Here is a 56,759-nt window from a genome sequence, read left to right on the forward strand (position 1 = left end):
TTTAAGCATGATCCTTCCTTTGCTTTTTCTTCAACTTGCGTTCGTGAATCACATAAAAAACCGAGGGAACAAAAAAGAGAGTAGCCATCGTTGCAAAAGACAACCCCCCAATTACGGCCCGTCCTAGTGGAGCATTCTGCTCCCCTCCATCTCCCAAGCCCAAAGCCATGGGAAACATACCAATAATCATCGCCAATGCAGTCATCATTACAGGCCGTAAACGCGTCTGTCCTGCCTCAAGTGCTGCCTTCATGGGATCATTTTCAGTGGCAAGATGATCGCGGGCAAAACTAATAATAAGGATACTATTTGCTGTTGCCACCCCCATACACATAATGGCTCCTGTTAGTGCAGGCACACTCAAAGCGGTATGAGTGATGAATAACATCCAAGCAATTCCTGCAATCGCAGCAGGCAAGGCAGTAATAATAATAAAAGGATCAACCCATGATTGAAAGTTAATAACAATCAACAAATAAACCAACAAAATCGAAAAAGCTAAACCCCAATACAAACCATTAAATGCATGCTCCTTAGTATCAATCTGGCCACGAATCGCTACCGAAGATCCTCTCGGCAGTTCGTCTTGCGTATCATGAATAATTTTCTGAATGTCTTTAGTTATTGATCCTAAATCTCTATCTTGGATTGAAGCAAAAATATCAATCACTGGCTGAACATTATAATGCGACTCAACAACAGAGGTCCAAGTACGTTTCAATTTGGCAAAAGAACCTAAAATTTGCAGCCGACTGGGCAGAGTTAAACTGCCAATCGGGATATTAAGCAAATCATTTAATGAAGTCATGACATATTGGGGGGCTTGCGTAACAATCGGATAAGAAACTCCGTTTTTAGGATCCAACCAAAATGTGGGTGTCGTTTGAAAACTACCTGATAAGGTCACTAATAAATCGGAAGCGATATTGAGTTGAGTAAATCCAAGTTCATTGGCCAAACTCCGATCAACCTTCACAAAAAACTCAGGATAATTATTAGATTGTCTTATTCGCACATCAGTGAGACCGGGAACTCGCTTTAACTGATTCATCAAGTTATTGGCATGCCGAGCATTGGCCTCTTTTTTTAAGCCAATGACCTGGATATTAATTGGTGATGGCAAACCAAAATTGATAATTTGGTTTACAATATCCGCCGGTAAAAAAGCGAACGTCACTGCTGGAAAATGGTCTCTTAAAACCGATCTTAATTGATGAACGTACTCTGAACTAGGTCGATGTCCATCCTTCAGGGAGATTAAAATATCCGCATCTTCTGGGCCATTCGTTGCTGAATTACTGTACGATAAATTAATACCACTCACAGGTAAACCAATATTATCAACAATACTGCCAAGATCCTTGGGCGGTATTACCTTTCGAATTACGGTATCAATGTTATCGACAATTCGTGCTGTCTCCTCTACCCTAGTTCCCGTTGGAGCACTAATATGTAATTTAATTTGTCCCGCGTCGACATCAGGAAAGAAATTCGAACCCAACCATGGCCACAGCAATACAATTGAAAGGGCAACAAAACCTAAAAAATAAAAAATAAAAACTTTAGCATTGTTCAATACCCAAGATAATGATTTGAAATATTGGGCGCGCAATCGTGCAAATTGTTCTTCAAAAGATTGGTGTAAGCGCGCAAAACGTCCTTTATCTTGCTCTTCACCTATCAATTCGTGTTTATGCAACCAGTATTTTGCCAAAGTAGCAACCAGTGTACGGGATAAAATATAAGACATGAGCATGGCAAAAATTACTGCTTCAGCTAAAGGAACAAATAGATATTGGGCAACGCCTCCCAAATAAAACATAGGAACAAACACGATACAAATACATAAGGTTGATACCAACGCAGGTATCGCAATCTGTTTCGCGCCATCAAGAATTGCTTGTTCCACTTCTTTACCCTGCTCCAAATTCCAGTTAATGTTTTCAATAGCAACCGTAGCATCGTCAACTAAAATACCCACCGCCAGTGCCAAACCACCTAAGGTCATAATATTGATTGTCTCTCCCAAAGCAGAAAGGATAGTAATCGATGCAATGATAGATAAAGGAATGGACAAAGTAATTATAAGCGTACTCCGTAAACTCCCAAGAAAAAGTAAAATCATAAGTCCAGTTAGTGCAGCTGCAATCACCCCCTCCGTAATAACCCCACGAATCGCCGCGGTAACAAAGATTGATTGATCCGCAAATTTGGACAAGTTAAGCCCTTCCGGAAGCATGTTCTTAACTTTTGGTAATAAATCTTTAACCCGATTCACAATATCTAAAGTAGAAGCATTACCGGTTTTTTGGATTGACATCATAACCGCCCTTTTCCCATCCACTCGTACGATATTAGTTTGTGGGGCAAATCCATCACGCACATGAGCTACATCACGGATGTATAAAACTCGTCCAGGAGTGGATTTAACGGGCACATCATTTAATTCAACTGCTGAACGGGGGCTACCATTCAACTTAACAATATATTCATACTCTCCTATTTTTTGGGTACCTGCGGGGATAATGAGGTTTTGGGAAAGAATTGCATTATTAATTTCTTGTGCAGAAATACCATAGGTTTGCATTGCTTGCAGATCTAAATCGACCTGGATTTGACGTATTTTGCCTCCATAGGGATACGGCAGTGCAGCTCCTTGTACGGTTGCTAGTTGAGTACGAAGAAAGTTATTGGCCAAATCATTTAATTTTTGTTCTGGGATAGTTGCACTCGATAATACCAGTTGTAAAACAGGAACTGTTGAAGCTTTATAGCTTAATACTAATGGAGGTAAAGTTCCTGGTGGTAAACTACGGAGCATCGTTTGTGCAATTGCTGTGACTTGGCTTAAAGCCAAGTCAACATTTACATTGGGTTGAAAGAATAATTTGATCACACTAACACCAATCAACGACGAAGATTCAATGTGTTCAATATCATTCACTGTGGTAGTAACTGCTCGCTCAAAGACACTCGCAATACGATTCCCCATTTCATCAGGAGGCAAGCCTGCGTAATTCCATACAACGCTCACAACCGGAATATTAATGTCAGGAAAAATATCTGTAGGCGTACGCATTATCGCTAGAGGCCCAATAATAAGAAGCATTAGAGCCATTACAATAAACGTGTAAGGTCGCGAAAGTGCAATCCATACAATCCACATAAACATCCATATTAACGATTCGAAAAGTGAACCATTATATCAATGAAATCCATTAAATTTTAAGAATAAACTCAAGTTTTATTACGGGATTAGGTATCAGGTGATTTAATTCATATATTGACAAATTAGATATCTAAAGTTTGGGTAGGGGATTGTTTAAATTGAACTTATTAAATGAGTTATTACTTGTTTAACTAAAATCAAATTCCTGACCACAACGGATAAACCCTAAAAAACCATGAGCTTGTGCATCAGGTAGAGGGCCATCATTGTAATGATATAACCAACTTTTGGCTTTAATTTCAGGATCTAAAGTAACAAGCTGCTTAAAATGAGCATGTACTCCGCTTGGGGTTTCCAAGGTTTCACAATCATGAAAAATTAGAGTTGCCTCACGATAATAGGGGTCGAAACGTTCTGGGGTAAATCGTGCATCTGTAGTAATAAAATATTCTTTTCCTTTATAACTAATACTCAAACCATAGCTTGGCATTAATTCTTTATTGGAATAAATATGGAGTGTTTGTACTGGGTTGAGTGCCAAGCCTTCCCAATTAAAAGGGTGACCAGTACGAACCGCTTGGACTGCAAAATAATCGCTCAAAGTTGCTTCTTTATCATCAAGGGTTTTCAACCCACCACTTAGACTGCTATTCCATAATAGATCTACTAATTGTTCATGAATAATTAAATGAGGCATTCCCTTGGGGGAGGAAGCAAATTTTCGTTGAAAGGCGAACCATTCAATTCCACCTATGTGATCGGCATGTAAATGGCTTATATACAGTGCATCAATATCTTGAGATTGGTATCCTGCTTTTGTTAAAGAAAAACGAATATCTGTACCACAATCTATCAGGAGTTTTTTCCCACTATCTGTTAGAAGTAGCATATTTGATTGAAAATTTCCGAAATCCGTTCCTATACCGCTACCGGCTCCTAAAAATAACAATTTCATTAATAATCCTTGAACAATTTAAGGATCAAGTCTGACTCGTCCTAAGAATTCCCTAATAAAACAGACCTCTCTTCTATAAAGAATAGCATTTAAAATAAGTTATTAGAAATGCCTCCTTTATTATATAAATAAGCTATTCTTGAATGTAAGTGAATAGAAAAAAAGAGTTAAAGGTGCTCAGAAAGCTTCATCTTAAAAACACACGTCTTTTACACTATTTTTTCTTCTTCTTAGCGCTCACTGTAATGAGCCTTATCATGTGTTTATTTCTGTTAAAACACATTGCAGTTCAAGAGGTTATTGATGGCAATGAGCGTTATCAATTGTATGTATTAGCGAATAAGCTTCGACAAAGCTCTGATGATTTAACTGAGATGGCCCGCCTTTATGTAGTAACCGGCGAGAAGAAATATCGTAATTACTATAATGAAATTTTAGCGATACGTAATGGAACTTCCCCTCTCCCTTTAAATTATGACGAATTGTATTGGGATTTAGTTATTAATAACAAACAGCCCCAATCGTATGGTCCAGCAAAATCGTTATCCTCAATGATGTTGGAGCATCATTTTACGCTCAAAGAATTTTCCTTATTGGCCAAAGCAGAAAACCAAAGTAATAAACTCTCCGAAACTGAAATCAAAGCTATGAATTTATTTGAGGGTAAATATCCTGATAAATCAGGAAATTACACCATTATTGGCAAACCAAATCCTCAATTAGCGCAGCAAATGGTTTTTGGGGACGATTATATGAGCGCCAAATTACAAGTGGTAAAACCCTTACAAGAATTTTTTAAACTCGTAGATACTCGCACATTTTTAACGAATGAAAAAATTGATCTCAAAATGTCTAAAATTATTGCCCTGGCTCTTGCGCTCTCTTTTTTGTCAACAATACTTATGCTCTTTTTTATTATTCATGCATTAAAGACTTTATCAAGAGTAAATGAGGAAAATGATTTATTACTCTTGAATATTTTGCCAGAAGCAATCGCTGCACGCTTGAAAAAAGGAGAGGAAGATATTGCAGATGAATTTTCCCAAGCAAGCGTGATGTTTGCAGATATTATTAATTTCTCACAATTAACGGAGGAATTAGGAGCAAAACAAACGGTAAATATTCTCAATCGCTTGTTTGCAGAGCTTGATAAACTCACAGAGCAATATTATGTAGAAAAAGTTAAAACCATTGGTGATAATTATATGGCTGTATCAGGAGTCCCTGAACAAACCACTCGACATGCCATTAATATTGCAAATTATGCTTTGGCCATTCTGGAACGAATGATGAGGTTTAATCAAGAACACCACATGAAACTTCAATTTCGGATTGGAATGACCTATGGTACTGTAATCGCAGGAATCATCGGCCATAAAAAATTTGTTTATGATATATGGGGTAATGTAGTCAACTTAGCCAGTCGTCTAGAAGAAACATCCCTTCCTAATAAAATCCACATCTCAGAAAAAATGGCTTTTATGCTTCAAGATGAATTCCTTATTGAACCCCGAGGAACTCTGGAAATGAAAGGGATTGGCAAAATAAAGACTTATTTCCTTTTGGGAAAAAAAGAAAATTAAAGCTACCTATTGCGTTCATTGATCTTTATGGCAACGGGGACAAATTCCATAAATATTCAAAGCGTGATCGGTCATGTGAAAATTGGCGCGTTCGGCGATAGTTTTCTGTCTTTGTTCAATGACCTCGTCAACAAACTCCTCAACACAACCACATTTGATGCAAACCAGGTGATCATGATGCGCTCCCTGGCTTAATTCAAATACAGAGTGCCCTCCCTCAAAATTATGCCGATTCACCAATCCTGCAGTCTCGAATTGCGTTAGTACTCGATAAACCGTAGCAAGCCCCACATCTTCGCCTGTCTCTAATAATGCTTTATAAACACCTTCCGCGCTTAAATGATGGTTAGGAGACTGTTCCAATATTTGTAATACTTTTAAACGAGGCAAAGTAATCTTCAATCCAGCATTTTTTAGCTGTTTACTCTCTTCCATCAATGCTCCTTTGCAGTAACGAACTTGTCTACTTCTAACCTGAAAAAATTTCCGCAGATGGGTCCTTTTCGCTTGTACAGTAAGGGTTACAACTGCTTTTCTAGGTTAAAGGTGTCTTTCAGTAAATGACGTGTTATTATGGCGAAATTTTTCACGATAGGCAAAAAAAATGAGAATAATAATTTTTCTATTAGGAATTGTGTGTACCTTAACCCTTACTCAATGCTCATCATTTGATCTGTCCCGACGAGTAGTACAACAAGGAAATTTATTACCCAAATCGAAAATCGACCGACTCAAAATCGGAATGAGTAAAAATGATGTTGCTATATTAATGGGAACCAGTTTGTTAAGTCCTACGTTTAATGAAAACCGATGGGATTATGCATACACTTGGCGTAGAGGCCGAGGATATACGACTATGTCCACAGTCAGCTTATACTTCCAAAATGGAGTTCTCGCACGTATCGAACGGGGTAAACTAAAACCGGGGGTAGCGTCACTTAATCAACCGGACATTAATCAAGAATAAGCAAGATTCCTAATTTCTAATTTGTAACCTGGGTGTAGCGTAGCGAAACCCAGGATTCCTAGCAACAATTTCCAAAATTCAAGGCGGGCGCTAGACTACATAGGATGAAGATTAGCGAGCGCGGATGGCCTTTTGACGGCGTTTCTCTTTTGGATCGAGAACCAAAGGTCGGTATATCTCGATCCTATCTCCCTCTTGCAACACCTGTTCTAAAGAAACCTGTTTTGCATAAATTCCAACAGACATGCCTTGCGTCTCCGGATAGTCTTCATATATTCCTGACACATTAAGCGCATCAAGAACTGTTGCTCCTGGTTCGAGCTCTAAAACCCGATGCTGTACCGTCTTGTCAATAGCCACATAAACCAACTCAACTTTGACCATAAATTTCCTTGGCTCGCTCACAAAATGAGTCGACCATCTTATCGGTGACTTGCTCAAATACCGGGCCAAGAAGCATCGAAAACATACGCCCTGCAAATTCAAATTCCAGGTCAAAAGAGATTTTGCATCCTTCTTCGACTTCATCAAAGCGCCAAAAACCCTCTAAATGACTGAATGGACCATCAACAAGACGAATTTCTATCATTTTGTTAACTTGTAGCATATTACGTGTGGTAAATGATTTACTCATACCAGCAGCACCAATCACTAAAGTGGCCTGCACTTCATCTTCATCGCGATGATGTACTAAACTTTCTGCGCAGTAAGGTAAAAATTCCGCATATCGCTCTACTTCATTCACCAACGAAAACATTTGCTCACAGGTATAATTAACCGTACGTGACTTTTTCACTATGGGCATTATGCTTCTCCCCGAATTTTATTTCTAAACCAAAGACTTAAGTCTTTAATCTCCTCGAAACAAATTGAATGTTCCATAGGATATTTATAATAAGATAGGTGTTCATATCCTTTACCCAATAACCAATCTTTACTCGATTCAGTCCATTGAGGCAAAACCAACGGATCAAATTGTCCTGCTCCCATAAAAAAAGGGGTACTCTTATCCAACTTAGGTCTGGTATGCGCCGCTAAAGGTAAGTAAGCAGATAAAGCTACAACCCCCGCCAAGCGAGCTGTGGTATGAAGAGCGGTATGCAATGCCATTGCTCCTCCTTGTGAAAACCCTGCTAAAAAGATCTGATTGTACTCTAAACCTTCATTTAATTGCTCATCCATGACCTTACGAATCAGCAACTCGGATTGTTCAATTCCTTCTTTATCTTCTCTATCAATTAGTTTCATGCCCATAATATCATACCAAGCAGGCATGACCATGCCAGCATTTAAAGTCACTGGACGCTGGGGGGCATTAATAAATACATGACGTACCGCGAGATCTGCGATAGTTAATTGATCGACTAAACCCATCATATCGGAAGCATCAGCGCCTAAACCATGCATCCAAATAACACATGCTTGTGTTTGAGCCTGTGACTCCTTTATAAAATCACTCAAAACAAATCTCCTCACAGACAAAAAAAGAGAAATTATCGCTAATGCAACAACACAGTGCAAGTTATACGTGTCCGATATTTGATAAAAGCCATATTATTGCAAAATAACATCAGTTTGGGTCATTTATTAACAAATTTGAGGGGTATGGATATTCCATTATTACCCAACATGAATTATAGTTCGCTACTATGAATTAATAAGCGGCAAGCGTATGTTTAAGAAAGTAGAATCCAAGTCATTCACCCTTACGATGTTAGGAACAGATACATCTTACACTCCTACTTTAAAAAATAAGAAAAAAACTACCCCCTTAAAAGTAGGAACTAGAATACAGGATTACTACCCCAAAGGAGAAACATTAAGTATTGTCTCTACATTAATTAAAACAGAAGAACAGCCAGCGATTGATAGCAAACAACTCGCTCCTTATCAGTCTTTAGAGGTTTCGGTCGTTAATGGTCCAAAAACAGACGGTGGGAATGTTGGCGAAAAAATCGGAATTGGGCTAGGTATTGCATTAAATGCGGTTATCCGTGGGCAAACCGAACTTAATGAAATTGCGCACAGTAGAGGTGGCGTTGAATCCATTCTGATTGCTCATGAAATTAATGCAATCAAAGATGCTATTAACTCTTGCGCGAACTTTGATCAATTAATAAGTCTACTCGAGTCACAACAAACAGAAAGGCAACAAAATAAAAAAGGAAAACCTTTAAACAATACTCCTGACATTATTAAACCCCTTTTATCCCAGCTACCTAAAACTAAAGAAGCTCAGGAACAATGGTTTAATGCACTAAAAACCAATATTTCTAACGTGTCGATGAATCTCTTTATCATTGACCCAGTTCCCGGAGATTGCTGGCCTGTAACCTGGTATGACGAACGATTTTTTACACTTCCAGCTGTTGTAAAACATGCGGAGTTTGTCTATTACGAAAATGAGCGTTCTGATTGGGGCTTTACACCTATCTATCCAGAAGGTTCGACCCCTGATCAAATAATAGTTCGCAACACCATTCCTGGGCATCATGGTACAGGATCTGCTGGAACGAATGCATCACAACAAAACATTGTTGTTTCACCTGAAAAAACCAAAGCGACTCATGTTCAAAAATTAATGCTTTTTAAATTACTGAAGTTTCTAAAGGAACATGGGGTTGAATTTAAAAATGCACAAGAAATTTTTCATGAGCCTACAGGACTAGGTAGAAAATATGTGTCCTTGCTTGCCGATCTCGGAGATGGCATTGATGTGGAAAAACTTGATTTTCCAACGATATTCCGCAAGCTTTACGACAAAATTTACGACAATAGAGCAGCATATGAAGCATTTGATACGACTCACTACACTCTGATGGGAGTAGCGCCGCAACGAAAATTGCTTCGTACGGGCCATAAATATGGTCTTTTAACCGAGGTATTCCCTAAAAATACCGGATATGTTAATGAAGAACATAGCTTTTTAATGAAGGAATATTTCTTCAAGATATTTAATGTACATTCTGATGAAACCAAAGATTTATCCGTATTGATAAATTCAGCCCAAAAAGTACTCTCTAAAAACATTAAAAAAATATCCAATATTTCATCTTCCTTGGTGGAACATTCGATTTCACCAGCCGCAATACTCGACAATGAAAATGCACGCAAGGATGTTTTAAACTCATTTGGAGCATTAATACAAAGGGTCAGCCTACAATATTTGACGGAAGACTGGAGTGAAGAAAGTAAACAAAAAGAGAAGCAAGATCTTTTTATTGCAATCATTGCTATTTTTAAGGAGTTTGACGGATTATTACAAATAGATAATCCCGGCATTCAGGAATTTGTCAAATCTCTCTATAGCTTAAGTTTAAAGGGAATTACCCAAACCGCAGGACAACAACATGCAAACTTGCAAGATGATTTTAATCGTTTGCAAACCTCAACCGATACGAACTTGAAAAGCTTTTTTAATGGGTTATTAACTCAAATCAATAAGGATGAACGGTATTCAAATGGAGAAATTAACCCAGAAATTATACAAATTTTCGAAAGTCCTCAGTTTGCGCAATTAGCCAATTATCCAGTAAGCATAAAAATCCAATACATTTGTGAACAACTGGGGGAAAAACTATCCAAAGATGAGAGTTTGGAAAGTTTAGTTGAACAACTTACGAAACGATTTGAGGAACATTATGGCAGCTCTTTGGCTGAATTTGAAAAACTGCATCATCAAATTAAAGTCTTCATCGATGATATAGAAGCCTTAGGTCGAGTACGAGAGCTCGCAACTGAGGAAGCGGTGTTCAATAAGCATGAACTGTTACTCCGAAAAAAAGCCGAAATGCTAATTGATGTTGCAGCGCAAAAATTTTATCGAGACCGTCCTAATGCTTTGCCTGAACCTGCAGCTAAAGGTACTTTTAAAGAATTAGTGGAACGCCATGCGATTAACAAATATGGTGTGGTAGATAGAGTGAAGCAAGAAAAGGCAGTTTTAGCACAGGAAAAAAACGAATTAACGTCACAAATTGAAATGATGCAGCAAAATTTAGTGGAAAGGAACCAACAGCTAGAAAAAACTAAAACTGTATTGAAAGCGGAACGCAACAAAAAAATCGAATACAGTAAAGCACTGAACGATGAAAACGAGGTTGAGCATTTGCTGCTTATTAAGAAAAAACTCATCCCATTAACTGCGGAATATCTGGCTTGGCTTAGATCTCAATTATCTGATAGACCTAAAGAGTCGGAACAAGATGATGAAATTAAAAAATCCGATGATAAAATAAACGTCAAAATTACAGAAGTAACTAAACTGCTTAAGATTTTAAATAATACACGAGATTTCCCTCGTCCTAAAGAACGCGCGCGACAATTTTACAACTATCTTGATAAAGTGGAACAGACACTGATAAATCACCGTGATGACCGACTAATTCGATATATTAGAAATGCCGTAATTGCCGCAGGGGTTCTTTTGGCAGGTCTAGGATTAATTGGACTTGCAGCTTATACCCGTGTAGGTTATTCCTCAGTTAAATCCCTTCTTTTTTGGCAATCCTCTGGAGAAAATGTGGTTTCCAAATTGAATGAATATAGAAAAGAACTGGATATACCCATTGATAATGAAGAACCAGGAAAAGCACAAGAGCTCAACGTATAGTTAGAAAACCCGATTCTTTTAAAGGTATTGGGTTGCATTAATATCATTGTTTATCACTTGAATTTTTACTTAAATAAATAGATAGTGATACTCAAATCGTTAACCTGCTTATTTCAAATGAAACGAACTTACTTTTTACTTATGATCTGCCTTGTTATTTTCTTATCCGCTTGTGGGCAAAAAGGTCCTCTTTATTTGCCACACCCCACTAGCAGGACTGCAGATAAATCAACTCAATAGAATAATATGAACATTAAATTTACCAAAATGCATGGCTTAGGTAATGATTTCATTGTAATTGATGGGATTCATCAGACAATCAATCTAAGCCCACAGCAAATCGCTATTATGGCGCACCGGAATACCGGGATTGGTTTTGACCAATGCCTGTTAATCGAATCCAGTCAGCAAAAAGGTATTGACTTCAATTATCGAATTTTTAATGCCGATGGGCAGGAAGTGGGTCAATGCGGGAATGGAGCACGTTGTCTTGCCTTATTTGCAAAATACTACGGATTAACCGACAAGAATCACTTAACCGTTGCAACCAAAACGACCCAGATGGATTTGCATATTAATCCAGACTCCAGTGTGCGCGTTAATATGGGGATTCCTCAATTAGCTCCTTCAGCTATTCCACTTAAAGCAGCTCAGCAATCTATTGAATATTCTTTAGAACTTCCAACCCAAAAAATGGTCAAATTCCACGCCTTAAGTGTAGGGAATCCCCATGCAGTGTTATTAGTTACCGATACCGAAACAGCACCAGTGGATACCTTAGGAAAACAAATCAGTTTGCATCAGTGCTTTCCTGCTCAAGCCAATGTGGGATTCATGCAAATTATGAGTTCCCATCATATTAAATTACGTGTTTATGAACGCGGCTGTGGAGAAACCAAAGCCTGTGGAAGTGGTGCGGTTGCCGCGGCGGCGATTGGCCGGCTATACCATCAACTGGATAAACAAATAAAAGTTACCTTGCCCGGGGGTGATTTGTTTATCGACTGGCCGGAATTCAATCAAGCAATTACCCTAACTGGCCCCGCTGTCTTTGTTTATGAGGGTATCTTGTTTTAATAAATAGATAATTGAATCATCTTCGTATTAGTTTACTTATACAAAATTAACACAAGTATTGAATTTTATTTACAAAGAGTTATCCTGAAAGAACGACCTCACACTCGCACCGTTCCATCTGACTTCTATGCAACTCACTACAGTGAGCCTACACGAGAAGAAGCAGAGCGCGCAGAACACCGGAGTGTACACGAGCACATGAGGATTCGAGCACCACATCGGCGAAGTGATTTGCTGTCACAATAGAGTTCGAAAGAAATCTATTTTGAGACTGGTGCTTGACTAAAAGGAGAGTGCCATGACAGGAAGCAAAATACAAAGTTTTGATTTATTCAAAGCGGCTATGGGAAACTCTGAGTACTTAAAAGAGATCAGTCAGGATATAAGGAGTCATACTCAATTTCTAACCACTCTTGAAGAGAGCCAATTAACGGCCTTAGACATCCTTGAGTCCATAAAAATAGTGCAAAGTCTGGAAGTAAAGTCTCTTTTAATTATTCACCTGTTAAGCCAAAAAGAATTCCTATCTTGTTTAAGGGGCGATTCCTTATTAAATCGATTAACGCATCAAGATCATCATGTTCCTTCACGTCTTAATATGTTCATTCATCAACTTGATTTGACAATCCTCTCCGCTCAATTAATTGAGAAATTGGAACCCGAGGCTGCGATAAGTCTTCTTTGTTCAGTCCCTCATTTTCATCAATTAAGTAAAACACAAATTGAGGCTTTAATTGAACGATATCCTCTCTATGAGAGACACCGTGTTTTAACCTACTGGCTCAACCATTTCTCATCCATGCCTAATGCGCAGTATGTGTTGGCTCATTTAATGCACATTGCAGGCCCCAATGTAATCGATGAATTGTGCAAAATGGAGTCCAATCAGAAAGAAGCCATCATAATAAATATTATTGAACATTTGGGCCTATTTAATAAAATACCTCTTAAATTTTTAGAGCATGCAAATAAAGAATCTCATTTGATTTTGGCGATGCGTCTTTATCTCAATGGTCACTATAATAAGGCATATGCTAGTTATATCAATCAACTAACAAAAATATTATTAGATAAAAACCATTCATTTTCGCTCGAAGCAATTGAATTACTTTTTTATCTAAATGATAAACTCGCATTTAAGGAGTTAGCAAAAAGTACGGCTTTTTTAACGAATCGTTATTTAAGAAATAATGCGTTAAAAGGAAATGTTGCATTATTTTATCAAAATAAGCGAATAAATACTCAAAGGTTGTTGCAAACTGTTTATTTAAATCCAATTTCGGAAACTTCCAAAGAGCGAAAACAGTCATCAGACTCTGATGAAAACCCTTTTATCCAAGGATTAATTAAGCATGATAAATCGATTAACTGTTTTGAGTATTTCTTAATACATTATAAAGGGGACCCCGAACCCTTTTCGAAACTAATCAATGACTACATGGATTTCTACGCCGGTTCAGAACACTTAAAATCAAGAAACCAAGCCATACACCATATTGGTTTCATGCTAAGTCGTCCTGAATTAGATCCCATAATAAAGGAAATATTATTTACTGCTTTTTTAAATCATCCTTTATTCTTCGATGAACAAGTCAGCTATCAATTGTTTTTGTTTGATGCAAAGAGAGTTCTCCGATATTTTGGTTTACGTGGTGGGGAGGAAAATTATCAACACGTAATTAATTTGTGTACCTTAGCGTTAAAAAATCTTAATTCCGAAAAAAATCCGCAAATCATTCAGATAGCTCAACAAGCGCTTTCTGAAGCACGGCAAGAGTTAATTTGGATTAAACATCAGGGTTTTTTCGCTACTTTAATCAAATGGCTTAAACGATGCTGGACTTATGGATGGACTGGTTTTTTTAAACCAAACTCTCCTGATTATGTGGTCCCAGAATCATTGAGCTTCATACAAAATAATAAAAATGTACCTAAGAATTCAGAAAAAAAAACGGTTTCACCTCCAGAATCAGCAAAGGATCTTCCGACTTTGTTAAACAAAATTAGATTGCCACTAACACAAGAAAAATTTGCAGGAATTATTAAAGCATTCGAAAGTTATTCGTTAGAAATAATGCCTAAAGATGAGCTAAGTACAAGACAAAAACTTCATAAGCTATACCATTACGTAATGACCCATAAGGAGCATAACGAAGGGCTTTATCGCTGGTTAAAAGAAAATCAAACTCCCTTTAGTGTAAATCGATTCCATTTGCTGGAGTTAACCTTAAAAGAAAAACAACGTGAGGAGGTGGATTCCTTACTGGCAGAGGTAAATGAAGATTCCGATCATTTGCAATATGTTTCTGACGAACTGGATTGTCCTATGCCAGAACTAATAATTAAACCCACACCAAAACCCAAAACTCAAGAAACTTCTGACTTTGTTGCAAGCGCGTCTAAAGTGTTTTCCGAATATGCTTGTGAAGCAACTGTATATGCACACAGCGCATTCCATTGGGCAGAAAGTTTTTTCTCTAAAATGAAACAGCCGGAACAAGAAGAGGACGATACCTTCGAGGTGGAACATATTGAATCGTTTAAAAAAACAATTAGTAGTAGTTAATCTTTAGGTCTTAAGCTTCCAACGTTTATGCATCCAGTTCCATTGCTCAGGATGATTCAATATAATACGTTCTAACGCTTGATTATACGCCAATGTATTCTGGTAAAGGGATTCTTGAGCACTTCCATAATCTTTCCATGGAATAGGATCATAAAATTCTAAAACATGCTTTCCATTGGGTAACCGATAGCCTGCAGCAGGAATCACCGGTACGCCCGTATAACGAGAAAGAGTGGCTAAACTTCGATAAGTCCCTGCTTTCGTACCGAAAAACTCCACGGCAATACCATCACGATTCGCTAAAGAAGCATGTTGATCCAGAACAAAAATGACCGCATGGTTTTGCTCTAAAGCGGCACACACCTTATCAAGCGAATTTTTTTTAGGAATAACGTTTAAACCCACTTGATAATATTGCTTAAACAAACTTCGCTCAATAAATTTGATTGATAAAGTGCGACGAATAAAATGAAACTGTCCTCGAAATTCTTTAAAATTTAAAACACCCCCAATGGGTGCAACTTCCCAATTACCAAAATGTCCTGTTAGAACTAAAACGCCTTTTTGTTGTGCTACCACTGCCAACATATTTTCATGGCCACGAACCTCCACCAGATTGCGTAAATCATCCTCCGACATAAAACGCAATTGAATGGCTTCTTTAAACGACTTAAGCAAATGTGAATAATAGGATATGGCAAGCCGCTTTTTTTGGGCCTCACTTAATTGATCACCGAAAACACGATCAATATTGGCCATAACTATTTTACGCTTATAGGGTAAAAATTTATGGACAAATCGACCCAACCAACTCACGGGCAATTCATTGACTTTTTGTTCTAATTTAATCACAAGCTTTGATCACCAAACACGCATTCATACTGGCAAATCCGCGATTTACCGTCAGTGCATACGGTCCTTTTTTTACAGGTTGATGATCTGCACTTACGGATAAACCATTACAACTGGATGCAATATTTTGCAGATTAGCTATACCTGGCACACATTTAGATGAAAGTGCATAGGTCGTCATTACTGCGTCAATTAATCCAGAAGCGCATATGGTATGTCCCATGGACCATTTGAATGCTGTTACTGGAATTTCCTCATGGCCAAACACATTTTGTATTGCCTGAGATTCACTATAATCTGATTTACTATTACCGTTTCCATGAGCAACGATAAACCCTAAATCATTAGAACTTAATTTTACCAGATCTAACGTACGTTGCATCAGTTCAGCAAGCTGTTGCCCACTGGTATCTAGAGAAAATAGGCCTTCCGCTTCGCTGGTTGATAAACCACCGATAATCTCACCGTAACAGGTGGCTGAGCGCGCATTCATACTGGCTTCACTTTCCAAAACCAAAGCCGCAGCGCCTTCGGCTAAAATTGTACCATCATGCGCTTCATCAAAAGGTTTTAGATGTTGAGTACTCAATACCCCTAATTGATCATAGTAAAAGACCGCTTGAGGCTCAATACCCATATCATAAGCAACGACGACAGCTCGCTCTGCCTGACCCGTACGAATTGCGTGATAGGCTTCCAATAGAGCTTGTGTTCCCCCAACAGCATGATTTGTTACATTATGATTAGGGCCTTTAAATTCATAAGTTATTCCGGTATATGCAAGGACATTATTAGGTAATATTCGTAATAGCCACATCGGATGGACTGTTTCGAATAATTCCTGCGCAAATTGCTGCATCCCGTGGGTTTTTGCTAACAAGGGTAAAAAATCATATTGTTGAAAATATTTATTCCCCGGAGAGCCCACAAATACTGCTGTTTGCTCATTAAATGAATTGGGGTCTGCAAGAGTATCGCGATAATCAATCATATGACTATGTTCAATTGCTTGTACTGCAGCATTAATTCCCATCACATCCTGACGTGAAATGACCTTCATCAACTTACGATCGGGCAGCATTTTTGCAGGGTTGAACTCTTTTAGTTCGCCTCCCAAACGGTGAGACCATTGTGACAAATCCCATTGGGTTATTTCTGCAATCCCACTTTTACCAGAAAGAATCGAATTCCAAGTTGCATCTGCAGTAGCACCTGATGCGGTTAAAGCACTCCGTCCTGTAATAAATACTCTATTGTCTTGACTCATAAATCTGCTCCCCCAAACTCAGGATGCTTAAACAATAAGCAACTATTGGAGCCACCAAATCCAAATGAATTGGATAAAACCACGCCCAAAGATCGTTCGCGTGGCCCATCAACCACATAATCCAAATCGCATTCAGGATCGGGGTTAGTTAAATTAGCGGTTTTAGGGACTTGTGCCTGTTCTATCGATTTAACGGATAAGACTGCCTCAAGTGCGCCTGCAGCAGCAATTAAATGTCCTGTTTGCCCTTTAGTCGAACTTACCGGTAAGGTTGCGACAGACTCCCCAAAAACTGCTTTAATGGCATTTGTTTCGCTTAAGTCATTCATTTTAGTTGAGGTTCCATGTGCATTGATGTAATCCACATCGGAAGCCTTTACTCCAGCATCTTGAAGAGCACGTTCAATTGCTTGAATCGCGCCATCACCATTTGGATGAGAATCGGTAATTCGATAAGAACTTAAAGAATTCCCTTCACCGGCCAATTCAGCATAAATACGGGCACCGCGTGCTTTTGCTTTACTCCATTCTTCAAGAATTAAAAAAGCCGCACCTTCTCCTAAGACAAAACCATTACGCGTGGCATCAAAAGGTCGACTTGCTGTTTCTGGAGTACTGTTGTACGTAGATAAGGCACCTAATAGGCAAAAACTGGATAATCCTAAGGGATTGATCATTGAATCAAATCCGCCAGCTAACATATAATCTGCTTCACCCCGACGAATTACCTGCATTGCTAAACCTAAAGCTTGGCCGCCAGAGGCACAAGCGGTATGTACTGAGGAGGCATAACCTCTGATTCCGAATTGTTGAATCAATAAAGACAAGCCTGAATTTGGCGTTGTTTTGCCAAAATCGGATAATTTATAAAATTCTTGAGTGTTATCAAGCAAACGTCCCCAATCTGCTTCACCATCTGAGGCACAAATTTGCTGAAATCGAGATAGATAATCAAATTCGGCAGTCATCATACCACTGCCGGTAACTACACCCCACTGGGCTGCAGTTTGTTCGGTAGGCACGAGACCCGCATCATCAAAAGCTTGTTGAGCGGCAGCAAGAGCAAAACGGGTAAAATGCACTGAAAAGCGACTTCGTTTGGTAATTAACTTGGGATCGAGCGCAAAGTTTTTCACCTCAGCCGCAATATATGTAGGAAAAGCACTGGCATCAAATTGCTTAATTTCAGCAATTCCTGAGTGTCCCGCCAATAAATTAGACCATGTGGACTGGACATCGAGTCCTAAAGGGGAAACCGCTCCCAAACCTGTAATAGCCACTCGTCTTTTTTTCACTTTATTTATCCTCTGGGAATAAGTACTACATCTACAACACAAACACGTTTACCGGCAACCTCGCTGCGGTAAGCCAGGATCAACTCGTCTTCGGTTTGCTTCTTAACGGTTACATTACATTCAAGAACATCGCCTGGATAGACAAATTCATTCATTTTTATTTTGCGAAATTCGCTTACTTGATACTGTGTTGAGTATCCTGCGCGCAAAACAAATTCATAAGCTAAATTGAGCTTGCATTCCAATAATACCGTCAAAGGTAGTACAGGTTTCTTGGGAAAATGATCTGCAAAATAAGGGGCAGCTCGGGATATTCTTTTTTCAGCGACTAAACGCACCCCCGGTTGACTGGAACATATTCTATCAAAGGCCATGGGCATTACAGACACGTTCGAATCCATTATCAGATAATCATCCGCCACAGGCCCACTTTCTTTACTAATAACCGACCATTCGCCAGGACGGTTAATTTCAGAAAATTGCTGTTTCACTTCATCCAAATTGATAAAATCATCCATAGGCAGTAAAGGGCCTAAAGCGCCGTCAAGACTGAAGACAAGTTCACTACCTACCCGGGCTTCACTATGATATTGCATCACTGAATCATCTATATGTTCTATAAATGACTCCAGCAATAAAGTCTCCCCGACATAGGCTCTGCGGTGCATAGAGGCACGTGCTACGATACCAGCCACAGGCCTATGAGTGAATTCTTGCAGCGCCATAACATTCCATGCTGCCAATTGCCCAAGTGTTTCTCCGATTAAAGAAGGGATAAAACAAGGCCGCCCCTGTTCATCAACTGTGAGGAACGTATCATTTGAGGTAATATGTTTTATTCCCCGGATCCACTGACCAGGAGATGACTCGACGATACGATCAACAAATAAGAATCTCATCAGTATTTAATAAACCCTATTAATCTATAAAAATAATACCGAACTTAAGCTCCAGCTCCGGCAGTTTGTTGCTCTTTGATGGCAACAACAACTAACTTACAAAACGTTTCAATGGTAAATAACAAGGGTATTTCATTGACTTTCATATTTGGCTTGAATTGATCCGCTGGAACTTCGCTTAAATAGTCTTGCAACGCTTTCAAACCTTGCTCAGTAATAACGCCGCCTTTTTCAAACTCATCTTCCGCCAAATCACCCCGTGCATTTTTTTCCAATTGGCCCCGAGGGATTTTTATTTTGAATTCTTTTTCTAATTGGAAAACCAAATCAAGAAAATCAATAGATTCAGCGCCTAGATCTGCTATCAATCGACTATTAAGAGATACGTCTTCAGCATCAATTACTAACACATCAGCAACAATTTCCCTAACCTTAGGATAAACGTCTGCTACATTCATATTTTGTTCCTCAGAGATCAGCTAATTTAAAAAGCCGGGAATTATACCATATATTTTTTTAAAGACACAAAATTAAAGTGATAAGGTATTAACCAACCTGACTATACCCTGCATCAACAAATAAAGTATGAGCATTAATCATAGCCGCTTCCGGTAAGCATAAAAGATAAATTGCATTGGCAACATCTTGGGTTGTCAATGGTCTATCGGCCAAAGAGTGCGCTTGATACTCATCAAGTAACTCTTCTCTGTTAGGAAAATGCTTTAAGGCGTCGGTATCAACTACTCCAGCCGAAACAGTATTCACAGTGATCCCATCAACCGCTAACTCAAGACTTAAAGAGCGAACTAATGCTTCAAGAGCCGCTTTAGAAGCACCTATAAAGGCATAATTAGGAATCGCGCGTGATGCGCCAAGACTGGACAAAGCAATAATTCGACTCCCTTTTGGCATTAATGAACGAGCTTCTGTGGCTAAATGATTTAATGCCAAAGCATTTGTTTCCAAACACCAACGCCAATGCTTAGTTGACATCTTAAGTGCCGATTTTAAAACACCACTGGCCGCATTACTAATTAAGAAATCAAGTCGATTAAAGTGTTCGCGGAATTGAGTCAACATTTCCTTTACGGACTGATGGTCAGCCACATTGGCTTGCAGAGCAATTGCCCTGCGTCCAACAGCCTGGATTTCTTTAACTAAAGCTTGGGCTTCATCAGAGCTGTTGTAATAAACTATAGCAATATCACATCCTGCCTGTGCTAACTTTAATGCAGTCGCCTTACCGATACCCCGTGCACCGCCAGTAATCAATCCAACTTTATCTGCAAAAACCAAACTCATGGAAAATTCCTCATCAACTTCATCTATAAAAGCAACTGTTTGCTAAAACAATGGTATCTCTTTAAGAATCCATCCCCTGTTGCGTGTACCCTGGTCAAAAAACAGAATCCAGGAATTCTCCCTACCCAATCCAGATTCCCTTTTTCTTGCCTAAGTAGTGATTTCAAAATACCAAGCGCTCGTATCCTAACATCCTTGGACCAACAGTTACAAAAAAATACATTTTCATTTTTATTTATCGATAAAGCAATCATTAGATCATTAAATTTTCAAATATCTTGTTTCTAGAGTGCTAACTTTGTACTATCGGCACCACGATTAAGATAAACATATATTAATGAATGAAACATTCTTGGTTTAAAACTGTGTTTCCTATAGCTGCAATTTTTTCTTTTCGCATGCTCGGCTTGTTTTTGCTTATTCCTGTATTTAGCATCTATGCAGAAAATTTGCGTAATGCCACTCCAGCATTGGTAGGTTTTGCGCTTGGAATTTATGGGCTGGCTCAAGGCATCCTCCAAATGCCTTTCGGAATGCTTTCCGATAAAATAGGTAGAAAACCCATGATTACTTTGGGATTGCTTCTTTTTGCCAGTGGAAGCTTACTGGGTGCTCTGACCGATTCTATTTATGGAATGATCTTTGCCCGAGCATTACAAGGAACCGGTGCTATTGGAAGTGTTTTAATCGCCTTACTTGCCGATCTTACGCCTGATGAACAGCGTACCAAGGCCATGGCAGTCATCGGTATGACCATCGGTACATCGTTTAGTTTGGCTATGGTCGTGAGTCCTGCCATTACCCATTATTTTGGTCTATCGGGTATTTTTTATCTCACTACCTTATTAGCGATTGCCGGGATCGTTTTACTTAATTTGGTTATTCCTAAACCTGTAAGTGAACGTTTTCATATTGATAGCGAAACAAATCCCGCTTTATTGAAACAAGTTGTATCCAACATGCAACTACAACGTCTTAATATAGGTATTTTCTGTCAGCATTTTATTCTCACAGCAACCTTTTTTGCTATTCCCTATATCTTAAGAAAACAAGTGGAGCACGGCCATTTATCCCAACAGTGGCATTTTTACCTGCCACTCATGCTCATATCATTTATACTGATGATCCCGTTTATTGTGCTTGCGGAAAAGAAAAAGCGCATGAAAAGCGTTTTTCTTTCTTCAGTCCTTACAATAACTGCAGCACAACTGTTATTGGCCTATACGTTTCAAAATTGGTTTAGTTTGTGCATTCTCATGCTAATTTACTTCGTTGCTTTTAATATCCTCGAGGCAGCATTACCCTCTTTGGTATCGAAACAGGCAAATCCCAATAGTAAAGGGACGGCAATGGGTATTTATTCAACCAGTCAATTTTTAGGGCTTTTTATTGGGGGAGCATTATCTGGTGTACTGTATCAGTGGAATAGTAGCGAGGGAATATTTATTACTAATGCCATTCTTGGTATCTTATGGTTAATTGCATCTGTTTCAATGAAATCAAACGATGCTGTTTCAACACTTATTTTGCACTATCCTTGGTCCGAAAAGAAAGAGAATATAATTACTCAACTACTAAACATTAAAGGAGTGGTTGAGGTGGCACTCGCAGAGAAAGAGCAAGTTATATATTTACGCGTTAATAGAGAGAACTACCCAGAGGGTAGTGCAGAAAAAATTCTATCGACTTTCTCTCATTAAAAAGGGAGGGTTTTTATCGTCGTGTTGAAGAGTCAAATGATCTTATTGACAAACTTTTGGCAACACTTCAGAGCATTTTATTTTTTTGACTCGTTTGTAAACTTTCAGATTGTTCTGGACTAATTGCGAATTGATTTAAATAAAGGTTGAGAAGTTCTTTATTAATATTAAATTCCAGTATAATACTCTTGCCCGTAAATTTTAACCCACTCACCTGATAGCTTTTTATATCGCGGGGCAAAAGAAATAATAGCTCACCGATAAGATAATGTTGATTCTTTGACAAGATTTTATCACACTGTATTATTCTAACTAGTTTTTCAGCAAATTCTTGCAAAATAGGATGTGAATATTCAGGATAATTTATTTTTTCTGGTTTACGTGGAGGGTCAAAGAATCGTGCGGAGACTGAAAAGGAGGAAACACTTGTAAAAGGTTGTTCGTTTAGCCCGTGTCTAAATGTTTTTGCCTTGCCTGCAAGACAGGTTAAGCTAAGATCAAACAAATCATTAGTCATATGGAGTGTTTTCAAAGCACCCTTAGCTCCCCCTAACACGCTCCGTGCTGCTCCTGGCACACTAAGACTCACCTCTGAATAATACTCGATTTCTATTTTTTGGAGGGATTTGTCTAAATGTTTACGAAATTGCTCAGCCATACTTCTAGACTTATTCTCTTGTCGGTATTCATCACAAAAGAATAACTTAATAACATTGTTATCACTAAAATTTGGTATCACTAAATCCTCTGTAAAATGTGCTGCAACGTCCTCAATACCCAGCTCTTGATAAGCGTCATCATCAATTGATTGGTTACAGACTGTGTATTTACTCGTATTCATTCCATGACTCAGGATATAAATGTGGCATTGTCCCTTTTGCAAGGCTTGTTTAAGGCTTAATTGAGTATCAACTTTGCCGCTACCGTGATAAATAATAAATAGTTCTTCACCGTTTCTTTTTGATCGCTCATACCAAACATTGGCTTTTTTTTGTAAATCAAACAAAGCATCCTCAAAGGAAAAAGGAATATACAATATCTTCATAAATCAAACACTCGGCACATCTTTTTAGCTCATTGTAACCAATAATTATTAACAAAGTATTAAATTTAATTCTCTGTATTGCACGCGATTTGTCTTGAATTACCTGATGCTAAGATGTCTCATACATTGTCCATTATTTCTGCCACAAAAAAGAAAAGCTAAATGGGATAGTAAGAATTAATTTGGATTGGTCATGGGCTTGCCAATATTGTTGCTCACTGGTTCTTCATTACAGATATGGGAAAAAATCCTTAGTTTTCTCTGAGCCTGTTTTTTGTCACAAAATCTTATAATTACTTCAGATTTTTCTCTCTCATTCAACAAATTATATTTAACTAAATAATCCAATAATTGGATAATATCCTTAACAGTTATTTTCCCTTTATCCTTTCTTTCGAAATGGTAGTGACCTTCATCACTATAAGTCGCATTAATTCCTTCGTGGTACTTCAGTTTATTAGTTTCTTCCGTATCATGGTCCACTACATAAGTGAAAATACAATGTTCATCTTTATCAAGCGCCAGTGCCATCTCCATTAAATTGAGTAAATCATTAAATCCATTGTAATAAAGGGTTATATTATTTTTTTTAAAAACAAGATATTTTATACTCTCAAAAAGTTCGATAACTATATTCGTCATTATTACCTCTACATTTCCATTTCAATAATTTCGGATTATCTAATTTGAGTTATCTTTATTAATAACTCAAATTAGAGTACGGGTTTATTATTGACGTATCAGACGCAAGTTTTTATTTATAAATGAAGTCTTTTCTGTAGAACGATATGGATTAATATCCAAACCTCCCCGTCTGGTGTAGCGGCCATATACAGTCAGCTTTTCTGGTTTGCAATAATTCAGAATATCGATAAAAATTCGTTCAATGCATTGTTCATGAAATTCATTATGATTTCGATATGAAACAAGATATTTTAATAAACCTTCTCGATCAATTTTTCTTCCTTTGTAATCAATTTGTACACTTCCCCAATCTGGCTGATTCGTGACTAGACAATTTGATTTCAATAAATTGGAGTATAAGGTTTCTTCCACAACTTCATTGCTTGTAGCAAGAAATGAAGGTTCTACAAGATATACAGAACACTCTACATCAAGATGATCCAGTGACTCTCCCATTAAAGACTGATGTACCACAAACTGATCGGCTTTCTCTAATAGATAAATTTTCACCCCAACTTCTGCACCAACACGTTCTTGCAAATCTTTTTTAATCGTATTTTCCAATTCATCAACATTTTGAATTCGTGTGTTGTTGAATGAATTAAAATAAAGTTTTAATGATTTTGATTCGATTAAGTTAGGCGAGCTGCAGTCATAAAATAATTCAGCAATTGCGACCATAGGTTTGCCCTTCGCATTAAGCCAGGAAACTTCATAGTGATTCCAACAATCAAAGCCATAAAAAGGTAATTGTTTGGGATCAACTCCGATTTCCTGCCGTTTACCAGATCGCGGAATAGGGTATAACCGATCTGGATTATAGGTATCATCATATGCAGATTTTTTACCTAATTCGGATTGTTCAGCTTCAGTTTGATATTTCTGCAGAACTTGTTCATTCATTGTATTTAGCTCCAATATCTCGATAATTTTTGCAGTACTTTTCCAATTCACCGGTTGCTTCATTTCCATTTGACTCGCAATGTAAGCAAGTAAAGAAGCCGCTTCATTAATTCGCGTTGCTTTCTCAGTCAGTTCTCGTGCTTGTATCCCAATGGATGACATCACATCAAAATTTGGACTTTCTATAATTTTTTTGATGGTCGATAAGGAAAAACCCAAAAACTTTAATGTGGTAATCTGTTGTAATCGTATTAAATCCAATTCAGAATAAAGACGATAGCCACTCTCAGAACGTTTTGTTGGTTTTAATAAACCAATTTCATCATAATATTGTAATGACCTAATTGTTAATGAGGTCATTTGGCTAATCTCTTTAATTTGATAATATTTCATTCAACTTTCTCCTGAAAGCTGATTCTAAACTATCACGTAACGTGAGAGTCAATAGGTGGAATGAAAAAAACGTATACAGGGATTATATATTATGTCTAAAATTGAAGTTAGCTGGCTAAAATACATTACTGAAATTCAAGCAATTGCTCAAAATGGACTATGTTTTGCAAATAATGAATTTGACAAAGAACGCTACCTAAGACTCCGGAATATTGCTTCTGAGTTTATTGCCAGCTATTCAGATACACCACTTGCAGAGATTAAGCAGATCTTTGCGTTAGAAAAAGGGTATGCAACACCTAAAGTCGATGTACGTGCTTTTATTTTAAAAAATAAGCAAATCTTATTGGTCAAAGAACGCTCGGATGACCTCTGGACTTTACCTGGTGGATGGGCGGAAACAAATGAATCCGCATCAGAATCAGTAATCAGAGAAGCTAAAGAAGAAACAGGGTTTGATGTTTCTGTAATCAGGCTCCTTGCCTTATGGGATAAACAAAAACATGATCACCCGCTACAATGGCCACATACTTATAAATGTTTTTTTCATTGCGACATTTTGTCGGGAACAGCAAAAGAAAATCTAGAAATTTCCGAAATTGATTTTTTTGACATAAACCGCCTCCCCCCGCTTTCAACGCATCGAGTAACCCAAAAACAAATTACGCGTCTGTACGAACTTGTTTCCACTTCGAATAAAACCCTTTTTGATTAACCTGCTTGACTCTAACCTTACGTCATACAATAACCTTGGCCACAAGGAGGAAAAACGATGAAACAATGGTATGCAAAAGAGTTTAGCTTACTGACAGAAGTGTCAGTAAGAACGCTACATCATTATGACAAAATTGGTTTACTTAAACCCAGTTTACGTCAAAGCAATCGTTATCGTTTGTACTCTGAAAAGGACTTGTTAAAGCTACAACAGATTATTGCGCTGAAATTTTTTGGTTTTAAATTAGCACAAATCAAACAATTACTTGCCCACAATACCGGGGTGTTAGAACACTTCAACTTACAAGCAAAGTTTTTGCAAGAAAAAGCAGAAACACTCATGCAAGCGAGTTGTATTTTAAAGCAAGTGACTGAACACTGTAGCCGAGAGCAGTCTATTCCTTGGGAACAAATAATACAATTGATAGAGGTTTATCGTATGACACAACAACTTAAGAACTCTTGGATTAAAGAAGTATTCAATCCCAAAGAGTTAGAACAATATGCACAATTCGAAGCAAATTTAAAAACTCGATTTAACGAGAATGAGAAGAAACAGTTTGAAGATGCATGGTTTAGTTTAGTTAATGAAATTAACAATAATTTGCATCTTGATCCACAATCACCGGTTGCCATTTCCCTGGCAAAACAATGCATGGAATTAATCAATAATTTATATGGTAAGGAACATGCAAATTTACGAACCAGTAAATGGGAAAAAGGTTTTAAGAAAGGGAAAGGTCTTGAAGATCACGGACTAACAACCAAAATTGTAGACTGGCTGGATCGCGCCATAGATGCATATGGTTTAAATGTATATACGAGGTGCTCTCACAAGTGAATAAAACTGACTGTACGAAATCAGTAGCCGCTTGGAATGAACTCATGGAGAACATCTGCGGGGATTCAATTGAATTAAGAACAGCTGTTTATAACAAGATCATGGACGGTGAAGAAATAAGTAGGGAAGCAAAAGATTGGCTTAGAAAAATTTCCAAAATATAAGTTATTAACAAGCATGCTAGTACAAGTATGCTTGTTACCTTTTCTAGGGATTTCTATAGCATCACATCCGTGCAAGGGATATATAAATTAGGTATACTCTACTCCTAACTTTCGCATACAGGAGATAAAGAAATGGCACGTGGTATAAATAAAGTCATCCTAATTGGTAATGTGGGTGTTGATCCTGACGTACGTTATTTACCAAATGGAAATGCTGTAACTACCCTCTCAATTGCCACCAGCGAGGCATGGAAAGATAAAGTGTCCGGTGAAAAGCAAGAACGAACTGAATGGCACCGTGTGGTATGTTTTAACCGCTTAGGAGAGATAGCCGGCGAATATGTGCGTAAAGGATCCAAACTCTACATTGAAGGTAGTTTAAGAACCCGAAAATGGCAGGATCAGCAAGGTCAAGATAGATACACTACCGAGATTGTAGCGAATGACATTCAAATGCTAGATAGCAAAGGTACCGGCTCATCAAGTTTCGATGAGATACCGCAAGCTCAATTCGCACCCAGCAATCAAAATTCCGGAAGACCACAATCTCCTCAGGTTCCCCAAGATGCTTTTGATCAGTTGGATGACGATGTTCCGTTCTAAGTATTTATATAGATATTAAACTTAAATGTATCCTGGGTGCAGCGAAACGAAACCCAGGAAACCTGTTATTCCCAGGCTCAGTTCCCTGCATCCCTAAATTACGTGTTAATTCGTTATATGAGATACTCGTTTCTAGAGTAGTACAAGATGACTCATCATCTACATAACTAATGCAATGAGGTAATTATGGAAAAGGTGAATTTAGCTAAAAAATTTCAATTGTTCGATGAGTACTGGTCACCACGCATTGTGGGTGAATTAAATGGTCAATATGTCAAGCTTGCTAAGTTTAAAGGCGAATTTATATGGCATAGTCATCCAACAGAAGATGAGCTATTTTTAGTAGTGAAAGGAACACTTCAACTCGAACTTAGAGATAAAGTGATTACTTTAGAAGAAGGTGAGTTTTATATTGTACCCAAAGGTGTAGAACATAAACCAATAGCCAATGAAGAAGTACATGTCATTTTATTAGAACCAAAATCTACTGAGCAAACCGGAGGTCTTGAGAGTGATTTACTGGTGGATATACAACCATGGATATAAATTTTAGGAGGGACCATAAAAATTAGAACAACGATGGATGGTGGGACATAAAAGTTATAACTATTGGCAATTAGAAAGTTCACTGGGTTAAAATTTGAATATTCATATAATAAAAAACCCGCATAGGGCGGGTTTTAAAATCATAATAACAATCTTTTATTCTTCAGTCTCTTCGCTAACAGCAGGTCTGTCTAATAATTCAACTATAGCCATAGGCGCATTATCACCATCTCTAAATCCACATTTGATGATACGTACATAACCACCGGGACGCTCAACAAAACGTGGACCTAAATCTTTAAATAATTTACCAACTGCTGATTTAGATCTTAGAATATCAAACGCGTGACGACGGGTAGCTACTGAATCAACCTTTGACACAGTAATTAAAGGTTCAATGTAACGTCGCAGGTCCTTAGCTTTAGGCAAAGTTGTTTTTATTAACTCATGCTCAATCAAAGAACAACACATGTTTGCAAACATAGCCTTTCTGTGGCTACTTGTACGGCCAAAACTTCGGCCAGAATTACGGTGACGCATAACCAAAACTCCTAAACATTATTCGCCAAGATTTGCTGGCGGCCAATTCTCAAGTTTCATACCGAGCGATAATGAACGTGAAGCTAAAACATCCTTAATTTCAGTTAAAGATTTCTTACCCAAATTAGGTGTTTTTAAGAGCTCATTCTCAGTTCTTTGTACTAAATCGCCGATATAATGAATATTTTCTGCTTTCAAACAATTTGCAGATCGAACTGTTAACTCTAAATCGTCGACGGAACGTAATAGAATAGGATCAAAATCATTGCGTTCTTTATTATCAGATCGAGATTCTTCAAATTTCATATCAACAAAGGCATGAAGTTGTCTTTGAAGAATACTAGCAGAAATTCTTATTGATTCTTCAGCATCAATAGTTCCGTTAGTTTCTAATTCGATAGTTAACTTATCTAGATCAGTACGATTTTCTACACGAGCACTATCAACATAATAAGCCACTTTTTTAACTGGAGAGAAGCTATTATCAATTTTAAGCTTCCCAACAGATTTTCTTTCTACTTCATCATCGAAATGTCTAATGAATGAATCAGTACTGTGGAAACCAATTCCTCGCTCAACCTTCAATGTCATATTTAATTTGCCTTTTTCATTCAAATTAGCAATGACGAGCTCTGGATTAACAATCTCTACTCCATGAGTGAGTTGAATATCTCCAGCTGTAACCTGACAAGGACCTTGCTTATTCAATGTTACAATAGCTTCTTCACCGACTGTCATTTTTATCGCAACTAATTTCAGGTTTAACAAGATGTCGACGACATCTTCCTGCACACCTTCAATTGTGCTGTATTCATGGAGAACACCTTCAATCGAAGCTTCGGTAATTGCACTACCAGGCATTGATGATAGTAAAATACGTCTCAAAGCATTGCCGAGAGTATGACCAAAGCCACGCTCCAAAGGCTCTAAAACTATTCTAGCTTTATAGGGCGATTCTGCCTGGACCTTAAGAACATTAGGTGTCAACATTTCATTGATTTCAGTATACATTCAGCTATTTCTCCGAGCTTACTTAGAGTAAAGTTCTACAACTAAGTTTACGTTGTAGTCTGAAGATAAGTCAGTTAACGTTGGTGCTGTAGAGAATGTTCCTTTAAAAGAAGAAGTATCTACAGTAATCCAATCACATGGAGCTCTTTGTTCAGACAAAGTTAAAGCTGCTTGGATGCGACCTTGACTTCTTGCTCTTTGTCGAACCGATACAACATCACCAGGTTTTACTAAAAACGATGGGACGTTAACTATTTTATCATTAACAAGTATTGATTTATGCGTAACCAATTGACGTGCTTCAGCACGAGTAGACGCAAAACCCATACGATACACAACATTATCCAAACGTCTTTCGAGTAAAGACATTAAGTTTTCACCTGTTGCGCCTTTCATTCGAGCAGCCATTTTGTAATAGCCACGGAATTGCTTTTCAAGAACACCATATAATCTTCTAATCTTTTGTTTCTCTCTGAGCTGAATTCCATAACCATTCAGACGTGGTTTTTTATCGCCGTGTTGTCCAGGTAATTTTTCTGATTTACATTTGGACTTGTGATCACGGACACCACTTTTAAGTAATAAATCACAACCTTCACGACGTGATAGCTTACATTTTGGACCAAGATATCTAGCCATTAATTACTCCTGAGTCTTATACACGACGTTTTTTAGGTGGCTTACACCCGTTATGAGGTATACCCGTAACATCGGTAATTTCAACAATTTTAAAATCCTGTGATATTAATTCACGTATAGTGGACTCTCTTCCAGGGCCAGGACCATGAACAAATACAGCCACGGATTTCATACCGTATTCTTTTGCAACAGCAGCAGCACGCTCAGTAGCAACTTGTGCAGCATAAGGTGTACTCTTTCTTGAGCCTCTGAATCCTGAACCACCAGATGTTGCCCAACACAGCGCATTACCTTGCCTGTCAGTAAAGGTCACTATAGTATTGTTAAAAGAAGCATGTACGTGAACGATACCATCAGATACGACACGTTTTGCCTTCTTGCGTACTTTTTGTTGTTTTGACTTAGTTATTGCCATCTTACTTTCCTACATGAAAAATCAACCGGTAGTGCCCTTTCTGCGGCCTTTTCGAGTACGAGCATTAGTTTTCGTACGCTGGCCCCGCAATGGCAACCCTCTTCTGTGTCTTAGACCACGATAACATCCTAGATCCATAAGACGTTTAATGTTCATTGTCACAACACGACGCAAATCACCTTCCACTGTTATTTTTGCAATTTCTGTTCGCAAAGACTCAAGCTGAGCATCAGTTAGTTCTGATACCTTTTTAGAAGGTTCAATACCAACAGTCGAACATAATTTCAAGGATGTAGGTTTACCAATACCATATATAGCTGTTAAAGCAATCACAACATGTTTGTGATCAGGTATGTTTACTCCTGCAATACGAGCCATTAACTTCTCCGAACGTTATTTGTTCTGTCGAAAGGGACAGAAGAATACTATTTTTATAAAATTAAATCAAGCAGATATTAACCTTGCTTTTGTTTGTGTCTGGCATCTTTACAAATAACCCGTATAGTGCCACTTCTTTTAATAATCTTGCAATTGCGACAAATTCGCTTTACAGATGCTCTTACTTTCATTCCTAACTCCGATAAAAATCATAAAAGACCAGGTAATTTAGTACCTTTAAAATTAGCCTTTTTCATTAAAGAATCATATTGCTGAGTCATTAAATGAGCTTGTACCTGAGCTACAAAATCCATAATAACAACTACGATAATCAGCAAAGACGTTCCTCCGAAATAAAAAGGGACATGCCATGTATACATCAAGATCTGAGGCAAAAGACATACTAATACTAAATAAATTGCTCCGACTAAGGTCAAACGGGTCATTACACCATCAATATATTTAGTTGTTTGCTCTCCTGGTCTAATTCCAGGAATATATGCACCAGATTTTTTTAAATTATCAGCAGTATCTTTGGGGTTAAATACCAGCGCGGCATAAAAGAACGCAAAGAATATAATTGCTACTGCATACACAATTAAATATAAAGGTTGTCCAGGAGACAAAGCCATTCCCACATCAGCGAGCCAACCCAAACCTTTAGTATGAGAAAAAAACTGCGCTAAGGTTGCTGGTAGCAATATGATACTGGATGCAAAAATTGGAGGTATTACCCCAGACATATTGATCTTTAAAGGCAAATGACTGGTTTGTGCAGCATATACCTTTCTACCTTGTGTCCTTTGCGCATAATTAACTCTGATACGTCTCTGCGCACGCTCCATAAACACTACAAATCCTGTCACCACTACAACTACTACTGCTATAATGATCAAAGTTAATGCTTGCATTTGTCCTTCTTTAACTTGTTGAAGAACTGAAGCAATAGCCGTAGGCATACTCGATACAATACCCGAAAAGATAATTAGTGAAATACCATTACCAACACCTTTTTCGGTAATTTGTTCGCCTAGCCACATTAAAAACATAGTACCTGTAACCAATGTAGCAACTGCGGTGAAGTAGAATGAGAAGTCTGCTTGAAGTGCAATTTGTTGTCCAGCTAACCAACGTGCCATCCCTAAAGATTGAAACACAGAAAGCACCAAAGTTAGATATCGAGTATATTGGTTTATTTTTCTTCGTCCTGATTCACCTTCCTTTTTAAGCTGTTCCAATTTGGGAGAAACAACGGTAAAAAGCTGGAGAATAATGGATGCGGAAATGTATGGCATTATACCAATAGCAAAAACCGTAACACGCGATAAAGCACCACCAGAAAACATATTGAATAAGCCAAAGATTGTATTCTGTTGCTCGTTAAAAAAATTGGCTAATCGTGCAGGATCCAAGCCTGGAACAGGGATATGGGCTCCCAAACGATAGACTAGAATAGCAAGAACAACAAACAGTAATCTTGATTTTAGTTCAGCCAATCCTCCACGTGATTGGCTTGCATTATGTTTTTGGTTTTTCATAGTCACTCTTCTATGCTGCCGCCTAAACCTTCAATGGCCAAACGAGCTCCTTTAGTGACCCTTAAACCTTTAAGTTTGATGGCTGTAGTTAATTCACCTGATAAAATAACTTTTACATCTTTGATAGAACTATTAATGAGGCCAGCTTCACGTAAGACATTTAAATCAATTACATCAGCAGATAATTTTGCAAGTTCACTGAGACAAACTTGATCTACAGTTCTACCAACTCGTGATTTAAAGCCCATTTTTGGTAGTCTTCTTTGAATTGGCATTTGACCGCCTTCAAAGTTGATTTTATGGAAACCACCAGCTCTTGCTTTCTGACCTTTATGTCCTTTACCACTAGTTTTTCCTAACCCGGATCCTATACCACGTCCTAAGCGTCTTTTGGGACGTTTTGAACCAGGATCGGGTGATAGTGAATTTAAATTCATTATACACTCTCCTCAACCAGCAATAGGTAGTCAACTTTATTAATAAGGCCACGGATAGCTGGGGTATCATTATGTGATACACTCGAATTAGTTTTACCAAGACCTAATTGTTTTACGATAGAAATATGCTTTGGTTTTCTGCCTATAATGCTCTTAACCAAAGTTATTTTAATTTTCTTTTCCATAATTAGCCCGCCATAACTTCTTCAACAGTTTTACCACGCTTGGCCGCAACATAATCTGGGGTACCGATATTAGTTAAAGCTGCGATCGTTGCTCTTACAATATTGCTTGGATTGGTAGAACCAATACTCTTAGCTAATATATTTTGTACGCCTAGAACTTCCAATACAGCTCTCATTGCACCGCCAGCAATAATTCCAGTACCTTCACTTGCAGGCTTCATAAATACTTTAGAAGCACCGTAGTTCCAAGTAATTTCGTGGAAAATAGTTGATCCAGAAAGTGGAATATAAACCATGTTTTTCTTTGCTTGCTCCATTGCTTTCTGAATAGCAATTGGAACTTCTCTGGCCTTACCTCTACCAAAGCCAACTTTACCCTTGCCGTCACCAACAACAACAAGTACTGCAAAACCAAAAACACGGCCTCCCTTAACAACTTTAGCTGTACGATTAACCGATACTAGCTTTTCTTGGTAGCCATCTGATTTAGGTGATGATTCATCGAATGCCATAATCGTTCCTTAAAAATCCAATCCAGCTTCGCGAGCACCTTCTGCAAGGGCTTTCACTCTGCCATGATATTTATAACCAGCACGATCAAATGCAACTTGAGTAACGCCTCGCTCGCTCGCACGCTTACCAAGCATTTTACCAACTAGAGTAGCTTGTTCTACTTTACATTTACCGGTCAGACTGGCACGTAATTCTTTATCGTTAGTTGAGCATGAAGCGATTACTTTATCACCCAACTTATCTGCTTGAAGGATTTGTGAGTAAATATGCAAACCACTTCTAAAAACGACAAGTCTTGCTCTGCCTGATTTACGAATCAGTGCTTTTGCTTTTAATCCACGTCGATTACGTGAGTTGTTTTTATTCATAACTTAAACCTTATTTCTTTTTCGCTTCTTTACGAGCAATATACTCGCCAGCAAGTTTAACACCCTTACCCTTATAAGGCTCTGGTGGTCTAAATGCTCTTATCTCAGAAGCTACTTGGCCCAAAATTTGTTTATCCACACCTTTTAGCAATATTACTGTATTGCTTGGAGTTTCAACTAAAACACCTTTAGGCAAATGGTATTCAATAGGATGAGAGAAACCTAATGATAACGTAATTGATTTATCTTTAGACTGAGCTCTATAACCTACACCGACCAGTTCCAAGGTAACAACAAAACCTTCAGTTACACCCTTAACCATATTATTAACTAATGCTCTCGCCGTTCCAGCCTGAGCCCAAGCTTTAGGATCAGTTGCAGCTGGAGCAAATTCAATATGATTAGATTCTTTATTTTTAGTTACTTTAACTAACCGATTAATTTTTTGGGTTAGTGTTCCTTTAGGCCCTTTAACAGTAACCTCACCATCACCTATTGATATCTCAACATTTGCTGGTTGAACTACTGGGGCTTTTGCTACTCTAGACATATTATTCCTCGCAAGTATTAAGCCACTTCACAAATGACTTCACCACCAACGCCTTTCATCTTTGCAGATATATGGGTCATTATACCTTGTGATGTAGACAATATAGCCACACCAAAACCAGGAATAGAAGTCAAATCTTTATAAGACTTATATACTCGCAATCCAGGTCTGCTAATTCTCTTAATGAGCTCGATAACAGGTCTGCCATGATAATATTTCAGCTTTATCGTCATCAATTTAAGATTATTATCTAGTGATTCAACTAAGAAGTTTTCGATATAACCTTCTTCCTTTAAAACTCGAGCAATTTCTTCTTTCAACTTAGAAGAAGTTAAAGTTATTTGCTGATGTTTTGCTTGTTGACCATTTCTAATTCGGGTCAGCATATCAGCAACTGGATCATGCATACTCACAATCGTTCTCCAATTAAAAAATTACCAGCTAGATTTTCTTCCGCCTGGTATATTACCAACCATTAGTTGTTGTCTTAAGCAAATTCTGCAAAGAGCAAATTTACGATAAACACCATGTGGGCGACCACATTGCTGACATCGTGTTTTAAAACGAACAGGATTTGAATTAACAGGCATTTTGGCTAACTTTAACTGACTATCCATAATTACCTGAAAATCATCAGATGATTTAATCAATATTTTTAATTCGTTTCTACGCTTACTGTATTTATCTACAAGCTTGCTACGCTTTAACTCTCTCATAAGCATTGATTTTTTTGCCACAATTTCACCCTTATTTTTTATCTCTATCTTTCAATGGAAGGTTAAAGGCTTCTAATAAAGCTTTAGCTTCTTCATTTGTCTTAGCACTCGTTGTAATACAAATATCTAAACCACGAATACCATCTGTTTTATCGTAATCAATTTCTGGGAATACGATTTGCTCATGTATACCCATACTATAATTACCAGTTCCATCAAAAGATTTAGGATTTAAACCACGAAAATCTCTTACGCGCGGTAAAGTTACGGAAATCAATCGGTCTAAAAACTCATACATACGTTGACGTCTTAGAGTTACTTTACAGCCTATTGGCCATCCTTCCCTAATCTTAAAACCAGCAATAGATTTTCTTGCTTTAGTAACAACCGGCTTTTGTCCAGCGATTAAAGTCATGTCTTCAACAGCGTGGTTCATTACCTTTTTATCACCAACAGCTTCGCCAACACCCATGTTTAAGGTGATTTTTAGCAACTTTGGAACTTCCATAACGCTGGAATAGTTGAACCGTTTCATCATCATAGGGATGATTTCTTTTCTATAAAATTCATTAAGTCTTGCCATTTGAATCACCTAATTAAACACGGTCAATTATTTCATTGTCAGATTTAAAATATCTAACTTTTTTGCTCTCACCGTTACTCTCGATGAATTTAAATCCTACTTTATCTGCTTTATTAGTATTGGGATTATAATGAGCAACGTTTGAAATGTGAACTGGTGCTTCAAGAGTAACAATTCCACCCTTATTTTCTGGCTTCTGGGGATTTGGCTTGACATGTTTCTTAATCAAGTTTCCACCTTCAACTACAACGCCATTTTCAGTCACACGTAGGACTTTACCTCTAAGACCTTTACTTTTTCCGGCAATTATAACTACATCATCGCCTTTTTGAATACGTTTCATATCTAAATCCTTCTCACAAAACTTCTGCAGCCAGAGATATTATTTTCATAAATCTCTCTCGTAGCTCGCGAGTAACAGGGCCAAATATACGAGTACCTATTGGCTCGTTTTGGTTGTTTAATAGTACTGCAGCGTTACCATCGAAACGAATCAGAGATCCGTCGTCTCTACGAACGCCTTGCGCGGTCCTAACAACAACCGCTTTCATTACAGCACCTTTTTTCACTTTACTTCTTGGTATTGCATCTTTAATACTAACTTTGATTACATCACCTACACGTGCATATCTACGGTGCGACCCGCCAAGCACTTTAATACACATAACTTTACGTGCTCCGCTGTTGTCAGCCACTTCGAGCACTGTCTGCATTTGGATCATTTTCTACTCCAGCTCTGATTTCGACCAGAAAAAGGTTGCTGATTATATCAGGCCTTTTAGGGTTTTAAAAGTAAATCAACAGGGTTGATTAAGAAATTACTTCGACTAATACCCAGCTTTTTGTTTTAGAGAGTGGTCTTGACTCACGGATCTTCACTATATTACCAATTTTACATACTTGATTTTCATCATGAGCATGTAATTTAGCTCTACGTTTCAAAATTTTTCCATACTTTGGATGCTTAACAGAACGTTCAATCATCACAACTATGGTTTTATCCATTTTGTCGCTAACTACTTTTCCAACCATTGTTCTGGCATTTGATTCACTATTAGACATGTCACTTACCTGCCTTTTCAGTCAACATTGTTTTTACTCTTGCCACTGACTTACGCACCATGGTGATGAGATGTGTTTTATCTAGTGAGCCACTTGCTTTTTTCATTCGCAAATTGAGTTGTTCTTTACGCAATGAAAGCAGTTCATTTTGCAGTTCTTCTACTGATAAACCGCGTAATTCATCTATCTTTTTCATTACATCACCTTCCTTTCTTCAAATATAACTTTGAAAGGAAGTTTTGCTTTGGCCAGATCAAAAGCTTCCATCGCAAGCTCTCTGGATACACCTTCCATTTCAAATAAAACCTTACCAGGCTGTATTTGAGCAACCCAATATTCGACACTACCTTTACCTTTACCCTGTCTTACTTCAAGTGGCTTTTGAGTAATGGGCTTGTCTGGGAATACTCTAATCCAGATTTTACCGCCACGCTTAATGTGACGTGTCATTGCTCTACGAGCAGCTTCTATTTGTCGTGCAGTTAAACGACCACGCTCAAGAGCTTTTAAACCAAATTCACCAAAGCTGATGTTGCTACCGCGCAAGGCTAAACCTCTGTTACGGCCTTTCATCTGTTTTCGGTATTTTGTACGTTTAGGTTGTAACATGATTCTTAATCCTCACTCACTGGGCAACGTCAGAAGATCTTTTCTTTTGAGGGAGAATTTCACCCTTGAAGATCCAGACTTTTACACCAATAATACCGTAGGTAGTTTTAGACTCCGCTGTGCCGTAATCAATGTCTGCTCTGAAAGTATGTAAAGGAACTCGTCCTTCTCTATACCATTCGCTGCGCGCAATTTCTGCACCACCTAGTCTGCCACTAACGCAAATTTTAATTCCTTTCGCCCCTGCTTTAAGAGCAGAAGTTACCGCACGTTTCATAGCACGTCTAAACATAACACGCTGTTCTAATTGTTGTGCAATTCCTTCAGCAACCAAAGTTGAATCGAGCTCAGGTTTTTTAATTTCTTCAATATTAAGATGAACAGGAACACCTAATCTATTAGAAATTTCAGAACGTAATGTTTCAATACCACCACCTTTTTTACCGATGATCACACCAGGTCGTGCGGTCAGTATTGTAACTACAGCATTATTAGCAGGTCGCTCAATCAAAATTTTGCTTACAGCAGCTGCCATAAGTTTCTTTTTAAGCTCGGTACGTAATTTAATATCTTGAATTAAAAATTCAGCGTATTTTTTACCTGCGAACCATTTAGAGTTCCAGTCTTTAATAATACCAAGGCGTATACCTATAGGGTTAACTTTTTGTCCCATTGCTATTCCTCGTCAGACACTTTAATCGTGATATGGCAGGTACGTTTGCAAATTCGATTTGCCCGTCCTTTAGCTCTGGGACTAATACGTTTTAAAGTCATCGCTTCATCAACGCAGACCATACCTACTTTTAAATCATCAATATCTGCTCCATTATTATTTTCAGCGTTTGCAATGGCTGACTCTAATAATTTAAGCATTAATTGAGCACCTTTTTTTGGTGTAAACTTGAGGACATCAAGTGCACCTGATACTTTCATATTACGTATCATATCTGCTACCAATCTGCCCTTTTGAGCGGATAAGGGAGCACCTTTTAACTTTGCTGTAACTTCCATCATATCCTCTTATTTACCTTTAGCCTTTCTGTCACCAGAATGGCCTTTAAAAGTTCGAGTCATGGCAAACTCACCTAATTTATGACCAACCATATTATCAGTAATATATACAGGAATATGATCTTTGCCGTTATGAACAGCAATTGTTAAGTCAATCATTTCAGGAACGATTGTTGATCGTCTAGACCATGTTTTAATTGGTTTCTTAGATTTTGATTCAATTGCAGTCTCTACTTTGGCAATCAAATGATGGTCAACAAAAGGACCTTTTCTTATAGAACGAGCCACTTGATATCCTCTCAATAATTATTTCTTTTTACGTCTTCTGACAATAAAACTATCAGTACGCTTATTACTTCTGGTTTTATAACCTTTAGTAGGCATTCCCCATGGTGACACAGGATGACGTCCACCAGAAGTACGGCCTTCACCACCACCATGTGGATGGTCGACTGGGTTCATAGCTACCCCACGAACTGTTGGGCGAATACCTCTCCAGCGTTTAGCTCCAGCTTTACCTAATGCGCGTAAACTATGCTCACTATTACTTACTTCACCAATTACCGCTCTGCAAAGAACATGTATTTTACGCATTTCGCCTGAGCGAAGTCTTAATGTTGCATATATACCTTCTTTAGCAACAATTTGTCCGCTTGCTCCAGCACTTCTTAAAACCTGGGCACCTTTTCCTGGTTTCATTTCAACACAATGGATGGTGGTACCAACAGGAATATTTTTTAGTGGAAGGCAATTACCTGTACTAATAGGTGAATCAGCTCCACTTACCACAGTATCACCCGCTTTTAAATTAGCTGGGGCAATAATATATCTTCTTTCACCATCTTTATAAACAATTAAAGCTATCAAAGCGGTGCGATTTGGATCGTATTCAATACGCTCAACACGTGCTTCAATACCATCTTTATTACGTTTGAAGTCAATAATACGATATTGATTACGCTGACCACCACCGATATGTCTTACAGTGATTCTACCTTGGTTATTACGTCCACCGGTTTTCTTTAGTTTTTCAACTAAAGCAGCGTGTGGTTTTCCTTTATGAATATGGTGATGAACCACGCGTAGCTCGCCACGTTTTCCTGGCGAAGTAGGTTTAGATTTTAATAGTGCCATCTTAATCTGCCTTATTCGGTAGCTGTAAAGTCAATATCTTGATCAGCATGAAGAGTTACAAATGCCTTTTTCCAATCACTACGCTTGCCGCTTGTTTGTTTAAAACGCTTTGTTTTTCCCTTCACATTGATAACAGATACATTTTTAACTTTAACGTTAAATATATTCTCTACCGCCATTTTAATTTCATTTTTAGTTGCAGTTTTCAATACTTTGAAAGTGAACTGTTTCAGCTTATCAGCTATGACAGTAGCTTTTTCAGAAGTATGTGGTTCACGTAGAACCATCAACAATCTTTCAGCGTTCATTGTAACTGTTCCTCAATTTTTTTAATTGCAGCTTCTGTAACAACAACTTTCTCAAATTTGAGTAAAGAAACAGGATCTATAGTTGTAACGTCGCAGATGTCAAAATCAATTAAGTTTCTTGAACCAAAATATTCATTTTCACCAACTTCACTCATTACGATCAGCGCATTGTTGATGTTTAGCTGGCTCATTTTATTAACAAAATCTTTGGTTTTTTTGCTTTCGCATTGGAAATCACTTACTACAATAAGGTTACCAGTGCGGCAAAGTTCGGAGATTATACTACGTAATGCGCGTTTGTACATTTTTTTATTAATTTTTTGTGAATAATCTCTTTTTTTAGAAGCAAAAGTTACCCCACCGCTTCTCCAGAGAGGGCTTCGAATAGTACCAGCACGAGCACGACCAGTACCTTTTTGATTCCATGGCTTTTTACCGCCGCCTCTAACTTCAGATCGTGTTTTTTGAGCACTATTACCACTACGTGCGTTATTCATATAGGTTATAACGGCTTGGTGAATTAAGCCTTCATTATAACCATACGCAAATACTTCTTGGTTCAGTTTTAATTTTGAATTTGTATCTATAGTAGTAATTTCCATCACTCACCTCGAACTTGCTTTTTAACTGCAGGCTTAATCTCAACTTGTGAGCCAGGAGCACCAGGTATAGCACCTTTAATAAGAAGTAAATTTCTTTCAGCATCTACGCGCACTAATTCAAGGCTTTGAACAGTACAACGAACATTACCCATGTGACCAGCCATTTTCTTACCTTTAAATACACGTCCTGGAGTTTGGTTTTGACCAATAGAACCAGGCACACGATGCGATCTGGAGTTACCATGAGTAGCATCTTGTGTTCTAAAATTATATCTTTTAACCGTACCAGCGAAACCTTTACCTTTGGTAGTTCCAGCAACATCAACAAATTGGCCAGCAGTAAATACATCAGCTACTGATATCACCTGACCAGTTTTGAATGCTTCTTCTGAGTCAATTAAAAACTCAATACGCATGTCACCAGCTTCAATTTCAGCTTTTGCAAAGTGGCCAGTTAATGGTTTGTTAACTTTGCTTGCTTTTTTAGTACCACCAGTTAATTGAACAGCAGAGTAACCATCAGTTTCTTTGGTTTTAACTTGTGAGACTCTATTAGGGTGAACTTCAACAACAGAAACTGGAACAGAAACTCCATCTGCCATGAAGACCCGCGTCATACCGATTTTACGGCCTAATAAACCGATCATCATTCTAACACCTCTTTAATATCCTTCACCCTAACATTTAGTCATCAAGGCTTATCTGAACATCAACCCCAGCAGCCAGATCTAACTTCATCAACGCATCAACTGTTTTTTCAGTTGGATGAACGATAACGACCAGACGTTTGTGAGTACGTAATTCATATTGATCTCGAGCATCTTTATTAACATGCGGTGAAGTCAATACAGTAAATTTTTCCTTACGGACTGGCAATGGTATTGGCCCACGAACTTGTGCGCCAGTACGTTTTGCAGTCTCTACAATTTCTCGAGTTGATAAGTCAATCAACCGATGATCAAAGGATTTTAATCTTATTTTAATGTTTTGATTGCTACTCATTGTAATTACTCGATAATTTTAGCGACAACACCGGCGCCAACAGTACGGCCACCTTCCCGAATTGCGAAACGTAAACCTTCGTCCATCGCAATAGGTGCATGCAGGTTAATCGTCAATTGTACGTTATCACCTGGCATTACCATTTCTACTCCAGATGGCAAGTCACATGTACCTGTCACGTCTGTTGTTCTGAAATAAAACTGTGGTCTGTATCCATTGAAAAATGGAGTATGACGTCCACCTTCTTCTTTAGACAACACATATACTTCAGCTTCAAATTTTGTATGAGGCTTAATTGTTCCTGGCTTCGCTAATACTTGGCCGCGCTCAACTTCATCTCGCTTGGTTCCACGTAACAATACACCTACGTTATCTCCAGCTCGACCCTCATCCAACAACTTACGGAACATCTCAACACCTGTGCAAGTGGTTTTTTGAGTATCACGGATTCCCACAATCTCAATCTCTTCACCCACTTTCACTATTCCACTCTCTACACGGCCTGTTACTACTGTTCCGCGTCCAGAAATAGAAAATACGTCTTCAATCGGTAACAAAAATGCTTTATCAATGTTACGTACTGGCTCCGGTATGTAAGAGTCCATCGTCTCAACCAATTTCTCAATTGCTTTAACACCAATATCGCTCTCATCACCTTCCAACGCTTTCAGCGCAGAACCAACAACAATTGGAATATCATCGCCAGGGAAATCGTAACTGCTTAACAAGTCACGTACTTCCATTTCTACCAACTCTAATAACTCAGGATCATCAACCATGTCGGCTTTGTTCATGAACACAACAATGTAAGGAACACCAACTTGGCGTGATAACAAAATGTGCTCTCTAGTTTGTGGCATTGGACCATCAGCTGCTGATACTACAAGTATCGCTCCGTCCATTTGGGCCGCTCCAGTAATCATGTTCTTAACATAGTCAGCATGTCCTGGGCAATCAACGTGTGCATAGTGTCTGTTTGCTGATTCGTATTCTACGTGTGCTGTAGATATCGTAATACCACGCTCGCGTTCTTCGGGGGCCGCATCAATCTGATCATATGCTTTCGCCGTGCCACCAAACTTCTTCGCCATAATTGTGGTAATAGCCGCAGTTAATGTCGTCTTACCGTGGTCTACGTGACCAATCGTGCCAACATTTACGTGTGGCTTCTTACGCTCAAATTTTTCCTTCGCCATTTCAATAACCTCGTTAACTTTATTGTTTCTTAATAATTGCTTCAGCAATGTTATTTGGTGCTTCCGCGTACTTACTAAATTCCATTGTGTATGTTGCTCTTCCTTGCGTCGCAGAACGTAAATCGGTTGAATAACCAAACATCTCTGCTAATGGAACTTCAGCCCGAACAATTTTACCTGCTGGTGAATCTTCCATTCCTTGAACCAGACCGCGACGTCTGTTAAGGTCACCCATAACATCCCCCATGTAATCCTCAGGGGTTACGACTTCAACGCTCATTATAGGCTCAAGCAATACAGGTTTAGCTTTTAATGCACCTTGCTTGAAGCATTGTGAACCTGCGATTTTAAATGCCATCTCACTAGAATCCACTTCGTGGAATGAACCGTCAAACAACGTGACTTTAACATCCACTACTGGATATCCAGCAATAACGCCATTTTGCATCTGCTCTTGAACACCTTTATCAACAGCAGGTATGTATTCTTTAGGAATAACACCACCAACAATTGCGTTGATAAACTCATAACCTTTTCCAGGCTCTTGAGGTTCAATTTTCAGCCAAACGTGACCGTACTGTCCACGCCCACCTGATTGTCTTACAAACTTGCCTTCTTGCTCCACAGGTTGTTTCAATGTTTCGCGATAGGCAACTTGAGGCTTACCAACATTAGCTTCCACATTAAACTCTCGTTTCATGCGGTCAACAATAATTTCTAGATGAAGCTCACCCATACCTTCAATAATCGTTTGTCCAGATTCTTCGTCAGTATGAACTCTGAATGAAGGATCTTCTTGAGCCAACTTACCAAGGGCAATACCCATTTTTTCTTGATCGGCCTTAGTTTTTGGTTCTACAGCGACAGCAATTACAGGATCGGGAAAATCCATTCTTTCTAATATGACAACACTTTCAGTATCACATAAAGTATCACCAGTCATTACTGTTTTCAGTCCTACAGCTGCAGCAATATCACCAGCTCTTACTTCTTTGATTTCTTCACGTGAATTAGCATGCATCTGGAGTAAACGACCTATACGTTCTCTTTTGGCTTTTACTGAGTTATAAACAGTGTCACCACTTTTTAGAACACCAGAGTAAGTTCTAAAATAAGTTAAAGTACCAACGAATGGGTCAGTTGCGATTTTAAACGCCAAAGCAGAAAAAGGAGCATCATAACTTGTTTTACGAGAAGCTGGCTCACCATCTTCATCAACGCCTTGAACGTCAGGAATATCAGTTGGAGAAGGTAAATACTCAATTACTCCATCTAGTACTGCTTGTACGCCTTTATTTTTAAAGGCTGAACCACAAAAAACAGGGACAATTTGGTTGCTAATAGTCAATTGACGTAGCGCTGTCTTAATCTCTGCTTCAGTGAACTCTTGACCTTCAAGATACTTCTCCATGAGTTCTTCATTTGCTTCTGCAGCTGCTTCTATGAGTAGAGCACGGTATTCTTCACATTGTTCTTTGAGATCTGCAGGAACTTCTTTATATTGGAAAGTCATCCCTTTGTTTTCTTCATCCCAATGAATTGCTTTCATCTTAATAAGGTCAATAACACCTTTAAATTCTTCTTCAGCACCAATGGGTAATTGAACAACGACAGGATTTGAACCAAGTCTTTGCTTAATTTGGCTTACCACACGAAGGAAGTTTGCACCCATTCTATCCATCTTGTTGACGAACACAATTCGTGGTACACCATATTTATTTGCTTGGCGCCAAACTGTTTCAGACTGTGGTTCCACTCCAGATACTGAATCGAACACCACAACAGCACCATCGAGCACACGCAAAGACCGCTCGACTTCAATCATGAAGTCCACATGTCCTGGTGTATCAATGATATTAATACGATGTGGCTCGAACTGTTTGTCCATGCCAGACCAGTAGCACGTTGTTGCTGCTGAGGTAATGGTAATGCCGCGCTCTTGCTCCTGAACCATCCAGTCCATAGTTGCTGCACCGTCATGAACTTCACCAATTTTATGAGACATACCAGTATAGTACAGGACACGCTCTGTTGTTGTTGTTTTACCAGCATCAACGTGCGCTGCAATACCTATGTTTCTATATAACTTCAATGGAGTAGACACGGGATTACCTCTCTATTAGTTCCATCTAAAATGTGCAAATGCCTGGTTAGCTTTTGCCATCTTATGTGTATCTTCGCGTTTCTTCACTGCAGAACCTTTACTTTCGTAAGCATCCATAAGTTCTCCAGCCAAACGTAGCATCATACCCTTTTCACCACGAGTACGTGCTGCCTGTACAATCCAGCGCATTCCTAAAGCAATGCTTCTGTCCGTTCTAACTTCAACAGGGACTTGATATGTAGCGCCACCAACTCGGCGTGAACGAACTTCAACGCTTGGGCGTACATTATCTAAAGCATTTTCAAAATAACGAAGAACTGTTGCAGAACCAGTTGAACCTGATTCGCTTTCATCTTCATCTGTTTTTTTAAGTTTCTTTACGCGCTCTTCCATAACGGATAAAGCACCATAAATAATTTTTTCAGCAGTAGACTTCTTACCACTAACCATTAATACGTTGATAAATTTTGCTAATAACTCACTATGATGTTTAGGATCTGGCAAAATTTCTCTTTTGGGGACTTCTCTTCTTCTAGGCATTTCGATTTCCTACAATCAGTTATTTTTTATCTTTTGGTTTTTTAGTACCGTATTTTGAACGACCTTGTTTACGATCATTAACACCTGAGGTATCTAAGCTACCTCTTACAGTGTGATAACGCACACCAGGTAAATCTTTAACACGACCACCTCTAATTAGAACAACTGAGTGTTCCTGAAGGTTATGGCCTTCTCCACCAATGTATGATGAAACTTCAAATCCATTAGTTAACCGTACACGAGCAACCTTACGCATAGCTGAGTTAGGTTTTTTAGGTGTAGTAGTGTAAACGCGTGTACATACACCGCGTCTTTGTGGACATGATTCCAGTGCAGGCACGTTACTTTTCTTTTTTACGTCCACACGAGGCTTTCTTACTAACTGATTAATAGTAGCCATTTATACTTAACTCCGATCTGTCTCTTTTGATTATTTCGAATGCATAAGGAGGCCGGATTCTATATAGCTACGGCAGATTTGTCAAGTTTAATCTGCCGTTTTTCGAATCCGAACTAGTGTTCTTGATTGTCTGCGTTTAATGCTTCACTTAACGCATGCTCAACATCACTTGCAGTGACGGTATGCACTGGGTGCTCACCGGCTGCAGCCTTAGCTCTTTTTGCCTTACGGCTTTGATGGTATGCATAACCTGTTCCTGCAGGGATCAAGCGACCTACCATAACATTTTCTTTTAAACCACGTAAATCATCAACTTTACCACTTACAGCAGCTTCAGTTAAAACTCTTGTTGTTTCTTGGAACGAAGCAGCAGAGATAAATGACTCAGTTGCCAAAGAAGCCTTGGTAATACCTAACAATATAGGAGTACCTCGGGCTGGTTGTTTATCTTCAGCAATAAGCTTGTCATTTTCCTGCAACAAGACGCTTTCTTCAACTTGTTCACCGGCCAAGAATTTAGAATCCCCAGCAAAAGTAATAACTCTTTTACGTAGCATTTGTCGTACGATTACTTCGATGTGTTTATCATTAATTTTTACACCTTGTAAACGATATACGTCTTGAACTTCATTTACAATGTAATTCGCTAATGCACCAACGCCAAGTAAGCGCAATATATCATGAGGATTGAGCGCACCTTCAGCAATAATTTCACCGCGTTCAACATGCTCCCCTTCAAAGACAGAAATATGTCTCCATTTAGGTATCAATTCTTCATGACATTGATCTTCAGAAACATTAATAAGTAATCTTCTCTTACCTTTTGTTTCCTTACCAAAACTAACCATTCCTGAAACTTCAGCCATAACAGCTGAATCTTTAGGTTTACGCGCTTCGAATAAATCAGCTACTCGAGGCAGACCCCCGGTAATATCGCGAGTTTTAGAACGTTCTTGAGGAATACGTGCTATGACGTCTCCTATACCTACGTGACCGCCATCTTCGAAATTAACAATCGCATCTACTGGCAGATAGTATTGAGCAGGAACGTTGGTACCAGCAAGATAAATATCTTCCCCGTTTTCAGCGACGAGTTTTACCATCGGGCGTAAATCACGACCTGCTGCACTACGTTGTTTCGCATCGATAACTACGATGTTACTCAAGCCTGTTAGCTCATCTGTTTGTCGGTTCATGGTGATACCTTCAACCAAATCAACAAATTTCAGATATCCTGTTACCTCTGAAATAACTGGGTGAGTATGGGGATCCCAAGTAGCAATAACTTGCCCAGCTTCTACAGGTGAATTGTCATGAACTGAAATTACAGCGCCGTATGGCAACTTGTAACGTTCACGTTCACGCCCGAACTCATCAACAATGGTTACCTCACCGGAGCGAGATACAGCCACCAAGTTTTTGTTTTCGTGAGTAACTGTTTTAATGTTATGTAAACGAATAACCCCTTTCGTTTTAATCTGAATATTATTCGCTGCGGTCGCTCTAGAAGCAGCACCTCCAATATGGAAAGTACGCATTGTTAACTGGGTGCCGGGCTCTCCAATTGACTGAGCAGCTATAATACCTACAGCTTCACCTGTATTAACGAGATGGCCTCGGGCCAAATCACGGCCATAGCACTTAGCACACAATCCAAAACGGGTTTGGCAGGTAATCGGTGAGCGAACCATAATTTGATCCACACCTTGCTTTTCGAGTTTTTCAACCCATTCTTCATCCAATAAGGTACCCGCAGTAACAACAGGTTCACTTTGGTTAGGAATATAAACATCGGCAGCAACTACTCGTCCTAAAACGCGCTCATGTAACGGCTCAACGATATCCCCACCTTCAATCAGAGGTTGCATTAAAATACCAGTATCAACACCGCAATCATCTTCAGTAATCACTACGTCTTGAGCTACATCCACCAAACGTCGTGTCAAATAACCCGAGTTAGCAGTTTTTAACGCTGTATCTGCCAAACCTTTTCTAGCTCCGTGAGTCGAAATGAAATACTGGAATACGTTCAGACCTTCGCGGAAGTTAGCTGTAATTGGCGTTTCAATAATAGAGCCATCAGGTGCAGCCATCAATCCGCGCATACCTGCTAGCTGTCTTATTTGCGCTGCGGAACCCCGCGCTCCTGAATCAGCCATCATAAAGATTGGATTGAAGGATTCTTGTCGAACTTTATTCCCTTTGGCATCAATTGTTTCTTCTGTTGCTATTTTACTCATCATCGATTTAGCAACTAATTCGTTAGTTCTGGACCAAATATCGATTACTTTATTGTAACGTTCGCCATTGGTTACCAAACCAGATCGGAATTGTGATTCGATTTCACGAACTTCGTTATCTGCATGATCAATAATGCTGGCTTTGTCATCAGGTATTTCCATATCTTCAATACCAATTGATACACCAGAGCGAGTTGCATACTTAAAGCCTGTATACATAAGCTTATCAGCAAAAATAACCGTTTCCTTCAAACCAAAATTTCTATAGCAGGTATCTATGACTTTGGAAATGACTTTCTTGGTCATCGTACGGTTTATCTGAGCAAAGGTCATACCCTTAGGTAGCACTTCAGCAAGAATTGCTCGGCCAACAGTTGTTTCTACCAAATGGTGACCTTCACTATCTTCTTTTGGCATGCGGATTTTAATTTTAGCATGAATATCAAGATGACCTGACTCATAAAAGTTTTGTGCTTCTTGGGCACTAACAAAAATCTTCCCTTCACCTAAGGCATTAACTTTTTCACGAGTTAAGTAATATAAGCCTAATACAACGTCCTGGCTAGGTACAATAATTGGCTCACCACTCGCAGGTGATAAGATGTTGTTTGTAGACATCATTAATGAGCGAGCTTCCAATTGTGCCTCTAAAGTCAAGGGCACATGCACCGCCATTTGGTCACCGTCAAAGTCAGCGTTGTATGCAGTACATACTAATGGATGAAGTTGTATCGCTTTACCCTCAATAAGTACGGGTTCGAAGGCCTGTATACCTAATCTATGGAGAGTAGGAGCACGGTTTAGCAGGATAGGATGTTCACGAATTACATCATCTAATATATCCCAGACCACAGACTCTTCACGCTCTACCATTTTTTTGGCTGCTTTAATTGTTGTAGCTAAGCCTCTGAATTCAAGTTTACTGAATATGAATGGTTTAAATAACTCAAGAGCCATTTTCTTAGGGAGACCGCACTGATGCAGTTTCAAAGTCGGACCAACCACAATTACAGAACGACCTGAATAATCCACACGTTTACCTAACAGGTTTTGACGGAAACGACCTTGCTTTCCTTTAATCATATCAGCTAGCGATTTAAGGGGTCGCTTGTTGGTGCCCGTAATTGCACGGCCACGACGTCCATTATCGAGCAAAGCATCAACTGATTCCTGTAACATCCTCTTTTCATTACGAACAATAATATCTGGTGCGTTAAGATCCAAAAGACGTTTCAAACGGTTGTTTCGGTTAATGACACGTCGATATAAATCATTCAAATCAGATGTAGCAAAACGGCCACCATCTAGTGGTACCAATGGTCTTAAATCAGGTGGTAGCACAGGTAGGACATCCATAATCATCCACTCTGGCTTATTCCCAGACTCATAAAAAGCTTCGAGTAATTTTAATCTTTTGGTAATTTTTTTAATTTTGGTTTCAGAGTTGGTAGTTGGTAACTCTTCACGCAAATTCTTGATTTCATCTTCAAGATCAACTTGGCGGAGCAAATCACGAATAGCTTCGGCACCCATACGTGCATCAAACTCGTCACCATATTGTTCCATTGCATCAAGATACACTTCATCATTCAGCAATTGACCACGTTCCAACTCAGTCATTCCTGGGTCAACAACAACAAACGCTTCAAAATAAAGAACACGCTCAATATCACGCAAAGTCATATCCAGGAGTAAACCTATTCTGGAAGGTAACGACTTCAAAAACCAAATATGTGCAACTGGGCTTGCGAGCTCAATATGTCCCATACGTTCACGACGCACTTTTGCAAGCGCAAGCTCAACACCGCACTTTTCACAAATAACACCGCGATGTTTAAGACGCTTGTATTTTCCACATAAGCATTCGTAATCTTTTACTGGGCCAAAAGTTTTAGCACAAAACAACCCATCGCGTTCAGGTTTAAAGGTACGATAATTTATTGTTTCTGGTTTTTTTACTTCACCATATGACCATGAACGAATTAGCTCAGGAGAAGCCAACGCAATCTTAATTGCGTCGAACTCTTCACTTTGTCCCTGTTGCTTTAGGATGCCAAGCAAATCGCTCATCACAGGAGCTTTTCTCATTGGCTCATTCATTGGATCGTCGTTTAGAGTACTCAAGTCTATGCCTCCAAAAATTTGTTAATCAGTATGTATCGCTGAAAAAGTTAATCGTGTTCGAGTTCGATATCTATGCCCAATGCACGAATTTCTTTCAACAATACGTTGAAAGACTCAGGCATTCCTGGGTCCATACGATGATCGCCATCGACAATATTTTTGTAGATCTTTGTTCTACCTCCAACGTCATCTGATTTCACAGTCAACATTTCCTGTAATGTATAAGCTGCACCATAAGCTTCGAGAGCCCAAACCTCCATCTCCCCAAAGCGTTGTCCACCAAACTGTGCTTTACCACCTAATGGTTGTTGCGTTACTAGGCTATATGAGCCAGTTGAGCGAGCATGCATCTTATCATCAACTAAATGATTTAGTTTTAACATATACATGTAACCGACAGTTACCGGGTTATCAAATTTGCTTCCAGTTCGTCCGTCAGTCAAATAGGTTTTACCATCAGAAGACAAATCCGCCAGTTGCAGCATGCGTTTTATTTCTTCTTCAGAAGCACCATCAAAAACAGGTGTCGCCATAGGTACACCAGCACGTAGATTATCTGCCAATCTAAATATTTCTTCATCATTTAGACAATCTAAATGTACACGTTGTACGTCATCATGGTTGTATATCTTATTCAAGAACGACTTGATTTCAGCCGCATTTTGTTTTGTATCAAGCATCTGAGCAATTTTGTTACCCAAGCCTTTTGCAGCTAAACCAAGGTGGGTTTCGAGCACTTGTCCGATATTCATACGTGATGGTACGCCTAGCGGATTAAGAACGATGTCTACTGCTGTTCCATCTTCCATATGCGGCATGTCTTCAACAGGAACTACGATGGAGATAACCCCTTTGTTACCGTGACGACCTGCCATCTTATCGCCTGGTTGAATACGTCTTTTCACAGCAAGATACACTTTAACAATTTTTAACACGCCAGGAGCCAGATCATCGCCTTGAATGATTTTCTTACGACTGTCGTTAAAGCGCTTTTCCATTTCTTTAGACAACATTTCAAGTTGCTTTGAAAGCTGTTCTAATTGCTGGCTCGTTACATCGTTTTCAAGACGGATATCAAACCATTTATCTCTACCTATCTTATCAAGGTATTCTTGGTTTATTTTAGATCCTGGTTTCAGGTTTCCTGGGCCACCTGTTGCTACTTTATCGAGAACAATATTTGCTACGCGATGGTAGATATCTTCTTCACGAATACGTCGCTCATCAACTAAGTCTTTACGGACTCGCGCCAAATGTTCTTCCTCGATGCTTTTCGCACGGGCATCTTTTTCTAAGCCATCACGCGTAAATACTTGCACGTCAATGACAGTACCATTCATTCCTGATGGAACACGAAGTGAAGAATCCTTAACATCAGAAGCCTTTTCGCCAAAGATTGCTCTTAGTAGCTTCTCTTCAGGTGTTAATTGTGTTTCGCCCTTAGGAGTAACTTTTCCAACAAGAATATCGCCGGCTTTAACTTCAGCACCGATGTATACTACACCTGATTCATCCAAGTTAGAAAGAGCAGATTCACCTACATTAGGAATATCTGCAGTAATCTCTTCTGTACCTAATTTAGTATCACGGGCAATACACGTTAATTCTTCTATATGAATTGTTGTGAATCGATCATCTTGTACGATACGCTCGGATATAAGAATAGAGTCCTCGAAGTTATATCCATTCCATGGCATAAAAGCGACCAACAAGTTCTGACCTAAAGCCAGTTCGCCCATATCAGTACATGGACCATCGGCCAATATATCGCCTCTTTGGATGATATCACCTGTATTGACTATTGGACGTTGGTTAATACATGTATCCTGATTTGAGCGGAAGTATTTAGTCAGGTTATAAATATCAACGCCGGTTTCACCCGCGGTAGTCTCATCGTCATTAACACGGACCACAATACGAGATGCATCAACAAGATCAATTATCCCACCTCGTTTTGCTACTACTGAAACTCCCGAATCAGACGCTACAATACGCTCCATCCCAGTACCTACTAAAGGTTTTTCTGAGCGCAGGGTAGGCACTGCTTGTCGTTGCATGTTTGAACCCATTAAAGCACGGTTCGCGTCATCATGTTCTAGGAATGGAATCAAAGAAGCTGCCACAGACACAATCTGCTTCGGCGAAATATCCATGTAGTTGATATTATCGGGCGTAGTCAATGAAAATTCATTTTGATGTCTGCAAGGAACAAGATCAGCCAGTATGTTACCTTCTTTATCAAGTGCAACGCTTGATTGGGCGATGTATTGATCCACTTCTTCAATAGCTGAGAGATATTCAATATCATCAGTAACACGGCCATTAATTACTTTACGACATGGAGTTTCAATAAATCCATAATCATTTGTTCTAGCATATACAGACAGGGAGTTAATCAACCCAATGTTTGGACCTTCAGGAGTTTCAATAGGACATACTCTACCATAATGTGTAGTATGTACGTCACGTACCTCAAACCCTGCACGTTCACGTGTTAAACCACCTGGGCCTAGTGCAGAAACGCGTCGTTTGTGGGTAACACCGGATAATGGATTGACTTGATCCATAAATTGTGACAGCTGACTGGAACCGAAAAATTCTTTAATTGCTGCGGAAACGGGTTTTGCATTAATCAAGTCCTGCGGCATCAGATTTTCTGACTCAACCAAACTTAAACGTTCTTTAACGGCTCTTTCAACACGCACAAGACCCACTCTAAATTGATTTTCAGTCATTTCCCCGACACTACGAACCCTTCGGTTACCTAGATGGTCAATATCATCAACCATTCCAATACCGTTTCTTATGTCGATAAGGGTTTTGATAACTGACAAAATATCTTCTTTAGTCAAAGTGCCCGGACCGTCATCATTTTTTCTACCAACGCGTCGATTAAATTTCATTCTTCCAACTGCAGATAAGTCATACCGCTCATCGACAAAAAATAGATTTTTAAATAAAGCTTCGGCAGCCTCTTTAGTTGGTGGCTCGCCTGGACGCATCATACGGTAAATTTCAACAAGCGCCTCTAATTGACTTGAAGTAGGATCAATTTTAACTGTATCTGATATATATGAACCATGATCCAAATCATTGGTGTAAATCATATCAAATTCATGGAGTCCGTTAGAAGCCATTGCATCGAGCAACTCATCTGTAACTTCATCATTTGCTTGAGCAATAAACTCTCCGGTAGAGGTATCAATGATATTTCTGGCTAAAGTTTTACCTATTAGATAATCACGAGGCACAATCAGATCTTTCATCTGACTTTTTTCCATTAACTTGATATGACGTGCTGTAATTCTTCTACCTTGTTCGACAATTAATTCCCCTGTCTCAGGGACATGAATATCAAAAGAAGCAATTTCCCCGCGTAAACGTTGAGGGATAAGATCAATATGATATTCGCCATTTTTAAGATGGCAGCTGGTCATTTCAAAAAATTCGCTCAGAATATCTTCTGTTTCGTATCCTAAAGCTCTTAAAAGAATACTAACCGGTAATTTACGTCGTCTATCAATACGAACATAAACACAATCTTTTGGATCAAATTCAAAATCTAACCAAGAACCACGGTAGGGTATAATACGCGCGGAATATAACAACTTACCTGAAGAATGGGTTTTACCTTTATCGTGCTCAAATATCACACCAGGAGAACGATGTAACTGAGAAACTACTACCCGTTCAGTACCATTTACTACGAACGTGCCTACATCTGTCATTAAAGGTATTTCACCCATAAAAACGTCTTGTTCTCTAATATCTTTAATTGGCTTAGGTTCTTCGCTTGCGTCTTTATCCAAAACAACAAGTCTTATTTTAACCCTCAATGGTGCAGAATATGTTAGACCTCTTAATTTGCATTCACGAACATCGAATGCTGGTTCACCTAACTTATAACCAACATATTCTAATCGTGCATTGCCTGAAAAGCTTTCAATCGGAAATACAGAAGAAAATGCAGCATGCAATCCTGTATTAAAGTGTTCATTTGACTTGCTATCAGCCTGAAGGAAATCCCTGTAAGATTTGAGTTGAATTTCAAGCAGATTTGGTATTGCCATTTTATCGGCCTGCGTACCAAAGCTTTTGCGAAATCGTTTTTTCTCAGCATGCGAATATTGAGGTTTAGCTTCTGCAACGGCCATGGTGTTTCCTCTGTAAATTATTGATGACTTCAAACACGTAAACCCAGCCATGAAACCATGGCTGGGTTCTATCTCACTGATATAGCTTTATTATTTAACTTCTACTGAAGCACCAGCTTCTTCAAGTTCTTTCTTGATGTTAGCAGCTTCGTCTTTAGATACAGCTTCTTTAATTGTTGAAGGAGCACCTTCTACTAAATCTTTAGCTTCTTTCAAGCCAAGACCTGTAATACCACGAACTGCTTTAATAACGTTTACTTTGTTAGCACCAAAACTAGTCATAACAACGTTAAACTCAGTTTGTTCTTCAGCAGCGGCGGCAGCAGCAGCTGGAGCAGCAACTGCAACAGCAGCAGCGGCAGCAGAAACGTTAAATTTCTCTTCCATTGCTTCGATTAACTCAACAACTTCCATAACAGACATGTTTGCTATGGTTTCTAAAATATCATTTTTTGACACAGCCATTACTAGCTCCTGATTTAAAATTAATTTAACGATTAAATGTGACTTAACCTGCTTTTTTATCTTTTACCGCTGCTAAGGTTCTTACTAATTTAGCATGAGGCTCAGCAAGAGTTCTGACAAATTTCTCAACGGGCGCTTTCATCACGTACATTAACTTGGCGATTGCTTCATCACGAGTCGGTAAGCTAGCAACAGCATCAATTTGATCTGCTCTGTATACTTTTCCGCCTACTGATAATGCTCTAACCTCAAGTTTGTCGCATGTCTTAGTGAATTCTTTAAGTAGCCTTGCTGCATCACTAGGTGCTTCTAGTGATAAAGCAATGAATAACGGGCCGACAAGCAAGTCATTCAAGCACTCAAATTCAGTGTTTTTAAAGGCTCTTCTTGTCAAAGTATTTCTTACAACTCGAAGATAAACACCAGATTTACGTGCTTCACTACGTAAGTGCGTCATTTGATTAACAGTTAAACCACGATAATCAGCAACTACTGCCGAAATAGCCTTTGAGGCGACCGCAGTCACTTCTTCAACAACAGCTTTTTTTGCAGCTAAATTTAATGTCACGTTACTGACCTCCTAATTATACAAATCACAAGGATTTGCCAGTTATGGTGGCCGCCTCTTTCATTATGTTGGAGCCGGTTCACCGTCTGCGCAGGAAATTAAGCGTTAGCACCTGCGGTCTTCGACGGCATGGAACCAAATCTATGCCGTGAATTCCTAAAAATGGGTGGTTATATTACACAGGTATTGATGAAATATCAATAGCTATTCCAGGACCCATAGTTGTAGATAAAGATATTTTCTTTAAATATTGACCTTTAGATGAAGAAGGCTTCGCCTTTTTTAGATCATTAATTAAAGCAACTATATTTTCGATAATGTCTTCAGCCGCAAAATCTACTTTACCGACAGTACAATGGATAATACCGTTTTTGTCAGTTCTGTAACGTACTTGACCTGATTTAGCATCTTTAACTGCAGCCTCAACGTTTGTTGTAACAGTTCCAACTTTTGGATTTGGCATTAAGCCTCTTGGGCCTAAAATCTGGCCTAATTGGCCGACGATACGCATAGCATCTGGTGTTGCAATAACAACATCGAAATCCATTGCGCCACCTTTAATCTTTTCAGCAAGATCTTCAAATCCAACGATATCAGCACCAGCATCTTTTGCCTTGGTCGCGTTGTCACCTTGTGCAAAAACGGCAACACGCACAACTTTACCAGTACCTTTAGGTAAGTTAGTTGATGAACGAACTACTTGATCTGATTTACGAGGATCAACACCCAAGTTAACACTAATATCTAAACTTTCACGAAATTTAGCTGAAGCAAATTGTTTCAAAAGATTAATTGCTTCACTAGCGCTATATAAATGATTTGTCTTGATTGTCTCTAAAATCTTTTTTTGTTTCTTCGATACTCTTGGCATGGCATCCCCCTTACTCTAAGCCTTCAACGTCAATACCCATACTGCGAGCAGTACCTGCAATACTTCTAACCGCTGCTGCTAAGCTGGCTGCAGTTAAATCAGGTTCTTTAATCTTCGCAATTTCTTCAAGTTGTTTGACGTTAAGTTTGGCCACTTTTTTAGTGTTAGGCGTACCACTTCCACTTTGAATACCCGCAGCCTTTTTCAGAAGAACTGAAGCCGGTGGTGTCTTAGTAATGAAGGTAAAACTACGATCACTATAAACAGTGATTACAACTGGTGTCGGTAACCCTTGTTCCATTTGTTGTGTTGCAGCGTTAAAGGCTTTACAAAATTCCATAATGTTAACACCACGTTGA

Annotated in this window: 65 protein-coding genes and 2 pseudogenes (2 of these 67 only partly in view); 12 read left to right on the forward strand and 55 right to left on the reverse strand. The window is 38.8% G+C overall.

Translation table 11 applies throughout. The features are described from left to right. From ACWTE2_RS16090 to ACWTE2_RS16100, 3 genes are all read right to left on the reverse strand, one after another. Positions 1 to 9 carry the start of an efflux RND transporter periplasmic adaptor subunit gene (locus ACWTE2_RS16090; RefSeq protein WP_454786132.1) on the reverse strand. Its footprint begins 1,137 nt before the window's first position, so only the first 9 of its 1,146 coding nucleotides appear in the window; the start codon lies at positions 7 to 9; its stop codon lies off the left edge, out of view. Next, positions 2 to 3,166, reverse strand: coding sequence for an efflux RND transporter permease subunit (locus ACWTE2_RS16095; protein WP_454786133.1), 3,165 nt, complete (start codon positions 3,164 to 3,166; stop codon positions 2 to 4). The genes ACWTE2_RS16090 and ACWTE2_RS16095 overlap by 8 nt, the downstream gene beginning before the upstream one ends. Positions 3,167 to 3,356: 190 nt before the next feature. Further along, the gene (locus ACWTE2_RS16100; RefSeq protein ID WP_454786134.1) at positions 3,357 to 4,124 is read right to left on the reverse strand and encodes an MBL fold metallo-hydrolase; all 768 of its coding nucleotides are present in this window, start codon (positions 4,122 to 4,124) and stop codon (positions 3,357 to 3,359) included. Positions 4,125 to 4,381: 257 nt separating this feature from the next. Here ACWTE2_RS16100 and ACWTE2_RS16105 point away from each other — a divergent pair, with 257 nt between their 5' ends. Next, positions 4,382 to 5,707: an adenylate/guanylate cyclase domain-containing protein gene (locus ACWTE2_RS16105; RefSeq protein WP_454786135.1), complete on the forward strand. Its 1,326-nt coding sequence runs from the start codon at positions 4,382 to 4,384 to the stop codon at positions 5,705 to 5,707. Between the two features lie 15 nt (positions 5,708 to 5,722). Here the strand turns inward: ACWTE2_RS16105 and fur are convergent, their stop codons facing one another. Next, a complete protein-coding gene (fur, locus tag ACWTE2_RS16110) occupies positions 5,723 to 6,142 on the reverse strand; it encodes a ferric iron uptake transcriptional regulator (protein WP_454786136.1) in 420 nt (139 codons plus the stop codon). 138 nt (positions 6,143 to 6,280) lie between these two features. On the opposite strand from fur, the pseudogene ACWTE2_RS16115 reads away from it, so the two are divergent. After that, positions 6,281 to 6,674 (forward strand): annotated as a pseudogene (locus ACWTE2_RS16115) (outer membrane protein assembly factor BamE). Positions 6,675 to 6,785: 111 nt separating this feature from the next. On the opposite strand, the gene ACWTE2_RS16120 reads toward ACWTE2_RS16115, so the two are convergent. Genes ACWTE2_RS16120 through ACWTE2_RS16130 form a run of 3 tightly spaced genes read right to left on the reverse strand, consistent with a single transcriptional unit; the run spans position 6,786 to position 8,135 of the window. Beyond that, the gene (locus ACWTE2_RS16120) at positions 6,786 to 7,058 is read right to left on the reverse strand and encodes an RnfH family protein (protein WP_454786137.1); all 273 of its coding nucleotides are present in this window, start codon (positions 7,056 to 7,058) and stop codon (positions 6,786 to 6,788) included. Beyond that, on the reverse strand, positions 7,045 to 7,479 hold the full coding sequence (locus tag ACWTE2_RS16125; RefSeq protein ID WP_182391629.1) for a type II toxin-antitoxin system RatA family toxin: 435 nt from the start codon (positions 7,477 to 7,479) through the stop codon (positions 7,045 to 7,047). Before ACWTE2_RS16125 ends, ACWTE2_RS16120 begins: the two co-directional genes overlap by 14 nt. Next, entirely contained in the window at positions 7,479 to 8,135 is a 657-nt protein-coding gene (locus tag ACWTE2_RS16130) for an alpha/beta hydrolase (RefSeq protein WP_454786138.1), read from the reverse strand. Before ACWTE2_RS16130 ends, ACWTE2_RS16125 begins: the two co-directional genes overlap by 1 nt. 211 nt (positions 8,136 to 8,346) lie before the next feature. On the opposite strand from ACWTE2_RS16130, the gene ACWTE2_RS16135 reads away from it, so the two are divergent. From ACWTE2_RS16135 to ACWTE2_RS16150, 4 genes are all read left to right on the forward strand, one after another. Beyond that, entirely contained in the window at positions 8,347 to 11,286 is a 2,940-nt protein-coding gene (locus ACWTE2_RS16135; RefSeq protein WP_454786139.1) for a hypothetical protein, read from the forward strand. Between the two features lie 117 nt (positions 11,287 to 11,403). After that, positions 11,404 to 11,526, forward strand: coding sequence for an LPS translocon maturation chaperone LptM (gene lptM, locus ACWTE2_RS16140; RefSeq protein ID WP_454786140.1), 123 nt, complete (start codon positions 11,404 to 11,406; stop codon positions 11,524 to 11,526). Positions 11,527 to 11,532: 6 nt separating this feature from the next. Then, complete coding sequence (gene dapF / locus ACWTE2_RS16145) at positions 11,533 to 12,363, forward strand: diaminopimelate epimerase (protein ID WP_454786141.1); 831 nt, start codon at positions 11,533 to 11,535, stop codon at positions 12,361 to 12,363. 298 nt (positions 12,364 to 12,661) lie between these two features. Beyond that, positions 12,662 to 14,929, forward strand: coding sequence for a hypothetical protein (locus tag ACWTE2_RS16150; protein WP_454786142.1), 2,268 nt, complete (start codon positions 12,662 to 12,664; stop codon positions 14,927 to 14,929). Positions 14,930 to 14,932: 3 nt separating this feature from the next. Here ACWTE2_RS16150 and ACWTE2_RS16155 read toward each other — a convergent pair whose 3' ends face one another. From ACWTE2_RS16155 to fabL, 6 genes are all read right to left on the reverse strand, one after another. Continuing rightward, positions 14,933 to 15,781 (reverse strand): lysophospholipid acyltransferase family protein, encoded by an 849-nt coding sequence (locus ACWTE2_RS16155; RefSeq protein WP_182391634.1) that lies wholly within the window; start codon positions 15,779 to 15,781, stop codon positions 14,933 to 14,935. Next, positions 15,774 to 17,048, reverse strand: a complete 1,275-nt coding sequence (locus ACWTE2_RS16160; protein WP_454786143.1) for a beta-ketoacyl-[acyl-carrier-protein] synthase family protein — start codon at positions 17,046 to 17,048, stop codon at positions 15,774 to 15,776. Before ACWTE2_RS16160 ends, ACWTE2_RS16155 begins: the two co-directional genes overlap by 8 nt. Beyond that, positions 17,045 to 18,343, reverse strand: coding sequence for a beta-ketoacyl-[acyl-carrier-protein] synthase family protein (locus ACWTE2_RS16165; protein ID WP_454786144.1), 1,299 nt, complete (start codon positions 18,341 to 18,343; stop codon positions 17,045 to 17,047). The genes ACWTE2_RS16160 and ACWTE2_RS16165 overlap by 4 nt, the downstream gene beginning before the upstream one ends. 5 nt (positions 18,344 to 18,348) lie before the next feature. Beyond that, complete coding sequence (locus ACWTE2_RS16170) at positions 18,349 to 19,242, reverse strand: ApeI family dehydratase (protein ID WP_454786145.1); 894 nt, start codon at positions 19,240 to 19,242, stop codon at positions 18,349 to 18,351. A gap of 44 nt (positions 19,243 to 19,286) precedes the next feature. After that, the gene (locus ACWTE2_RS16175; protein WP_182391638.1) at positions 19,287 to 19,700 is read right to left on the reverse strand and encodes an acyl carrier protein; all 414 of its coding nucleotides are present in this window, start codon (positions 19,698 to 19,700) and stop codon (positions 19,287 to 19,289) included. Between the two features lie 88 nt (positions 19,701 to 19,788). After that, positions 19,789 to 20,544, reverse strand: coding sequence for an enoyl-[acyl-carrier-protein] reductase FabL (gene fabL, locus ACWTE2_RS16180; RefSeq protein WP_454786146.1), 756 nt, complete (start codon positions 20,542 to 20,544; stop codon positions 19,789 to 19,791). 341 nt (positions 20,545 to 20,885) lie between these two features. Here fabL and ACWTE2_RS16185 point away from each other — a divergent pair, with 341 nt between their 5' ends. Further along, positions 20,886 to 22,244, forward strand: a complete 1,359-nt coding sequence (locus ACWTE2_RS16185; protein ID WP_454786147.1) for an MFS transporter — start codon at positions 20,886 to 20,888, stop codon at positions 22,242 to 22,244. A gap of 67 nt (positions 22,245 to 22,311) precedes the next feature. Here ACWTE2_RS16185 and ACWTE2_RS16190 read toward each other — a convergent pair whose 3' ends face one another. The 4 genes and pseudogenes from ACWTE2_RS16190 to ACWTE2_RS16205 form a co-directional block, all read right to left on the reverse strand. Continuing rightward, positions 22,312 to 23,289 (reverse strand): hypothetical protein, encoded by a 978-nt coding sequence (locus tag ACWTE2_RS16190; protein WP_454786148.1) that lies wholly within the window; start codon positions 23,287 to 23,289, stop codon positions 22,312 to 22,314. A gap of 177 nt (positions 23,290 to 23,466) precedes the next feature. Continuing rightward, on the reverse strand, positions 23,467 to 23,931 hold the full coding sequence (locus tag ACWTE2_RS16195; protein WP_454786149.1) for a hypothetical protein: 465 nt from the start codon (positions 23,929 to 23,931) through the stop codon (positions 23,467 to 23,469). 87 nt (positions 23,932 to 24,018) lie between these two features. Next, positions 24,019 to 24,876, reverse strand: coding sequence for an NADPH-dependent 7-cyano-7-deazaguanine reductase QueF (queF, locus tag ACWTE2_RS16200; RefSeq protein WP_454786164.1), 858 nt, complete (start codon positions 24,874 to 24,876; stop codon positions 24,019 to 24,021). Positions 24,877 to 25,116: 240 nt separating this feature from the next. Continuing rightward, positions 25,117 to 25,269 (reverse strand): annotated as a pseudogene (locus ACWTE2_RS16205) (MerR family DNA-binding transcriptional regulator); the annotation flags it as partial. A gap of 91 nt (positions 25,270 to 25,360) precedes the next feature. On the opposite strand from ACWTE2_RS16205, the gene ACWTE2_RS16210 reads away from it, so the two are divergent. The 5 genes from ACWTE2_RS16210 (at position 25,361) to ACWTE2_RS16230 (ending at position 28,137) form a co-directional block, all read left to right on the forward strand. Then, positions 25,361 to 25,984 carry an NUDIX hydrolase gene (locus ACWTE2_RS16210; RefSeq protein WP_454786150.1) on the forward strand — a complete coding sequence of 208 codons (624 nt, stop codon included), beginning with the start codon at positions 25,361 to 25,363 and terminating at the stop codon, positions 25,982 to 25,984. A 57-nt stretch (positions 25,985 to 26,041) separates the two neighbouring features. Next, positions 26,042 to 26,824 (forward strand): MerR family transcriptional regulator, encoded by a 783-nt coding sequence (locus ACWTE2_RS16215; RefSeq protein WP_454786151.1) that lies wholly within the window; start codon positions 26,042 to 26,044, stop codon positions 26,822 to 26,824. Beyond that, the gene (locus tag ACWTE2_RS16220; protein ID WP_454786152.1) at positions 26,821 to 26,988 is read left to right on the forward strand and encodes a hypothetical protein; all 168 of its coding nucleotides are present in this window, start codon (positions 26,821 to 26,823) and stop codon (positions 26,986 to 26,988) included. Before ACWTE2_RS16215 ends, ACWTE2_RS16220 begins: the two co-directional genes overlap by 4 nt. Before the next feature lie 132 nt (positions 26,989 to 27,120). After that, positions 27,121 to 27,591 carry a single-stranded DNA-binding protein gene (gene ssb, locus ACWTE2_RS16225; RefSeq protein WP_454786153.1) on the forward strand — a complete coding sequence of 157 codons (471 nt, stop codon included), beginning with the start codon at positions 27,121 to 27,123 and terminating at the stop codon, positions 27,589 to 27,591. A 186-nt stretch (positions 27,592 to 27,777) separates the two neighbouring features. After that, entirely contained in the window at positions 27,778 to 28,137 is a 360-nt protein-coding gene (locus tag ACWTE2_RS16230) for a cupin domain-containing protein (RefSeq protein WP_454786154.1), read from the forward strand. 156 nt (positions 28,138 to 28,293) lie between these two features. Here ACWTE2_RS16230 and rplQ read toward each other — a convergent pair whose 3' ends face one another. The 38 genes from rplQ to rplK all read right to left on the reverse strand — a co-directional run. Further along, positions 28,294 to 28,677 carry a 50S ribosomal protein L17 gene (gene rplQ / locus ACWTE2_RS16235; RefSeq protein WP_182391648.1) on the reverse strand — a complete coding sequence of 128 codons (384 nt, stop codon included), beginning with the start codon at positions 28,675 to 28,677 and terminating at the stop codon, positions 28,294 to 28,296. An 18-nt stretch (positions 28,678 to 28,695) separates the two neighbouring features. Beyond that, a complete protein-coding gene (locus ACWTE2_RS16240) occupies positions 28,696 to 29,688 on the reverse strand; it encodes a DNA-directed RNA polymerase subunit alpha (RefSeq protein WP_182391649.1) in 993 nt (330 codons plus the stop codon). A gap of 18 nt (positions 29,689 to 29,706) precedes the next feature. Next, complete coding sequence (gene rpsD, locus ACWTE2_RS16245; protein ID WP_182391650.1) at positions 29,707 to 30,327, reverse strand: 30S ribosomal protein S4; 621 nt, start codon at positions 30,325 to 30,327, stop codon at positions 29,707 to 29,709. A gap of 16 nt (positions 30,328 to 30,343) precedes the next feature. Next, positions 30,344 to 30,742: a 30S ribosomal protein S11 gene (gene rpsK / locus ACWTE2_RS16250; protein ID WP_003633055.1), complete on the reverse strand. Its 399-nt coding sequence runs from the start codon at positions 30,740 to 30,742 to the stop codon at positions 30,344 to 30,346. A 21-nt stretch (positions 30,743 to 30,763) separates the two neighbouring features. Next, positions 30,764 to 31,120 carry a 30S ribosomal protein S13 gene (gene rpsM / locus ACWTE2_RS16255; RefSeq protein ID WP_182391651.1) on the reverse strand — a complete coding sequence of 119 codons (357 nt, stop codon included), beginning with the start codon at positions 31,118 to 31,120 and terminating at the stop codon, positions 30,764 to 30,766. Positions 31,121 to 31,197: 77 nt separating this feature from the next. Continuing rightward, positions 31,198 to 31,311, reverse strand: coding sequence for a 50S ribosomal protein L36 (rpmJ, locus tag ACWTE2_RS16260; protein ID WP_010946099.1), 114 nt, complete (start codon positions 31,309 to 31,311; stop codon positions 31,198 to 31,200). An 18-nt stretch (positions 31,312 to 31,329) separates the two neighbouring features. Further along, entirely contained in the window at positions 31,330 to 32,658 is a 1,329-nt protein-coding gene (gene secY, locus ACWTE2_RS16265; RefSeq protein WP_182391652.1) for a preprotein translocase subunit SecY, read from the reverse strand. Between the two features lie 2 nt (positions 32,659 to 32,660). After that, positions 32,661 to 33,095: a 50S ribosomal protein L15 gene (gene rplO, locus ACWTE2_RS16270; RefSeq protein WP_182391653.1), complete on the reverse strand. Its 435-nt coding sequence runs from the start codon at positions 33,093 to 33,095 to the stop codon at positions 32,661 to 32,663. Continuing rightward, positions 33,095 to 33,280 carry a 50S ribosomal protein L30 gene (gene rpmD, locus ACWTE2_RS16275; RefSeq protein WP_019233377.1) on the reverse strand — a complete coding sequence of 62 codons (186 nt, stop codon included), beginning with the start codon at positions 33,278 to 33,280 and terminating at the stop codon, positions 33,095 to 33,097. The genes rplO and rpmD overlap by 1 nt, the downstream gene beginning before the upstream one ends. Before the next feature lie 2 nt (positions 33,281 to 33,282). Next, a complete protein-coding gene (rpsE, locus tag ACWTE2_RS16280; protein ID WP_010654817.1) occupies positions 33,283 to 33,792 on the reverse strand; it encodes a 30S ribosomal protein S5 in 510 nt (169 codons plus the stop codon). Positions 33,793 to 33,801: 9 nt separating this feature from the next. Continuing rightward, entirely contained in the window at positions 33,802 to 34,161 is a 360-nt protein-coding gene (gene rplR, locus ACWTE2_RS16285; protein ID WP_182391654.1) for a 50S ribosomal protein L18, read from the reverse strand. A gap of 10 nt (positions 34,162 to 34,171) precedes the next feature. Then, positions 34,172 to 34,711: a 50S ribosomal protein L6 gene (rplF, locus tag ACWTE2_RS16290; protein ID WP_182391655.1), complete on the reverse strand. Its 540-nt coding sequence runs from the start codon at positions 34,709 to 34,711 to the stop codon at positions 34,172 to 34,174. Positions 34,712 to 34,728: 17 nt separating this feature from the next. After that, positions 34,729 to 35,118, reverse strand: coding sequence for a 30S ribosomal protein S8 (gene rpsH / locus ACWTE2_RS16295; protein WP_220471027.1), 390 nt, complete (start codon positions 35,116 to 35,118; stop codon positions 34,729 to 34,731). Between the two features lie 27 nt (positions 35,119 to 35,145). After that, a complete protein-coding gene (rpsN, locus tag ACWTE2_RS16300) occupies positions 35,146 to 35,448 on the reverse strand; it encodes a 30S ribosomal protein S14 (RefSeq protein ID WP_182391657.1) in 303 nt (100 codons plus the stop codon). A 10-nt stretch (positions 35,449 to 35,458) separates the two neighbouring features. Then, positions 35,459 to 36,010 carry a 50S ribosomal protein L5 gene (rplE, locus tag ACWTE2_RS16305; RefSeq protein ID WP_182391658.1) on the reverse strand — a complete coding sequence of 184 codons (552 nt, stop codon included), beginning with the start codon at positions 36,008 to 36,010 and terminating at the stop codon, positions 35,459 to 35,461. A 13-nt stretch (positions 36,011 to 36,023) separates the two neighbouring features. Further along, positions 36,024 to 36,353 (reverse strand): 50S ribosomal protein L24, encoded by a 330-nt coding sequence (gene rplX / locus ACWTE2_RS16310; protein ID WP_182391659.1) that lies wholly within the window; start codon positions 36,351 to 36,353, stop codon positions 36,024 to 36,026. Between the two features lie 13 nt (positions 36,354 to 36,366). Further along, complete coding sequence (gene rplN / locus ACWTE2_RS16315; protein ID WP_006872243.1) at positions 36,367 to 36,732, reverse strand: 50S ribosomal protein L14; 366 nt, start codon at positions 36,730 to 36,732, stop codon at positions 36,367 to 36,369. An 88-nt stretch (positions 36,733 to 36,820) separates the two neighbouring features. Further along, positions 36,821 to 37,072, reverse strand: a complete 252-nt coding sequence (rpsQ, locus tag ACWTE2_RS16320; protein WP_182391660.1) for a 30S ribosomal protein S17 — start codon at positions 37,070 to 37,072, stop codon at positions 36,821 to 36,823. A 1-nt stretch (position 37,073) separates the two neighbouring features. Next, positions 37,074 to 37,268, reverse strand: a complete 195-nt coding sequence (gene rpmC, locus ACWTE2_RS16325; protein WP_019233368.1) for a 50S ribosomal protein L29 — start codon at positions 37,266 to 37,268, stop codon at positions 37,074 to 37,076. Then, positions 37,268 to 37,681, reverse strand: a complete 414-nt coding sequence (gene rplP, locus ACWTE2_RS16330) for a 50S ribosomal protein L16 (RefSeq protein WP_003633085.1) — start codon at positions 37,679 to 37,681, stop codon at positions 37,268 to 37,270. Before rplP ends, rpmC begins: the two co-directional genes overlap by 1 nt. 16 nt (positions 37,682 to 37,697) lie before the next feature. Continuing rightward, positions 37,698 to 38,354, reverse strand: a complete 657-nt coding sequence (rpsC, locus tag ACWTE2_RS16335) for a 30S ribosomal protein S3 (RefSeq protein WP_182391661.1) — start codon at positions 38,352 to 38,354, stop codon at positions 37,698 to 37,700. 2 nt (positions 38,355 to 38,356) lie between these two features. Then, entirely contained in the window at positions 38,357 to 38,692 is a 336-nt protein-coding gene (rplV, locus tag ACWTE2_RS16340) for a 50S ribosomal protein L22 (protein ID WP_003633087.1), read from the reverse strand. A gap of 9 nt (positions 38,693 to 38,701) precedes the next feature. Further along, the gene (gene rpsS, locus ACWTE2_RS16345; RefSeq protein ID WP_182391662.1) at positions 38,702 to 38,980 is read right to left on the reverse strand and encodes a 30S ribosomal protein S19; all 279 of its coding nucleotides are present in this window, start codon (positions 38,978 to 38,980) and stop codon (positions 38,702 to 38,704) included. Positions 38,981 to 38,998: 18 nt separating this feature from the next. Next, positions 38,999 to 39,826, reverse strand: a complete 828-nt coding sequence (rplB, locus tag ACWTE2_RS16350) for a 50S ribosomal protein L2 (protein WP_454786155.1) — start codon at positions 39,824 to 39,826, stop codon at positions 38,999 to 39,001. An 11-nt stretch (positions 39,827 to 39,837) separates the two neighbouring features. Next, on the reverse strand, positions 39,838 to 40,134 hold the full coding sequence (rplW, locus tag ACWTE2_RS16355; RefSeq protein ID WP_019233364.1) for a 50S ribosomal protein L23: 297 nt from the start codon (positions 40,132 to 40,134) through the stop codon (positions 39,838 to 39,840). Continuing rightward, entirely contained in the window at positions 40,131 to 40,736 is a 606-nt protein-coding gene (gene rplD, locus ACWTE2_RS16360) for a 50S ribosomal protein L4 (RefSeq protein WP_454786156.1), read from the reverse strand. Before rplD ends, rplW begins: the two co-directional genes overlap by 4 nt. Next, entirely contained in the window at positions 40,736 to 41,386 is a 651-nt protein-coding gene (gene rplC, locus ACWTE2_RS16365) for a 50S ribosomal protein L3 (RefSeq protein WP_182391665.1), read from the reverse strand. Before rplC ends, rplD begins: the two co-directional genes overlap by 1 nt. A 34-nt stretch (positions 41,387 to 41,420) precedes the next feature. Next, a complete protein-coding gene (rpsJ, locus tag ACWTE2_RS16370; protein WP_010654833.1) occupies positions 41,421 to 41,738 on the reverse strand; it encodes a 30S ribosomal protein S10 in 318 nt (105 codons plus the stop codon). Between the two features lie 5 nt (positions 41,739 to 41,743). Beyond that, the gene (gene tuf / locus ACWTE2_RS16375) at positions 41,744 to 42,934 is read right to left on the reverse strand and encodes an elongation factor Tu (RefSeq protein WP_182391666.1); all 1,191 of its coding nucleotides are present in this window, start codon (positions 42,932 to 42,934) and stop codon (positions 41,744 to 41,746) included. A gap of 19 nt (positions 42,935 to 42,953) precedes the next feature. Further along, positions 42,954 to 45,038 (reverse strand): elongation factor G, encoded by a 2,085-nt coding sequence (gene fusA, locus ACWTE2_RS16380; RefSeq protein WP_454786157.1) that lies wholly within the window; start codon positions 45,036 to 45,038, stop codon positions 42,954 to 42,956. Between the two features lie 15 nt (positions 45,039 to 45,053). Next, a complete protein-coding gene (rpsG, locus tag ACWTE2_RS16385) occupies positions 45,054 to 45,578 on the reverse strand; it encodes a 30S ribosomal protein S7 (protein ID WP_182391668.1) in 525 nt (174 codons plus the stop codon). Positions 45,579 to 45,597: 19 nt separating this feature from the next. After that, a complete protein-coding gene (rpsL, locus tag ACWTE2_RS16390; RefSeq protein WP_010654837.1) occupies positions 45,598 to 45,978 on the reverse strand; it encodes a 30S ribosomal protein S12 in 381 nt (126 codons plus the stop codon). Positions 45,979 to 46,091: 113 nt separating this feature from the next. Beyond that, a complete protein-coding gene (gene rpoC / locus ACWTE2_RS16395) occupies positions 46,092 to 50,288 on the reverse strand; it encodes a DNA-directed RNA polymerase subunit beta' (protein WP_454786165.1) in 4,197 nt (1,398 codons plus the stop codon). Positions 50,289 to 50,389: 101 nt separating this feature from the next. After that, the gene (rpoB, locus tag ACWTE2_RS16400) at positions 50,390 to 54,496 is read right to left on the reverse strand and encodes a DNA-directed RNA polymerase subunit beta (protein ID WP_182391669.1); all 4,107 of its coding nucleotides are present in this window, start codon (positions 54,494 to 54,496) and stop codon (positions 50,390 to 50,392) included. A 90-nt stretch (positions 54,497 to 54,586) separates the two neighbouring features. Beyond that, positions 54,587 to 54,961 (reverse strand): 50S ribosomal protein L7/L12, encoded by a 375-nt coding sequence (gene rplL, locus ACWTE2_RS16405; RefSeq protein ID WP_182391670.1) that lies wholly within the window; start codon positions 54,959 to 54,961, stop codon positions 54,587 to 54,589. A 43-nt stretch (positions 54,962 to 55,004) separates the two neighbouring features. Further along, entirely contained in the window at positions 55,005 to 55,529 is a 525-nt protein-coding gene (rplJ, locus tag ACWTE2_RS16410; RefSeq protein WP_182391671.1) for a 50S ribosomal protein L10, read from the reverse strand. Between the two features lie 175 nt (positions 55,530 to 55,704). Continuing rightward, positions 55,705 to 56,400, reverse strand: coding sequence for a 50S ribosomal protein L1 (gene rplA / locus ACWTE2_RS16415; protein WP_182391672.1), 696 nt, complete (start codon positions 56,398 to 56,400; stop codon positions 55,705 to 55,707). 10 nt (positions 56,401 to 56,410) lie between these two features. Continuing rightward, a protein-coding gene (rplK, locus tag ACWTE2_RS16420) for a 50S ribosomal protein L11 (protein ID WP_010654844.1) crosses the window boundary here: on the reverse strand, positions 56,411 to 56,759 show its 3' portion. It continues 86 nt past the right edge of the window; 349 of the gene's 435 nt are visible here — the last part of the coding sequence; its start codon lies beyond the right edge, outside the window; its stop codon occupies positions 56,411 to 56,413.

This window comes from Legionella nigrisilvae, from assembly GCF_977063395.2.

Excerpts from the sequence above, each read along its gene's own strand:
- rplV (WP_003633087.1), bottom strand. The coding sequence starts at position 38,692 with ATGGAAGTTACAGCAAAGTTAAAAGGTGCTCCCTTATCCGCTCAAAAG.
- rplR (WP_182391654.1), bottom strand. The coding sequence starts at position 34,161 with ATGAATAAAAACAACTCACGTAATCGACGTGGATTAAAAGCAAAAGCA.
- rplC (WP_182391665.1), bottom strand. The coding sequence starts at position 41,386 with ATGATGATCGGTTTATTAGGCCGTAAAATCGGTATGACGCGGGTCTTC.
- rpmD (WP_019233377.1), bottom strand. The coding sequence starts at position 33,280 with ATGGAAAAGAAAATTAAAATAACTTTGGTTAAGAGCATTATAGGCAGA.
- tuf (WP_182391666.1), bottom strand. The coding sequence starts at position 42,934 with ATGGCGAAGGAAAAATTTGAGCGTAAGAAGCCACACGTAAATGTTGGC.
- fabL (WP_454786146.1), bottom strand. The coding sequence starts at position 20,544 with ATGAGTTTGGTTTTTGCAGATAAAGTTGGATTGATTACTGGCGGTGCA.
- rpsM (WP_182391651.1), bottom strand. The coding sequence starts at position 31,120 with ATGGCTCGTATTGCAGGAGTAAACATACCTGATCACAAACATGTTGTG.
- rpoB (WP_182391669.1), bottom strand. The coding sequence starts at position 54,496 with ATGGCCGTTGCAGAAGCTAAACCTCAATATTCGCATGCTGAGAAAAAA.
- ACWTE2_RS16160 (WP_454786143.1), bottom strand. The coding sequence starts at position 17,048 with ATGAGTCAAGACAATAGAGTATTTATTACAGGACGGAGTGCTTTAACC.
- secY (WP_182391652.1), bottom strand. The coding sequence starts at position 32,658 with ATGAAAAACCAAAAACATAATGCAAGCCAATCACGTGGAGGATTGGCT.
- ACWTE2_RS16105 (WP_454786135.1), top strand. The coding sequence starts at position 4,382 with ATGTGTTTATTTCTGTTAAAACACATTGCAGTTCAAGAGGTTATTGAT.
- rplE (WP_182391658.1), bottom strand. The coding sequence starts at position 36,010 with ATGGCAAGACTTAATGAATTTTATAGAAAAGAAATCATCCCTATGATG.
- rpsC (WP_182391661.1), bottom strand. The coding sequence starts at position 38,354 with ATGGGACAAAAAGTTAACCCTATAGGTATACGCCTTGGTATTATTAAA.
- rplB (WP_454786155.1), bottom strand. The coding sequence starts at position 39,826 with ATGGCACTATTAAAATCTAAACCTACTTCGCCAGGAAAACGTGGCGAG.
- ACWTE2_RS16125 (WP_182391629.1), bottom strand. The coding sequence starts at position 7,479 with ATGCCCATAGTGAAAAAGTCACGTACGGTTAATTATACCTGTGAGCAA.
- rplO (WP_182391653.1), bottom strand. The coding sequence starts at position 33,095 with ATGAATTTAAATTCACTATCACCCGATCCTGGTTCAAAACGTCCCAAA.
- ACWTE2_RS16175 (WP_182391638.1), bottom strand. The coding sequence starts at position 19,700 with ATGAATGTAGCAGACGTTTATCCTAAGGTTAGGGAAATTGTTGCTGAT.
- dapF (WP_454786141.1), top strand. The coding sequence starts at position 11,533 with ATGAACATTAAATTTACCAAAATGCATGGCTTAGGTAATGATTTCATT.
- rpsE (WP_010654817.1), bottom strand. The coding sequence starts at position 33,792 with ATGGCATTCGATGAATCATCACCTAAATCAGATGGCTACCAAGAAAAG.
- rpoC (WP_454786165.1), bottom strand. The coding sequence starts at position 50,288 with ATGAGCGATTTGCTTGGCATCCTAAAGCAACAGGGACAAAGTGAAGAG.
- ssb (WP_454786153.1), top strand. The coding sequence starts at position 27,121 with ATGGCACGTGGTATAAATAAAGTCATCCTAATTGGTAATGTGGGTGTT.
- lptM (WP_454786140.1), top strand. The coding sequence starts at position 11,404 with ATGAAACGAACTTACTTTTTACTTATGATCTGCCTTGTTATTTTCTTA.
- rpsK (WP_003633055.1), bottom strand. The coding sequence starts at position 30,742 with ATGGCAATAACTAAGTCAAAACAACAAAAAGTACGCAAGAAGGCAAAA.
- ACWTE2_RS16135 (WP_454786139.1), top strand. The coding sequence starts at position 8,347 with ATGTTTAAGAAAGTAGAATCCAAGTCATTCACCCTTACGATGTTAGGA.
- rplL (WP_182391670.1), bottom strand. The coding sequence starts at position 54,961 with ATGGCTGTGTCAAAAAATGATATTTTAGAAACCATAGCAAACATGTCT.
- queF (WP_454786164.1), bottom strand. The coding sequence starts at position 24,876 with ATGAATGAACAAGTTCTGCAGAAATATCAAACTGAAGCTGAACAATCC.
- rpmJ (WP_010946099.1), bottom strand. The coding sequence starts at position 31,311 with ATGAAAGTAAGAGCATCTGTAAAGCGAATTTGTCGCAATTGCAAGATT.
- ACWTE2_RS16150 (WP_454786142.1), top strand. The coding sequence starts at position 12,662 with ATGACAGGAAGCAAAATACAAAGTTTTGATTTATTCAAAGCGGCTATG.
- rplF (WP_182391655.1), bottom strand. The coding sequence starts at position 34,711 with ATGTCTAGAGTAGCAAAAGCCCCAGTAGTTCAACCAGCAAATGTTGAG.
- fur (WP_454786136.1), bottom strand. The coding sequence starts at position 6,142 with ATGGAAGAGAGTAAACAGCTAAAAAATGCTGGATTGAAGATTACTTTG.
- ACWTE2_RS16240 (WP_182391649.1), bottom strand. The coding sequence starts at position 29,688 with ATGTATACTGAAATCAATGAAATGTTGACACCTAATGTTCTTAAGGTC.
- rplP (WP_003633085.1), bottom strand. The coding sequence starts at position 37,681 with ATGTTACAACCTAAACGTACAAAATACCGAAAACAGATGAAAGGCCGT.
- rplX (WP_182391659.1), bottom strand. The coding sequence starts at position 36,353 with ATGAAACGTATTCAAAAAGGCGATGATGTAGTTATAATTGCCGGAAAA.
- ACWTE2_RS16215 (WP_454786151.1), top strand. The coding sequence starts at position 26,042 with ATGAAACAATGGTATGCAAAAGAGTTTAGCTTACTGACAGAAGTGTCA.
- rplW (WP_019233364.1), bottom strand. The coding sequence starts at position 40,134 with ATGAACGCTGAAAGATTGTTGATGGTTCTACGTGAACCACATACTTCT.
- ACWTE2_RS16190 (WP_454786148.1), bottom strand. The coding sequence starts at position 23,289 with ATGAAGATATTGTATATTCCTTTTTCCTTTGAGGATGCTTTGTTTGAT.
- ACWTE2_RS16100 (WP_454786134.1), bottom strand. The coding sequence starts at position 4,124 with ATGAAATTGTTATTTTTAGGAGCCGGTAGCGGTATAGGAACGGATTTC.
- rpsG (WP_182391668.1), bottom strand. The coding sequence starts at position 45,578 with ATGCCTAGAAGAAGAGAAGTCCCCAAAAGAGAAATTTTGCCAGATCCT.
- rplN (WP_006872243.1), bottom strand. The coding sequence starts at position 36,732 with ATGATCCAAATGCAGACAGTGCTCGAAGTGGCTGACAACAGCGGAGCA.
- ACWTE2_RS16185 (WP_454786147.1), top strand. The coding sequence starts at position 20,886 with ATGAAACATTCTTGGTTTAAAACTGTGTTTCCTATAGCTGCAATTTTT.
- rplA (WP_182391672.1), bottom strand. The coding sequence starts at position 56,400 with ATGCCAAGAGTATCGAAGAAACAAAAAAAGATTTTAGAGACAATCAAG.
- ACWTE2_RS16095 (WP_454786133.1), bottom strand. The coding sequence starts at position 3,166 with ATGTGGATTGTATGGATTGCACTTTCGCGACCTTACACGTTTATTGTA.
- rpsD (WP_182391650.1), bottom strand. The coding sequence starts at position 30,327 with ATGGCTAGATATCTTGGTCCAAAATGTAAGCTATCACGTCGTGAAGGT.
- rplQ (WP_182391648.1), bottom strand. The coding sequence starts at position 28,677 with ATGCGTCACCGTAATTCTGGCCGAAGTTTTGGCCGTACAAGTAGCCAC.
- ACWTE2_RS16170 (WP_454786145.1), bottom strand. The coding sequence starts at position 19,242 with ATGAGATTCTTATTTGTTGATCGTATCGTCGAGTCATCTCCTGGTCAG.
- ACWTE2_RS16195 (WP_454786149.1), bottom strand. The coding sequence starts at position 23,931 with ATGACGAATATAGTTATCGAACTTTTTGAGAGTATAAAATATCTTGTT.
- rpsH (WP_220471027.1), bottom strand. The coding sequence starts at position 35,118 with ATGCATGATCCAGTTGCTGATATGCTGACCCGAATTAGAAATGGTCAA.
- ACWTE2_RS16120 (WP_454786137.1), bottom strand. The coding sequence starts at position 7,058 with ATGGTCAAAGTTGAGTTGGTTTATGTGGCTATTGACAAGACGGTACAG.
- rpsQ (WP_182391660.1), bottom strand. The coding sequence starts at position 37,072 with ATGTCTAATAGTGAATCAAATGCCAGAACAATGGTTGGAAAAGTAGTT.
- rplD (WP_454786156.1), bottom strand. The coding sequence starts at position 40,736 with ATGGAAATTACTACTATAGATACAAATTCAAAATTAAAACTGAACCAA.
- rpsL (WP_010654837.1), bottom strand. The coding sequence starts at position 45,978 with ATGGCTACTATTAATCAGTTAGTAAGAAAGCCTCGTGTGGACGTAAAA.
- ACWTE2_RS16230 (WP_454786154.1), top strand. The coding sequence starts at position 27,778 with ATGGAAAAGGTGAATTTAGCTAAAAAATTTCAATTGTTCGATGAGTAC.
- rpsJ (WP_010654833.1), bottom strand. The coding sequence starts at position 41,738 with ATGAGTAGCAATCAAAACATTAAAATAAGATTAAAATCCTTTGATCAT.
- ACWTE2_RS16210 (WP_454786150.1), top strand. The coding sequence starts at position 25,361 with ATGTCTAAAATTGAAGTTAGCTGGCTAAAATACATTACTGAAATTCAA.
- rpmC (WP_019233368.1), bottom strand. The coding sequence starts at position 37,268 with ATGAAAAAGATAGATGAATTACGCGGTTTATCAGTAGAAGAACTGCAA.